The organism is Aeromonas sp. R5-4, from assembly GCF_040908215.1.
In the GTDB taxonomy this organism is placed as follows: Bacteria; Pseudomonadota; Gammaproteobacteria; order Enterobacterales; family Aeromonadaceae; genus Aeromonas; species Aeromonas veronii.
Genome location: NZ_JBFODG010000022.1, coordinates 1 through 56,270, shown reverse-complemented (window position 1 = coordinate 56,270; position 56,270 = coordinate 1). Strand labels below are relative to the sequence as shown.

54 protein-coding genes, 1 rRNA gene and 1 riboswitch are annotated in these 56,270 nt (G+C 59.1%); of the genes, 24 read left to right on the top strand and 31 right to left on the bottom strand.

The genetic code is table 11. From position 1 onward, the window contains the following. Positions 1-114: 114 nt before the first annotated feature. From AB5Y83_RS10765 to arcB, 3 genes are all read right to left on the bottom strand, one after another. Positions 115-318 (bottom strand): hypothetical protein, encoded by a 204-nt coding sequence (locus AB5Y83_RS10765; RefSeq protein WP_005349248.1) that lies wholly within the window; start codon positions 316-318, stop codon positions 115-117. A gap of 315 nt (positions 319-633) precedes the next feature. Beyond that, positions 634-1,998, bottom strand: coding sequence for a dGTPase (gene dgt, locus AB5Y83_RS10760; protein WP_368175144.1), 1,365 nt, complete (start codon positions 1,996-1,998; stop codon positions 634-636). 51 nt (positions 1,999-2,049) lie between these two features. After that, positions 2,050-4,362, bottom strand: a complete 2,313-nt coding sequence (gene arcB / locus AB5Y83_RS10755; protein WP_005339096.1) for an aerobic respiration two-component sensor histidine kinase ArcB — start codon at positions 4,360-4,362, stop codon at positions 2,050-2,052. A gap of 206 nt (positions 4,363-4,568) precedes the next feature. Between arcB and AB5Y83_RS10750 the strand changes: the two genes are divergently transcribed. Next, complete coding sequence (locus tag AB5Y83_RS10750) at positions 4,569-5,567, top strand: DUF2860 family protein (protein ID WP_279488885.1); 999 nt, start codon at positions 4,569-4,571, stop codon at positions 5,565-5,567. Between the two features lie 67 nt (positions 5,568-5,634). Here AB5Y83_RS10750 and AB5Y83_RS10745 read toward each other — a convergent pair whose 3' ends face one another. From AB5Y83_RS10745 to AB5Y83_RS10730, 4 genes are all read right to left on the bottom strand, one after another. Then, entirely contained in the window at positions 5,635-6,333 is a 699-nt protein-coding gene (locus AB5Y83_RS10745) for a DUF3334 family protein (protein ID WP_279488884.1), read from the bottom strand. Between the two features lie 89 nt (positions 6,334-6,422). Beyond that, positions 6,423-6,869, bottom strand: a complete 447-nt coding sequence (locus AB5Y83_RS10740; RefSeq protein ID WP_368175143.1) for an HIT domain-containing protein — start codon at positions 6,867-6,869, stop codon at positions 6,423-6,425. Between the two features lie 74 nt (positions 6,870-6,943). After that, positions 6,944-7,585: a DUF2057 domain-containing protein gene (locus AB5Y83_RS10735; protein WP_368175142.1), complete on the bottom strand. Its 642-nt coding sequence runs from the start codon at positions 7,583-7,585 to the stop codon at positions 6,944-6,946. A 71-nt stretch (positions 7,586-7,656) separates the two neighbouring features. Beyond that, on the bottom strand, positions 7,657-8,556 hold the full coding sequence (locus AB5Y83_RS10730; RefSeq protein WP_368175202.1) for a LysR family transcriptional regulator: 900 nt from the start codon (positions 8,554-8,556) through the stop codon (positions 7,657-7,659). Between the two features lie 97 nt (positions 8,557-8,653). On the opposite strand from AB5Y83_RS10730, the gene AB5Y83_RS10725 reads away from it, so the two are divergent. Further along, positions 8,654-9,256 (top strand): short chain dehydrogenase, encoded by a 603-nt coding sequence (locus AB5Y83_RS10725; protein WP_021231956.1) that lies wholly within the window; start codon positions 8,654-8,656, stop codon positions 9,254-9,256. Positions 9,257-9,384: 128 nt separating this feature from the next. Here AB5Y83_RS10725 and AB5Y83_RS10720 read toward each other — a convergent pair whose 3' ends face one another. From AB5Y83_RS10720 to dapA, 3 genes are all read right to left on the bottom strand, one after another. Continuing rightward, complete coding sequence (locus AB5Y83_RS10720) at positions 9,385-10,488, bottom strand: phosphoribosylaminoimidazolesuccinocarboxamide synthase (protein WP_368175141.1); 1,104 nt, start codon at positions 10,486-10,488, stop codon at positions 9,385-9,387. A 167-nt stretch (positions 10,489-10,655) separates the two neighbouring features. Then, the gene (gene bamC / locus AB5Y83_RS10715; RefSeq protein WP_368175140.1) at positions 10,656-11,783 is read right to left on the bottom strand and encodes an outer membrane protein assembly factor BamC; all 1,128 of its coding nucleotides are present in this window, start codon (positions 11,781-11,783) and stop codon (positions 10,656-10,658) included. Then, positions 11,776-12,663 (bottom strand): 4-hydroxy-tetrahydrodipicolinate synthase, encoded by an 888-nt coding sequence (dapA, locus tag AB5Y83_RS10710; RefSeq protein ID WP_113740504.1) that lies wholly within the window; start codon positions 12,661-12,663, stop codon positions 11,776-11,778. Before dapA ends, bamC begins: the two co-directional genes overlap by 8 nt. Before the next feature lie 205 nt (positions 12,664-12,868). On the opposite strand from dapA, the gene AB5Y83_RS10705 reads away from it, so the two are divergent. The 3 genes from AB5Y83_RS10705 (at position 12,869) to AB5Y83_RS10695 (ending at position 14,555) form a co-directional block, all read left to right on the top strand. Further along, the gene (locus tag AB5Y83_RS10705) at positions 12,869-13,402 is read left to right on the top strand and encodes a glycine cleavage system protein R (RefSeq protein ID WP_005349229.1); all 534 of its coding nucleotides are present in this window, start codon (positions 12,869-12,871) and stop codon (positions 13,400-13,402) included. 24 nt (positions 13,403-13,426) lie between these two features. Continuing rightward, a complete protein-coding gene (gene bcp, locus AB5Y83_RS10700) occupies positions 13,427-13,891 on the top strand; it encodes a thioredoxin-dependent thiol peroxidase (RefSeq protein ID WP_005358255.1) in 465 nt (154 codons plus the stop codon). A 163-nt stretch (positions 13,892-14,054) separates the two neighbouring features. Continuing rightward, entirely contained in the window at positions 14,055-14,555 is a 501-nt protein-coding gene (locus tag AB5Y83_RS10695) for a YfbU family protein (RefSeq protein ID WP_005341125.1), read from the top strand. A gap of 60 nt (positions 14,556-14,615) precedes the next feature. Here AB5Y83_RS10695 and yfbV read toward each other — a convergent pair whose 3' ends face one another. Next, the gene (gene yfbV / locus AB5Y83_RS10690; RefSeq protein WP_005339116.1) at positions 14,616-15,056 is read right to left on the bottom strand and encodes a terminus macrodomain insulation protein YfbV; all 441 of its coding nucleotides are present in this window, start codon (positions 15,054-15,056) and stop codon (positions 14,616-14,618) included. Between the two features lie 304 nt (positions 15,057-15,360). On the opposite strand from yfbV, the gene AB5Y83_RS10685 reads away from it, so the two are divergent. From AB5Y83_RS10685 to AB5Y83_RS10665, 5 genes are all read left to right on the top strand, one after another. Then, the gene (locus AB5Y83_RS10685) at positions 15,361-16,563 is read left to right on the top strand and encodes an acetate kinase (protein ID WP_005349210.1); all 1,203 of its coding nucleotides are present in this window, start codon (positions 15,361-15,363) and stop codon (positions 16,561-16,563) included. A 55-nt stretch (positions 16,564-16,618) separates the two neighbouring features. Further along, positions 16,619-18,799: a phosphate acetyltransferase gene (pta, locus tag AB5Y83_RS10680; protein WP_041210398.1), complete on the top strand. Its 2,181-nt coding sequence runs from the start codon at positions 16,619-16,621 to the stop codon at positions 18,797-18,799. A gap of 380 nt (positions 18,800-19,179) precedes the next feature. Continuing rightward, positions 19,180-19,500, top strand: a complete 321-nt coding sequence (locus tag AB5Y83_RS10675) for a ComEA family DNA-binding protein (protein ID WP_107682607.1) — start codon at positions 19,180-19,182, stop codon at positions 19,498-19,500. Positions 19,501-19,596: 96 nt separating this feature from the next. Next, positions 19,597-20,508, top strand: a complete 912-nt coding sequence (gene galU / locus AB5Y83_RS10670) for a UTP--glucose-1-phosphate uridylyltransferase GalU (RefSeq protein ID WP_005339121.1) — start codon at positions 19,597-19,599, stop codon at positions 20,506-20,508. 213 nt (positions 20,509-20,721) lie between these two features. Beyond that, positions 20,722-22,119 carry a peptide MFS transporter gene (locus tag AB5Y83_RS10665; RefSeq protein WP_021231963.1) on the top strand — a complete coding sequence of 466 codons (1,398 nt, stop codon included), beginning with the start codon at positions 20,722-20,724 and terminating at the stop codon, positions 22,117-22,119. A 74-nt stretch (positions 22,120-22,193) separates the two neighbouring features. Here AB5Y83_RS10665 and AB5Y83_RS10660 read toward each other — a convergent pair whose 3' ends face one another. Further along, complete coding sequence (locus AB5Y83_RS10660; RefSeq protein WP_368175139.1) at positions 22,194-23,165, bottom strand: response regulator; 972 nt, start codon at positions 23,163-23,165, stop codon at positions 22,194-22,196. A gap of 238 nt (positions 23,166-23,403) precedes the next feature. Between AB5Y83_RS10660 and AB5Y83_RS10655 the strand changes: the two genes are divergently transcribed. The 3 genes from AB5Y83_RS10655 to AB5Y83_RS10645 all read left to right on the top strand — a co-directional run bounded on the left by AB5Y83_RS10655 (position 23,404) and on the right by AB5Y83_RS10645 (position 25,797). After that, positions 23,404-24,102: a DnaT-like ssDNA-binding domain-containing protein gene (locus AB5Y83_RS10655; protein WP_005349201.1), complete on the top strand. Its 699-nt coding sequence runs from the start codon at positions 23,404-23,406 to the stop codon at positions 24,100-24,102. A 71-nt stretch (positions 24,103-24,173) separates the two neighbouring features. Then, positions 24,174-25,028 carry a DnaA/Hda family protein gene (locus AB5Y83_RS10650; protein ID WP_069555874.1) on the top strand — a complete coding sequence of 285 codons (855 nt, stop codon included), beginning with the start codon at positions 24,174-24,176 and terminating at the stop codon, positions 25,026-25,028. A gap of 133 nt (positions 25,029-25,161) precedes the next feature. Then, positions 25,162-25,797, top strand: a complete 636-nt coding sequence (locus AB5Y83_RS10645) for an SDR family oxidoreductase (RefSeq protein WP_330125514.1) — start codon at positions 25,162-25,164, stop codon at positions 25,795-25,797. Between the two features lie 110 nt (positions 25,798-25,907). On the opposite strand, the gene AB5Y83_RS10640 is transcribed toward AB5Y83_RS10645, so the two are convergent. From AB5Y83_RS10640 to AB5Y83_RS10625, 4 genes are all read right to left on the bottom strand, one after another. After that, complete coding sequence (locus tag AB5Y83_RS10640) at positions 25,908-27,104, bottom strand: ABC transporter permease (RefSeq protein WP_330125515.1); 1,197 nt, start codon at positions 27,102-27,104, stop codon at positions 25,908-25,910. After that, on the bottom strand, positions 27,104-28,258 hold the full coding sequence (locus AB5Y83_RS10635) for an ABC transporter permease (protein WP_368175138.1): 1,155 nt from the start codon (positions 28,256-28,258) through the stop codon (positions 27,104-27,106). Before AB5Y83_RS10635 ends, AB5Y83_RS10640 begins: the two co-directional genes overlap by 1 nt. Continuing rightward, complete coding sequence (locus AB5Y83_RS10630) at positions 28,258-29,262, bottom strand: HlyD family secretion protein (RefSeq protein ID WP_368175137.1); 1,005 nt, start codon at positions 29,260-29,262, stop codon at positions 28,258-28,260. The genes AB5Y83_RS10635 and AB5Y83_RS10630 overlap by 1 nt, the downstream gene beginning before the upstream one ends. A 73-nt stretch (positions 29,263-29,335) precedes the next feature. Then, positions 29,336-30,733, bottom strand: coding sequence for a TolC family protein (locus tag AB5Y83_RS10625; protein ID WP_042052508.1), 1,398 nt, complete (start codon positions 30,731-30,733; stop codon positions 29,336-29,338). Positions 30,734-31,025: 292 nt separating this feature from the next. Here AB5Y83_RS10625 and dusB point away from each other — a divergent pair, with 292 nt between their 5' ends. From dusB to AB5Y83_RS10610, 3 genes are all read left to right on the top strand, one after another. Next, positions 31,026-31,991, top strand: a complete 966-nt coding sequence (dusB, locus tag AB5Y83_RS10620; protein ID WP_019445016.1) for a tRNA dihydrouridine synthase DusB — start codon at positions 31,026-31,028, stop codon at positions 31,989-31,991. A gap of 26 nt (positions 31,992-32,017) precedes the next feature. Beyond that, complete coding sequence (gene fis / locus AB5Y83_RS10615) at positions 32,018-32,314, top strand: DNA-binding transcriptional regulator Fis (RefSeq protein WP_005309538.1); 297 nt, start codon at positions 32,018-32,020, stop codon at positions 32,312-32,314. A gap of 112 nt (positions 32,315-32,426) precedes the next feature. After that, positions 32,427-33,308, top strand: a complete 882-nt coding sequence (locus AB5Y83_RS10610; protein ID WP_021231973.1) for a DMT family transporter — start codon at positions 32,427-32,429, stop codon at positions 33,306-33,308. Positions 33,309-33,454: 146 nt separating this feature from the next. On the opposite strand, the gene AB5Y83_RS10605 is transcribed toward AB5Y83_RS10610, so the two are convergent. The 9 genes from AB5Y83_RS10605 to AB5Y83_RS10565 all read right to left on the bottom strand — a co-directional run bounded on the left by AB5Y83_RS10605 (position 33,455) and on the right by AB5Y83_RS10565 (position 40,380). Further along, entirely contained in the window at positions 33,455-34,000 is a 546-nt protein-coding gene (locus tag AB5Y83_RS10605) for a M949_RS01915 family surface polysaccharide biosynthesis protein (protein ID WP_021231974.1), read from the bottom strand. A 148-nt stretch (positions 34,001-34,148) separates the two neighbouring features. Then, on the bottom strand, positions 34,149-34,283 hold the full coding sequence (locus AB5Y83_RS10600) for a winged helix-turn-helix domain-containing protein (RefSeq protein WP_080660227.1): 135 nt from the start codon (positions 34,281-34,283) through the stop codon (positions 34,149-34,151). A gap of 118 nt (positions 34,284-34,401) precedes the next feature. After that, positions 34,402-35,034 carry a LysE family translocator gene (locus tag AB5Y83_RS10595; protein ID WP_368175136.1) on the bottom strand — a complete coding sequence of 211 codons (633 nt, stop codon included), beginning with the start codon at positions 35,032-35,034 and terminating at the stop codon, positions 34,402-34,404. 104 nt (positions 35,035-35,138) lie between these two features. Next, the gene (gene ilvN, locus AB5Y83_RS10590; RefSeq protein WP_005311605.1) at positions 35,139-35,633 is read right to left on the bottom strand and encodes an acetolactate synthase small subunit; all 495 of its coding nucleotides are present in this window, start codon (positions 35,631-35,633) and stop codon (positions 35,139-35,141) included. Between the two features lie 91 nt (positions 35,634-35,724). Beyond that, a complete protein-coding gene (locus AB5Y83_RS10585) occupies positions 35,725-37,443 on the bottom strand; it encodes an acetolactate synthase 3 large subunit (protein ID WP_151285944.1) in 1,719 nt (572 codons plus the stop codon). 390 nt (positions 37,444-37,833) lie between these two features. Beyond that, entirely contained in the window at positions 37,834-37,986 is a 153-nt protein-coding gene (locus AB5Y83_RS10580) for a hypothetical protein (protein ID WP_005339147.1), read from the bottom strand. Positions 37,987-38,023: 37 nt separating this feature from the next. Continuing rightward, entirely contained in the window at positions 38,024-39,133 is a 1,110-nt protein-coding gene (locus AB5Y83_RS10575) for an MJ1255/VC2487 family glycosyltransferase (RefSeq protein ID WP_127007827.1), read from the bottom strand. Then, positions 39,130-39,633, bottom strand: coding sequence for a phosphatase PAP2 family protein (locus tag AB5Y83_RS10570; protein WP_368175135.1), 504 nt, complete (start codon positions 39,631-39,633; stop codon positions 39,130-39,132). Before AB5Y83_RS10570 ends, AB5Y83_RS10575 begins: the two co-directional genes overlap by 4 nt. Positions 39,634-39,759: 126 nt before the next feature. Next, positions 39,760-40,380 (bottom strand): TetR/AcrR family transcriptional regulator, encoded by a 621-nt coding sequence (locus AB5Y83_RS10565; protein WP_005349170.1) that lies wholly within the window; start codon positions 40,378-40,380, stop codon positions 39,760-39,762. Between the two features lie 408 nt (positions 40,381-40,788). Here AB5Y83_RS10565 and leuA point away from each other — a divergent pair, with 408 nt between their 5' ends. The 5 genes from leuA to AB5Y83_RS10540 all read left to right on the top strand — a co-directional run bounded on the left by leuA (position 40,789) and on the right by AB5Y83_RS10540 (position 46,719). Next, the gene (gene leuA, locus AB5Y83_RS10560; protein ID WP_005341192.1) at positions 40,789-42,351 is read left to right on the top strand and encodes a 2-isopropylmalate synthase; all 1,563 of its coding nucleotides are present in this window, start codon (positions 40,789-40,791) and stop codon (positions 42,349-42,351) included. Positions 42,352-42,543: 192 nt separating this feature from the next. Continuing rightward, on the top strand, positions 42,544-43,629 hold the full coding sequence (leuB, locus tag AB5Y83_RS10555) for a 3-isopropylmalate dehydrogenase (protein WP_368175134.1): 1,086 nt from the start codon (positions 42,544-42,546) through the stop codon (positions 43,627-43,629). Between the two features lie 33 nt (positions 43,630-43,662). Further along, a complete protein-coding gene (gene leuC / locus AB5Y83_RS10550) occupies positions 43,663-45,060 on the top strand; it encodes a 3-isopropylmalate dehydratase large subunit (protein ID WP_368175133.1) in 1,398 nt (465 codons plus the stop codon). 12 nt (positions 45,061-45,072) lie between these two features. After that, positions 45,073-45,672: a 3-isopropylmalate dehydratase small subunit gene (gene leuD, locus AB5Y83_RS10545; RefSeq protein WP_368175201.1), complete on the top strand. Its 600-nt coding sequence runs from the start codon at positions 45,073-45,075 to the stop codon at positions 45,670-45,672. A gap of 117 nt (positions 45,673-45,789) precedes the next feature. Continuing rightward, positions 45,790-46,719, top strand: a complete 930-nt coding sequence (locus tag AB5Y83_RS10540) for a transglutaminase domain-containing protein (RefSeq protein ID WP_368175200.1) — start codon at positions 45,790-45,792, stop codon at positions 46,717-46,719. Between the two features lie 28 nt (positions 46,720-46,747). Here AB5Y83_RS10540 and AB5Y83_RS10535 read toward each other — a convergent pair whose 3' ends face one another. Then, positions 46,748-47,038 carry a PilZ domain-containing protein gene (locus AB5Y83_RS10535; RefSeq protein ID WP_005339160.1) on the bottom strand — a complete coding sequence of 97 codons (291 nt, stop codon included), beginning with the start codon at positions 47,036-47,038 and terminating at the stop codon, positions 46,748-46,750. A gap of 89 nt (positions 47,039-47,127) precedes the next feature. Then, positions 47,128-47,218: riboswitch (TPP riboswitch) on the top strand. Between the two features lie 60 nt (positions 47,219-47,278). Here AB5Y83_RS10535 and thiB point away from each other — a divergent pair. From thiB to thiQ, 3 genes are read left to right on the top strand one after another with little or no spacing between them, the layout of a single operon-like run. Next, positions 47,279-48,259: a thiamine ABC transporter substrate binding subunit gene (gene thiB / locus AB5Y83_RS10530; protein WP_368175132.1), complete on the top strand. Its 981-nt coding sequence runs from the start codon at positions 47,279-47,281 to the stop codon at positions 48,257-48,259. Beyond that, entirely contained in the window at positions 48,256-49,875 is a 1,620-nt protein-coding gene (gene thiP, locus AB5Y83_RS10525; protein ID WP_368175131.1) for a thiamine/thiamine pyrophosphate ABC transporter permease, read from the top strand. Before thiB ends, thiP begins: the two co-directional genes overlap by 4 nt. Then, positions 49,862-50,557 (top strand): thiamine ABC transporter ATP-binding protein, encoded by a 696-nt coding sequence (thiQ, locus tag AB5Y83_RS10520; protein WP_236321135.1) that lies wholly within the window; start codon positions 49,862-49,864, stop codon positions 50,555-50,557. Before thiP ends, thiQ begins: the two co-directional genes overlap by 14 nt. 82 nt (positions 50,558-50,639) lie before the next feature. Here thiQ and AB5Y83_RS10515 read toward each other — a convergent pair whose 3' ends face one another. From AB5Y83_RS10515 to rrf, 5 genes are all read right to left on the bottom strand, one after another. Continuing rightward, positions 50,640-52,010, bottom strand: a complete 1,371-nt coding sequence (locus tag AB5Y83_RS10515) for a PhoH family protein (RefSeq protein ID WP_005339173.1) — start codon at positions 52,008-52,010, stop codon at positions 50,640-50,642. Between the two features lie 220 nt (positions 52,011-52,230). After that, a complete protein-coding gene (locus tag AB5Y83_RS10510) occupies positions 52,231-52,914 on the bottom strand; it encodes an NrdJb (protein ID WP_019446911.1) in 684 nt (227 codons plus the stop codon). Positions 52,915-52,924: 10 nt separating this feature from the next. After that, positions 52,925-55,072: an adenosylcobalamin-dependent ribonucleoside-diphosphate reductase gene (locus tag AB5Y83_RS10505; RefSeq protein WP_368175130.1), complete on the bottom strand. Its 2,148-nt coding sequence runs from the start codon at positions 55,070-55,072 to the stop codon at positions 52,925-52,927. Between the two features lie 211 nt (positions 55,073-55,283). Next, positions 55,284-55,736: a pullulanase gene (locus AB5Y83_RS10500; protein ID WP_069555892.1), complete on the bottom strand. Its 453-nt coding sequence runs from the start codon at positions 55,734-55,736 to the stop codon at positions 55,284-55,286. A gap of 282 nt (positions 55,737-56,018) precedes the next feature. Beyond that, positions 56,019-56,133: ribosomal RNA gene (gene rrf, locus AB5Y83_RS10495) — 5S ribosomal RNA — on the bottom strand. Between the last annotated feature and the right edge of the window lie 137 nt (positions 56,134-56,270).

The window sequence follows — 56,270 nt, the reverse complement described above, 5'->3', positions numbered from 1 at the left end:
CACAGCAATCCAACCTCAACGTTTATACTTGCCTGACCCTCAGGGGACCAAACAAAAATGGCAGACCGGAGTCTGCCATCAATGCCAAGAAAGGGGCCATACAAGCCCCTTTCATCAGGTTATTCGATTCCCGAGGCGGAAGCCGGTTTGATACTCCCGCTCGCGAACGAGGGCGATTTGACCCTGATATCCTTCCAGCCCGATATCCCTGAGCAGGGCGGGCGACAGATTGACCTGCACGAGACGACGCTCGACCCGGGCAATCCTTCTCTGGACCAGGGATTCAACACTGCGCAGTAAAACCAGTTCGATAGACATGACATTCTCCAGTTGAACATGCGGTTCTCCCGGAGAAAGTGGATATCACCCTGCGGGACGAACCGCGGGTGATAAAAAGACAGGGGTTACCTGTTTACGCCACGCGGTAAAAGAGCACGAGATTTCACGCCGCACGCAGTGCCGCGAGAGAATGCAATATTGAGCATCAGATGTTGCATTTTCGTCTCCTTACCGGATAAAAGTTGAACAGGTTGCAGAAGTCTAAAAAATATCCGAATTTAAAACAAGCCTCTTGCGACTCCTTTTTAAACGTTTTTACGGCATTTTATGCTGCCCGACAGGGAGCCTGGGGCATCAGATCCCCGAGAGTAGCCGGTACTCTTCCAGTACATAGGTATCCGTCATGCCGCTGACATAATCGAGCAGCAGCCGCACCCGGTAATACCACTCCTGCTCGTTCTGGCAGGCAAAGCGCGGATCCGGGGTGGCGATCGCCAATCGATAGGCCTTGAGATGGCGGGCCGAGAGACGGTGATAGAGGCGGCGCGCAAAGAACAGCGCCTGACTCCCCTCCCCGGCCAGCAGACGGGCAAACTGTGGTGCTGGCAGCGCCAACAGGCAGGCATAACTGGTCAGCACCCCGCGCAGCGCCGCATACCCCTCCAGCTCAAGCGCTTCCACCTCGGGGCGCATAAAGACCAGCTCGCGGGCCACCTGCTTGAGGATATCGAGCACCCGCGCCGCCGGCGCCTGACCGTGCAGCAGCGCTTGCGGATAGGATCCCTGCAAAATGGCCTGATGTTCGCTGACATAGCTCTGCGCCGCCAACGCTACCAGATCCCGGGTCAGCTGCTGGCGAAAATGGGGGAAAAAGCCCCGCCCACTGGCAAGCGCGTCATCCAGCAAGGTGCCCATGTAGTCACTCTGGTCAGCAGCTCGTAGCGCAGCCAGCAGTTCACCCTGAGTCAGGATCCGCCGGTCTACCGCATCTTCCAGATCGGCGATGCAGTAGGAGATGTCATCGGCCGCCTCCATGATGTAGACCAGCGGATGACGGCAGCCGGGGGCCAATCCCAGGCTCTGACCGAGGGCGCGGTAGAGCGGCTGCTCACTGAAGAAGATGCCCCGTTTGCTGCTCCAGCCATGATGCTGGCCGTAACTCACACCGGGTTGCGGCTGCTGCGGGTATTTGCAGAGTGCCGCCAGCTGCCCAAGCGTCAGATTGAGCTCGTGCAGACTGTGCACCAGCCGCAAGCTCTGGGCGTTGCCATCAAACAGTTGCAGATCCTGACGCAGCTCAGCCCACTGGGTCGAGGGGGGCTGCGCCAGCGCCTGCTGATAGAGGGGATCCAGCATCTCGCCGAGCCACTGACTCATCACCTGCTCACCAAAGTGGCCAAACGGCGGGTTGCCCACGTCATGAAGCAGGCAGGACATCTCCACCAGATTGATAAAGGCCCCTTCGCAGACCATCCCGGCTGGCAAGGCGGCCAGAATACGGCGGCTGATCTGGCGACCGGTCTCCTGCACCTCCAGCGAGTGGGTGAGGCGACTGCGCACCGAGGCCTTCACATCGAGCGGAAAGACCTGGGTCTTCTGCTGCAACCGGCGCACCGGCGCCGCCTGCACGATACGGGCGCGATCCTGCTCGGTCGCCTCCAGCAAATCCTCGTCCCCCCAGGGGTGGATGCGCGCAGGGGTAATCAAACGGCTATACATCTTGCAGCTCCTTGCCAGCAACTTCCATCCGACTCAAGACAACCTCCAGCCTCAAGACAGCAACCAGCGCCGCAGACGGGCGATATCGCCCGGATATTCCCGGCGCAGCGTCTCAATCCAGTCTTCCACGTTTTCCCACCAGGCGGGGTGATCCGGGCTCTGGATCAGCTGGGCCGTCTGCTGCAATCGGCGCAAACCGATAGAGCCCGCGGCACCCTTGATCTTGTGAGCCTCTTCCACCACCCCCGCTTGATCCTTGGCAATCATGTTGGAGTCAAGCACTGCCATGTAGTCTGGCATCATCTTCTCGAACAGATCAACGCTGGAGAGCAGCACCGGTTTACCCACGGTATCGGCGTAATCGGTGAGGAAGGGGATATCCAGCAGGGCATCCTGATTGCCCGCATCTGCTTGCTCGTCCGCTTCATCCTCGGCCAGATCGGCAAACAGGTGACCAATCACCTCCCGCACCGCTTTGGAGCCAAGCGGCTTGTTGATCACATCCTGCATGCCGTGATCCCGGTAGTACTGGCGATCGCCGGTAGAGTTGGCGGTGAGTGCCACCATGGGTGGCAGGCTGTCGCCATAACGCTCCAGCAGGGTTTTCGCCACATCGAAGCCGGTCATGTCCGGCAGCTGGATATCGAGCAAAATGAGGTCGAAATCATCTGGGTTGGCCATCGCCAACGCCTGGGTGCCGTCCCGTGCCACCTGCACCTGATGACCCAGCTTGCCCAGCAGGGCGCAGGCCACCGTCACGTTGAGCTCCACATCCTCCACCAGCAGGATATCGAGGGAAGGCATCTCCTCCTCCTGCTCTGGCAACACGGGCTCGGCGCAAGCCACTTCCAATTCGGCGGTAAAGCAGGAGCCTTCGCCCGGATCGCTGTCCACATAGAGTTGCCCCCCCATCGCCTGCACCAGCTGACGAGAGACCGCGAGGCCAATGCCGGTGCCGGTGGCGTGCTTCTTGCCCTGCACCTGATAGTACATGGCGAAGATCTTCTCCTGCTGGGCGCGCGGGATACCGATACCGGTATCCTCCACCTCGAAGTGCAGGGCCAGCTTGCCCGGCTCGTCGGCGGGATGGGATAGGCAACGCACGGTGACGCCCCCCTCATCGGTAAACTTGACCGCGTTGCCCACCAGATTCCACAGCACCTGACGCAGGCGGGTGCCATCAGCCATCACGAATTGCGGCATGTCGCCATCGCGATCGAAATGGAGATAGAGCCCCTTCTGCTCCGCCTGAATGCGCGACAGGGTCTCCAGCTCGTCGAGGAAGGCGGGCAGATCGATACGGGTCGGCGCAATTTCGAGACGACGGCGATCCAGTTTGTCCAAGTCAATGATGTCGTTGAAGATATTGCCAAGGGTCACCGCACTCAGGTGAATGGTCTTGAGCTGCTGGTGCTGCTTGGGATCGAGGGGGGTATCCATCAGCATCCGGCTTAAGCCCACGATGCCGTTGAGTGGAGTACGCAGCTCGTGGCTGATGGTGGAGATGAAGGTGGTCTTGTCGCGGCTCGCCTTCTCCAGCTTGTCCTGATACTGCTTGCGCTCGGTGATGTCACGGCCAAAGCCGAGCAGGCCGAGTCGCTTGCCGAAGCGGTCGAAGAAGGGCACCTTGCGCAGCTCGAAGTAGGCTTTACGGCCATCGGGATACTCCAGCCACTGCTCGTAGGTGAGCGGCTCGTTGCTGGCAAAAACCTGCTTGTCGGTCTCCACCACCTTGTTGGCAATCTCCTGCTTGTAGACATCGAACGGGGTCAGACCGATCAGCTCGGCCTCCACCTTGCCGGTCAGCTCTTCCATGGCGCGGTTGCAGCCGGAGAACTGCTCATCCTCGTTGCGGTAGTAGACCAGATCGGGAGAGCAGTCGATAAAGGAGCGTAGCAGAGCGGTGCGCTCCCCCAGATGAAGCTGGGCTTTCTCCCGCTGGAAAACCTCGTTCTCGAGATCCTCGATGGCCTGCAGACGCAGGCTCTCGGCCCGGTTGGTCTCGGCAATCTGGGCGTTGAGGCGGCTGATGTTTTCCTGCAGCTGGGTATTGAGCTCCAGATCCCGCTCGCGCATATCTTGCAGCTTGCGCACCATCCGGCTCAGTCGCTGACGGGAATCCTCCAGCTGATCCACCACGATGGAGAGAAAATAGACCGCCCAGGGGGTCACCAGCAGGCCAAAGAAGACCGAGCGAACGAAGTCGATCACATCGATGTTGCCGCGCAGGAACAGGGTCACCCCCATCTGGATGGCGACCGCCAGCACGATAATGCCCGCCGCCAGGAACATGCTAAAGCGCACCAGTCCCAGCTTGGTCATCAGATCGACATAATATTGCGCCCAGGATTTAATCTGTTTCATCTTATTGTTTTCCCCCGATATTCGCGGTACAGAATACCAGCACAACCGAGTGAACTCTTCTTAATCTCGCACAATTAATTAACGATTCGCCGAATGAAATGAGTGGGTTAGGATAATTGGCAATATTGAGTCAGTTGCCATTAAGGTTTTTTCTTTATACTCACCGGCCGAAAAAATTCACCACCATTTAATTTAGGAGTTATCCGATGCGCAACACCACCTTGCTGGGCCTGGGCCTGCTGGTCGCAAATAGTGCTTATGCTGATTTGGGTGAAATTCCCAAGGAGTCTGGCTGGTCCGGTTTCCTGCTCGGCGGGGTCAGTGTCATCAATTACGAATCGAATTTTTATAGCGGTGATGATGAAAACCGCCGCCTGAGCGGACTGGGCAGTGCCGAGAGCAGCTCCGCCGTTGCCCCGCTGCTCAACGCCGATATCCGCTACACCTTTGCCGATACCCGCACCCAGGTCTTCCTCGGTAACCTGATCCAGGATGCCATCCGTTTCGACTTCACCCAGCAGCTCGGTATCCGTCAGGAGATGAGCGACAAGGGCATCGTAGCTGGCTCCGTGGTCTTTAATGCCATGCCGACCGAGCAGTGGAGCGATCCCTTCGCCGTAGGCGTTGATCGCCAGTCGACCGATATCAAGTCAAAAGGGGTTCGCTTCGCCTGGGACAGCATCTGGGGTAGTAACTTCAATGGCAGCCTGACCACCCGCAACATCGAGGTGGATGAGGAGCGCAGCGGTCAGCAATACGATAAGGATAACCAGACAAACTATGCAGCCAAGCTGGATCGCAACGGCAAGATCCACGCCCTCGACCTCTCCTACAAATGGCAGCTGGCACCCGGTCAGATGCTGGAGCCAGCCTTTATCTACCGCCAAGCTGATCTGGATGGCAGCGCCCAAAGCTACAAGAGCAACGGCCTCCAGTTAACCTACGGCATGCGCGCTTCCCAGTGGTCTTTCGTCAGCAACGCCTATCTGGGCCAGACCAAATATGATGAGGCCAACCCGATCTTTGGCCAAAACGCCGACTCCGACGAGTTTGCCCTGACCGGTACCTTCTTCTGGCACCGCCTGTTCGGTATCGCGCCGCTCTCCGCAACCTTTACCGCTGGCTACGCCAAGTCCGATTCCGACATCAACTTCTACGACTCCGAATCCATGGTGTTCAACACCGGTCTGCTCTACAACTTCTAACGACAGTTGTGCGCACCGATACAACAAGGCCACCCGAAGGTGGCCTTGTTGCTATCCGGCGTTTGCCTCAGATACCCAGAGAGTCGAGCAGATCGTCGTGATCGTTGCCGACCGGGGCCGCAGCCTGAGCCGGCTTGGCGGCATCCTGCTTGGCCTGGGCGATCAGCGCATCGGGATCCAGCTCTTCATGCTCCATCCCCTCATTGTGGATGCGGATGAACTCGGTTTTGTCCATCGCCAGCTCCAGATAGAAGATATTGTTGCGGGCGGTGAAGAAGGTGACGCGGCGGGACTCCGGGCTGTCGAGATTGGTATCGACACTCAGCATCACCTGCTTGTTTAGCGCCAGCATCTTCGGCTGGTTCTGGGTGATGTGGGTCTGCAGATCCCGGCCCACCTTGACGGTGAAGCTGCCGACGATCTGGTTCATCAGCTCGCCCATCACGTTGCTCACCTCGTCAGAGGTGTGGGAGATGGCGAGATCCTCCTTGGAGAGTCCCATGCTGAGCATGTAACTCTCGTACAGCTCCATGGCGGCAGCGGCGGAGAAGTTGATCACCACCAGACCGGAAAAACCGCCATCGAACAGCACGAAGCAGCCGATATCCGGTTTTAGGCAGGTCTTGCTGATCCGCTGCACCATGCCGGAAAACCGCACCTGACTCATGGTCGCGGCACTCAAAACGTCCGTCACCGAGTTGCACAGGCTGAGCAGCACATCCTCTGTGGTCAATACGGCATCGTCATCGGATCTTGTCACTATCATGGGACCTTCCTGAACATCGAAAATGGGCTTATCTATACCATAACTCTAACAGATGGCGCGGCCCGGAGACTGAAATAGCGACACGCCTCTCAGTTGACTCCGTTATCAGCAGCCACAGGGGTGAAACCGCTCAGCTTGGCGAGCCGGGCACGCCATATATCGGCCTGCTGTGCCAAAACTTGTGGCTCGTAAGGCACGACCGGATGAGCGCCCCAGATGGGACCGGGCCAGGCACGATCCGTTGCAAAGCGGGCGACATGGTGAAGATGGAGTTGCGGCACCAGATTGCCCAGCGCACCTATGTTGATCTTGTCCGGGCTGAGGGCCTGCTCCATCAGGGCGGCGACGGCGCAGGACTCCTGCATCAGCTGTTGCTGCTGCTCCGGCGCCAGATGGTGAATTTCCCGCAGGTTGGGTACTCGCGGTACCAGGATCAGCCAGGGATACTGGCTGTCTTTTGCCAGCAAGACACGGCAGAGGGGCAGATCCCCGAGCCACCGGGTATCTGCCTGCAGGCGTGAATGCAATTCAAACATGAAAACCTCGTTGAGTACGATGAACAGAGCGCCTGAAAAAAGGAGTGTCCACGTTACTGCAACGGGCAGAAAACTTAAAGCTGTGGGACGGCCCAACCGATAAAGCGCTTGCGCAAGGCAGGATCGGCCTGGAGGAACAACTGCTGCAACTGCCCTTCCAGCTCGCTGGCAGCCACAACGGGTTGCGCCCCGCTGGCGATCGTGGCAGTTGGCTGCGTAGCAACGGCGCCAGCCGTCAGCGCCGCCTTGCCGCCGCTGCGGTTGTATTCAGCCAGTTTCCCGTTCCAATCCACCCCAAGCAGCATGCCGCTGGTCACCAGCGCGTCCCGCTGGATGGCAAGCGCGCGGCCATTCTCCTGCAACGCCACCACAGGAGCCTTGGCATACGCCTGCATCCCCCGCTCGTCTCCCGGTACGCTGGCCGTCAGCTGCAAATGCTGATTGCTGCCCTGATAGCGCACCACCTGCGGCTCGGAGCGTACCTGCCGATCATTCTCGCTGCTGCTGCGACTGGGGATCACCCCCTCGAAGCGCACCAGCAGTTGCTGCTCGCCATCCGCCAGGGTGGCATGCTGCTCATCCTGCAAGGTACCGTTGCTCACCGCGAGGATGCGGAAATTCTCCGGCACCTTCACTTCCACCATGGCCTGTACACTGCCGGCCCCCAACACTGCACAGAGCAGTACAAAACCGGTCAACCCTCTATTACTCTTCATTCCCGCTGATCTTCCTGATGCCGATGATGGGCGCAGGGTAGCAGCCGAAGATGACAGAAAAATAACGCCGCTCAGAGCAGGTAGTGGGGTCGCTCGGCAAACCACTGGGCCAGCACCTGCTTGAACAACCGGATCTTGCGTGGCACCCGTCGCTGCTGGGCATGCAGCACATGGAGCTGATGCAGCCCGCTCTGCCACTCATCTAGCACGGTCACCAGCTCCCCCGCCGTCAGCTGCGATTCCACCAGCATCAGCGGGCACTTGGCATAGCCCATACCGGCGCGCGCCAGTTGCAACACGGTACTGTAGTGGTTGGCCCGCACCTTGCCCTGCACCAGAATGTGGGCCTCCTCCCCCTCACGGATAAAGTGCCACTGCTCCCAGGCCGGATTGTGCCCCTGCAACAGACAGTTGCGCCCGCTCAGCTCATAGGGAGTGGCGGGACGCCCCTCCCGCGCTACAAGCGCGGGGCTGGCCACCACCACATCCTTGAGCCGCCCCAGCGGCAGGGCCACCAGATTGTCCGGCACCTCGTTCATGGCGCGCAGGGCGATGTCGTTCTCCCCCTGACTCATGTCGACCATCTGGTTGGTGAAATTGAGTTCCACCTCCACTCCCGGGCAGAGCGTGGCAAAGCTGGTCAGCAGCTCGCTCACCATCCGATCGCCGGTGCTGACCGGGCAGGTAAAGCGCAGGCGACCGCCATCCTCTTCGGTCAGCGCCTGAATATCCTGCTCCGCCTGCCGAGCCAGCGCGAAGATCTCCCCCGCCTGCTGGTAGAGGGTCTTGCCCGCCTCGGTCAGACTGAGGCGGCGGGTGGTGCGCTGCAACAGTTGCGCATTGAGGGAGGACTCTAGCGCGCTGACGTGGCGACTCAGCATCCCCTTGCTGACCCCCAGCGTATCGGCCGCAGCCGAGAAACTGCCGCGCAGCACCACCTCATAAAAGCTGGCCAGATGGGCGATATCCATCATTAGCTCCAATATGGAAACAATGGGTTTATTTTACGCGCTTTTTCGCATTTTCTGTTGCGCTAGAATCGATACATCCCAACCAGGAGTGATGCAGATGAAAATTGTGATTGTGGGTGCCTCCGGCACCGTCGGCTCCGCGGTCAGTGAACTGCTTGCCAAAGATCATCAGGTGATCCGGGTCGGCCACAGCCGTGGCGATGCCACGGTCGACATGCGCGATCCCGCCTCCATCAAGGCGCTGTTTGCCCAAGTGGGCCAGTTTGATGCACTGGTTGTCGCCAGCGGCAGCGTGGCCTTCAACGGCCTGACCGAGATGACCGACGAGCAGTGGCAGGTGGGACTGGAGAGCAAGCTGATGGGCCAGATCAACCTGACCCGAGCCGCCATTCCCTATCTAACTGACAAGGGTTCCATCACTTTGATCAGCGGTATTCTAAGCGAGGAGCCGATCAACTGGGGGGTGAGCGCCAGCACCGTCAACGGCGCCATCGATCACTTTGTGAAAGCGGCCGCCTGCGAACTACCCAGAGGCCTTCGCATCAACGTGGTAAGCCCGACCGTGCTGGCGGAGTCGATGGACAAATACGCCGACTTCTTCCCGGGGTTCGTGCCGGTGCCAGCCGCCAAGGTGGCGCAGGCTTACAAGAAGTCGGTGTTGGGCATTCAGACAGGTCAGGTGTTCAGGGTCAACGGCTGATCGCCGCTCGCTTGCCGCCAGACCAGCAATAAAAACGGGCCCCGTAGCGGGGCCCGTCTGTTTCTCTGCCTATCTCCTTCGCTATCAGCAAACGTTTGTTTGTTGACGACAAAAAAAGAGAGCAACCCTTAGTCGATCAGACCGTACTGATCGCGCAGCACCTCGATGATCTCCTGCTTGGGATTGGCAGAACGCGCCAGCTTGTGGCCGATGATCTTCTCTGCGATCCCGACATAGGTGTTGGAGATATCCATCATCACTTCGGTCGGCAGCTTGTTGTCGCGGGCCAGGGCAAAACGTTCCGGCATGCGGTTCTTGTTGAGCAGGATGTCCGGATCCGGGAAGTGGTTGAGCAGCCACTGACGGAAACCCTCTTTGGACTTCTCGACAATCTGACCGTCGCGCAGGGCCGCGCCATCCCAGATACGGGAGCTGTCGGGGGTGCCCACTTCATCCATGTAGATCAGCTTCTCGTTGCCTGCCGCATCGTGGACGTAACCAAACTCGAACTTGGTATCGACGAAGATCTGATCCAGCCCGGCCAGCGCGTCGCTGATGACGTTGAAGCCCTCTTTGAGCAGCACTTCGTAGCGGTCGATGTCGGCCGGTTTGCTGAAGTTAAAGCCCTTATAATGGCGCTCGATATCGGCACGGGAGACGTTGACGTCATCGGCTTCCGGCACGCCATCCAGCCCTGTCAGCACGCCCTTGGTGGAGGGAGTGATGAGGATCTCCGGCAGTTTCTGATCCTTTTTCAGCCCTTCCGGCAGGGTGATGCCGCAGAACTCGCGCTCGCCATCCTTGTAGGCACGCCACATGGAGCCGGTGATGTACTGGCGGGCAATCGCCTCGATCATCACCGGACGGGCTTTTTGCACGATCCAGACGAAGGGGTGCGGAATATCCAGAATGTGGCTGTCGGCCAGTCCCTTCTCCTTGAACAGCTTGAACCAGTGGCTGGAGATGGCGTTGAGCGCCGCCCCTTTGCCCGGTACGCCGTTCAGGCCATCCTCACCTTGCCAGATGCAATCGAAGGCCGAGATGCGATCGCTGATCACCATGAGGGCGAGGGGCGCATCGGCCGGCACATCATAGCCTTTCTCTTTTATGAGCCGGGCACTGTCTTCGGGGGTCAACCAGTAGACGCTGCGCACTTTGCCGGAATGGACAGGTTTATCGGTACGGATCGGCAAATCGTCATTCACCGCCAATACTTGATCTGCAAGACTCATGGCTAATAACACTTCCTGTTTGTGGGGGGTAAACATCGCGAGTTACTCACCTGCGCGCTCTGTTTGCAACGGGCTGGCAAGGGGGCTCGCATCATCGAAAACCGCTCGGAATCCCCGCGTTTTCAGGGGGATTTTGATAACAAAACAGGGGCACAAGGCCCCTGTATTTATTCTGCTTTTGCTGCTGCCTGATCGGCCAGCCCCTTGGCGAACGCCTCGGACAGGCTGATATACATCTGGGAGATAATCCCGGACGATACCGGCTTCTTGTCCTTGTCGAACAGGGTGATGGAAGTCTTGCCTCCCGCCATTTCGCCAAGCTGGAAGCGGTATTTCTCCTCCTCCAGTTTGAACGGCTCGCTCCCTTTCGCCTTCCAGAACTCGGCACCCGGCTCTTCGTACTCGACGTCGATCCAGCCCAGTGACTGCTGGGTATCCTTGATGGTGAAACCATAAGCGGGCAGTACCTGATTAAGGCGACGCCACACCTGATCAAAGGAGCCTTCGGCAATCCAGGCGCTCAGCTCGTTGTTGTCCAGACCCAGTTGCAGACCCATGCCATCGTTGAACTTGTGCTGCTCGCGGGCTTTCAGCTGGCTGTCGTAATAGAGCGAGAACTGGTTCAGCACTCGCGCGGCATAGCGCTGAGCATCGGCAGGGGTCAGCTTGTTGCTGGTCTCACCGTCGATGGTCTCTTCGTGATCCAGTACACGGACCGACATGTTGACGGCGTGGCGCTGGGCGTCGTTGCGAACGGTGAACTGGTAACGCTGACGGATTTTGAAATCTTCGTCATCTTCACCCCAGCCATCGAGAGCGACCGTGTTGTCAAACCAGCCGGTCTGCAATACGCCATCCTGCTGATCCAGCTTCTCGGTGGTGACCTTGTATTTGGCCAGGAAGTTCATCAGGAACGACCAGGTATCGCGCTCCACGCTCTGGCTGGTGCTCAGGGCATAGAAGGCAACGGTCGGTTCGGTTGCACTCTGCACCACCTGACTGCCCGGTACCACGGTCAGCAGTTGGGCGGGTGGGCGCACATCGACCTGGGCGCCGAGGGCACCTTCACGGCTGCTCTCGGGAAGCGGCGGGATGTCGTACTGGCTGTTGAAGGTGGGGGCACTCAATCCTGCGGGGATCAAGAACGCGCGGCCCTCGAGGCGGGCATCTTCATAACCGAAGTCGCGGTTGGCCATTTTGCGATCCTGGGGGGTGCTGCAACCGGCCAAGACGGCCACAGTCGCAACGCTCAGCACCAGACGGGCTCTATTTCCCTTTCCATTAGATTTAAACACTCGCCATCAACTCCGCTGTGGTCAGTGCTCGCGCCATCAGCTGTTCGCCCTCGGGGGTGAGGTCAACCAGCGGCAGGCGCAAGGTGGCTGTTGCAATCAACCCCAGTTGGGCACAGGCCCATTTCACCGGGGTGGGGCTCGGTTCGCAGAACAGAGTCTTGTGCAACGGCATCAAGAGATTGTTGATGTCATGCGCCTGCCCGGCATCACCGGCCAGCGCAGCACGACACATGTCGGCCATCTGGGCCGCTGCAATATTGGTGGTGACAGAAATCACGCCATCGCCACCTTGCAGCATAAAATCACAACCAGTGGCATCGTCGCCACTGTAAAGGGCAAACTCCGGCCCGCACAGCTCGCGCAGCAGCGGGGTGCGGCTCAAATCGCCGGTTGCCTCTTTCAAACCGATAATGCCGGGAACCTTGGCCAGACGGGCCACGGTCTCCGGTTTGAGATCGCAACAGGTGCGACCGGGCACATTATAAAGAATTTGGGGCAGACCACTAGCCTCGGCGATCGCACAATAGTGGCGATAGAGACCTTCCTGAGTGGGCTTGTTGTAGTAAGGAGTCACCGAGAGGCCTGCCACCACGCCGGTTTTGGCCAGTCGTTTGGTCAATTCAATGGCATGGGCAGTATTGTTGGAGCCGCAACCGGCGATGACGGGAATGCGTCCGGCGGCATACTCAACGGTCTTTTCAACGACGGCGATATGCTCCTGCTCGCTCAGGGTCACCGATTCCCCTGTGGTACCCACCGCAACAATGGCGCTGGTCCCGGCGCTGACATGATAGTCGACCAGTTTGGCCAGACTGGCCCAATCGACTTCACCTGAAGCCAGCATGGGGGTAACGAGCGCAACAATACTACCGCGTAACATGGACTTTTCTCCCGATTTTCAGGGGCGTAATGGTAAAGCTGACCCCTTTGAAAAACAAGGGAGAGAGGGGGCAAGCCGTGATACCATCCGGAACAAAAAGTAATGGACGAAAGTCGGCAGCGTCCCTCAGGGAGTGGTCATCAGGGCCGGAGGGTTGGCTTGCCAGCGCGGCTTTCGCAACGAAATAACGGACGAGAGAAGATTTATGACTCACTACCTGGTCGTAACGGCCATCGGCACGGACAGGCCTGGCATCGTCAATGAAGTGACCCGCCACGTCAGTGGCTGTGGTTGCAACATTGTGGACAGCCGCCTTGGCATCTTCGGCAATGAATTTACCTTTATCATGCTGCTCTCGGGCGACTGGAACAGCATGATGCAACTCGAAATCAGCCTGCCCCTGCGCAGCCAGGAGTGGGATCTCATCACCATGATGAAACGCACCGAACGCCACCAGTCCCTGCAGTATGACGTCCGCGCCAGTGCCGACCTGTTGATCCGCGACGAGCCCGGCATCGTAAGCCAGTGCACCCAGTTCTTCAGCGAACATGGCTGGAACATTCAGGCGATGCAATCCATGACCTTGGAGCAGCAGCCGTTCAACCTGCTGAAGATCAGTTTTCAGCTCAATCTGGCCAGAGAGGGTGAAGTGGAAGGTTCGCAAACCGCCTTCGCCGAATTCTGTCGTCAACTGGGTGCCGAATCGTTCGAGTTTATCGTCAATCGCAAACACGCCTGAGGGCGTTTTACCCGAGGAGACCCCATGCAACCACTACAAGCTGGCAGCCCCGCCCCCGATTTCTCCCTGCCCGACCAGAATGGCAATCAGGTCAGCCTCGCTGGCCTGCGCGGCAAGAAGGTGCTGGTCTATTTCTACCCCAAGGCGATGACCCCCGGCTGCACCACCCAGGCCTGCAGCCTGCGCGATGTGAACGCCGAGTTGGCCGCCCTCAATGTGGTGGTGCTTGGCATCAGCCCTGATCCGGCCAAACGGCTGAAAAAGTTCGAAGAGCGGGACCAGCTCAACTTCACCCTGCTGGCTGATGAAGACCACGCCGTCGCCGATGCCTTTGGCGTCTGGGGCCCGAAGAAATTTATGGGCAAGGAGTATGACGGCATTCACCGCCAGAGCTTCCTGATCGACGAAGAGGGCAAGATTGCCCACCACTTCGACAAGTTCAAAACCAGCGATCACCATCAGGTGGTACTGGATTTCCTCAAGGGATAACCCTCCCCTGCGTCATTGAAAGGCCTGCCATGCAGGCCTTTTTCGTCTGCTCAGCCGCCCCTTGCCAGCGGATTTTTCTCACCAACTCCCCCGCCCAGATCAAAAAATTCATTTTATATATGGGTTAACGTGGCCCCAGAATCATCTTCCAGCGAGATATCCCATGAACATGAGCAACACTGAGCGTTTGATCCTGAGCAACCAGTACGAAATTCTGGCGAAACTCAATCCGGAGAAAGCGGACGTCTACCAGCGCGCCAGCACCATCATCGAGCGCGGCTACTGCCTGCAGATCCTCGAGTTGGAGAAGAGCTTCGGCCATCTGGATCTGGCGACCTGCCAAGAGGTGATCGACACCCTGGAGCTGCACCACGCACTGGCCATCTCATGGGGCAATCTGGATGCAGCCGATCAGGGCGAGATCAACGCCAGTAGGCTGGAGTTCAACGGCTACAGCCGCAGCCAGGAGCGTGAGCTGGCTGACTACGTCTGCTTCCTGCTGGAGGTGGACAAGCGCTTCCCCGAGCTCAAGTGCCCGTGCGACGAGCTCTCCAGCGACATCGCAATGCGCGACAAGTACCAGCGGATGCTGCAGGTGTGGCGTCAGTGCCCCCGCCAGTACAAGCTCTCCATCCAGGAGATCCGCAAGGTGCTGGCGGCCTGATCCCTCACGCCGACCGCAACAAAAAAGGCGCCACTGGCGCCTTTTTGCATCTGAAACGGGTTATTCGTAGAGAAAGGATTTATCGAGCTGCTGGAAGGCGGCCTTGAGGGTATCGGCCAGCTCTTCATAGCGCGGTTGTGACACCAGCTGACGACGGCCACCCTGCTCGTTCATCTTGCCGTTGATCTCCCGATACCAGCTCGCTAGCGACGGAGGTAAACGGGTGTCGGCACGCTGGCCGAGCCAGTAGTAGCCTTGCAGCGGCAAGCTGAGCAGAAACAGCACCGAGGTGATGACAGAGGGCCAGTAGTGCAGCTCGCCAAACTGGAACTGCAGCATCACGCTCAGCACCGCCAGCGCGGGGATCACCTTGAGGGCGAACTCGGTCGCCTTGATCACCCGATTTTCAGGAAACATCGAATTGAGCTCGGGACGGCGCGGCCAAAGCGTCATATAATGGCGGCCTTGCTGTAACTTAGTTCCAAAAATGTTCATGCTCATACTACCTCCGAGCGCTTTTTGAACGTACCAACGGCAAAACCTCGACAAAATTTGATGCAAAGTAACAAAGGTTGAGGATGACTTTGTTATTTTTCAACAATCGGGTTATCCTTTGTACGCCCATTTTTGCGTCAAAAGCTTCTTGCTATTGACCTGTCAGGGACGTCTGGATTTCGGGTCTTGTATCACTATACAAGGGGCAAGCAACAGATTGCCAACCCTCATAAGGATAAGTTGAAAGTTTTTGGCCGCACCGCGTCCAACGCATCCGCCTACACAACCCAATCTGCGATAGGATTTATTCATGAGTAAGCTGGTTCTTGTTCTTAACTGTGGCAGCTCTTCCCTGAAGTTTGCCGTCATTGACGCAACCACCGGTGATGACCTGCTGTCCGGCCTGGCCGAGTGCTTCAACCTCGACGATGCCCGCATCAAGTGGAAACTGAATGGCGAGAAAGGCAGTGCCGATCTGGGCGCGGGTGCCGCTCACCAGGAAGCGCTGGACTTCATCGTCAACAAGATCCTGCCGCTCAATCCGGAACTGTCCAAGAACCTGATCGCCATCGGTCACCGTGTTGTTCACGGTGGCGAGCGCTTCACCTCTTCCGTTGTCATCTGCGAAGACGTGATCGCCGGCATTGAAGCTGCTGTTCCGTACGCACCCCTGCACAACCCGGCTCACCTGATCGGTATCCGTGAAGCTCGCCGAGTATTCCCGGCGCTGGCTGACAAGAACGTGGCCGTATTCGATACCGCGTTCCACCAGACCATGCCGGAAGAAGCCTTCCTGTACGCCCTGCCGTACAAACTCTACAAAGAGAACGGCATCCGTCGCTACGGCGCTCACGGCACCAGCCACTACTACATCAGCCTGGAGGCTGCCAAGCAGCTGAACAAGCCGGTTGAAGAGCTGAACATCATCAACTGCCACCTGGGCAACGGCGGTTCCGTCTGCGCCATCAAGAACGGCAAATCTGTTGATACCTCCATGGGCCTGACTCCGCTGGAAGGTCTGGTGATGGGTACCCGTTCCGGTGATCTGGATCCGGCCATCATCTTCTTCCTGCACGACAAGCTGGGCATGAGCGTTGCTGATATCAACACCATGCTGACCAAAGAGTCCGGCCTGCAGGGTCTGACCGAAGTGACCTCCGACTGCCGTTTTGTTGAAGACAACTACGACAGCAAAGAAGAAGCCAAGCGTGCTATGGACGTTTACTGCTATCGCCTGGCCAAGTACATCGGCGCCTACGCTGCCGCCATGGACGGTCGTCTGGACGCCGTTGTTTTCACCGGTGGTATCGGTGAAAACTCCGCCCCGATCCGTGAAATCACCCTGAACAAGCTGGGTCTGCTGGGCTTTGACGTTGATCACGACGCCAACCTGAAGGCTCGTTTCGGCAAGGGTGGCGAGATCACCAAGGCTGGTTCTACCAAGGCCCTGGTTATCCCGACCAACGAAGAGTGGGTTATCGCCCACGACGCGCTGGAACTGGTCGGCGCTTAATTGACGCAGTAACTCGAGGCCGCCCACCAGGGCGGCCTTTTCCTGATCCCAAAAAATGAACAAGGGGTATAAAGTGGCACGCACTATTATGCTTATCCCGGTCGGCACTGGTGTCGGCGTAACTTCCGTGAGTCTGGGCGTTGTTCGCGCCATGGAGCGTCACGGTGTCAATGTCAGCTTCTTCAAACCGGTTGCCCAGCCGCGTCCGGGTGAAACCGGTGCCGAGCGCTCAACCGCCGTTATCCGCGCTGCTGCCAACATCAATCCGCCCGAGCCCTTCACCCTCTCCTACGCCGAGAACATGATCAGCTCCAGCAACACCGACATCCTGCTGGAAGAGATCGTTGCCCGCTTCGAAGAGCACGTGAAATCCAGCGGTGCCGAAGTGCTGGTTGTCGAAGGTATGGTGCCGACCGACAAGCAGCCCTTTGCCAACAAGCTGAACTACGACGTTGCCAAGGCGCTGGATGCCGACATGGTATTCGTGACCCACCCTGGCCATGACTCCAGCCAGAAGCTGAAAGAGCGCATCGAACTGGCCTGCTCCAACTTCGGTGGTGTCAACAACCCCCGTATCGTTGGCTGCGTGATCAACAAGGTTGGTGCGCCGGTTGACGAGCATGGCGTAACCCGCCCTGACCTGACCGAGATGTTCGAAGCCCATCACCACGCTTCCGACGCCGCCCACAACCTGGAAGTGCTGCAAGTGTTTGGCAAGAGCCCGCTGCGCATCCTCGGTTGCATCCCCTGGAACACCCAGCTGATCGCCCCGCGTGCCAAGGATCTCGCCAAGCATCTGGCTGCCAAGATCCTGCACAAGGGTGAGCTGGACAGCCGTCGTCTGCAGACCGTGACCTTCTGTGCCCGCTCCATCCACAACATGGTCGAGCACTTCCGTCCGGGCAGCCTGCTGGTGACCTCCGGCGACCGCTCTGACGTCATCGTCTCTGCCTGCCTCTCCGCCATGAACGGCGTCAAGCTGGGCGCCCTGCTACTGACCGGTAACTATCATCCGGAGCCGCAGGTAATGGCGCTGTGCCAACAGGCCATGGCCACCGGCCTGCCGATCATGATGACCGGTACCAACACCTGGCAGACCGCCGTCAGCCTGCAGAACTTCAACGTCGATATTCCGGAAGATGACCGCGAGCGTATCGAGCTGGTACAGGACTACGTCGCTGGCCACATCGACAAACACTGGATCGAGTCGCTGACCATCAGCTCTACCCGTTCCCGTCGTCTGAGCCCGCCGGCATTCCGTTATCAGCTGACCGAGCTGGCCCGTCAGGCCAACAAGCGTGTCGTGCTGCCGGAAGGCGACGAGCCGCGCACCATCAAGGCTGCCGCCATCTGTGCCGAGCGTGGCATTGCCCGTCCGGTGCTGCTGGGTAACCCGGAAGAGATCCGTCGTGTTGCCGAGCAGCAGGGTGTAGTTCTGACCGATCGCGTCGAGATCATCGATCCGGCCGTTGTACGCGAGCGCTATGTGCCGCGTCTGGTCGAGCTGCGCAAGAACAAGGGCATGACCGAAGTGGTTGCCCGCGAGCAGCTGGAAGACAACGTGGTACTGGGTACCATGATGCTGGAACGCAATGAAGTTGACGGCCTGGTATCCGGCGCGGTGCACACCACTGCCAACACCATCCGTCCGCCGATGCAGATCATCAAGACCGCTCCGGGCTCTTCCCTGATCTCCTCCATCTTCTTCATGCTGCTGCCTGACCAGGTGCTGGTCTACGGTGACTGCGCGATCAACCCGGATCCGACTGCCGAGCAGCTGGCCGAGATCGCCATCCAGTCCGCCGACTCCGCTGCCGCTTTCGGCATCGAGCCGCGCGTCGCCATGATCTCCTACTCCACCGGTACCTCTGGTGCCGGTGCCGATGTAGAGAAAGTGCGTGAAGCGACCGAGCTGGCCAAGGCCAAGCGCCCCGACCTCATCATCGACGGCCCGCTGCAGTACGACGCGGCCATCATGGAGAACGTGGCCAAGTCCAAGGCACCGAACTCACCGGTTGCCGGTAAAGCCACCGTGTTCGTCTTCCCTGACCTGAACACCGGTAACACCACTTACAAAGCGGTACAGCGTTCCGCTGACCTGGTCTCCATCGGCCCGATGCTGCAAGGCATGCGCAAGCCGGTCAACGACCTCTCCCGTGGCGCCCTGGTTGACGACATCGTCTACACCATCGCCCTGACCGGTATCCAGGCTGCCCAGGCTGACGAACAAGCTTAATCAGCATCAGCCTGAAAAAACCGATCACAAAGGCTGCTCATCCCAGGTGAGCAGCCTTTTTTATTGGTTCTCTCTTTGAAGACCAGTGAAACATGCCATCCGCACTTTGTTGCGCAGAATAATTCCATACGGCACCTCCACAACGGTTTGATCAGAGCATCTCGGAGAAGTTTGCTCGTCAAATCAAAGACGCATCTGAAATACATTCCAGATCATAAGGTTGGCTATACGGCGGCATTCATGGCTAAGCGCTTATAGCAAATCCGCCACCATCGGCATGAGAATTTGACCTGTTAGAAATAGCAGTAAAAAAGACCCGTTCGATACGCTATTTCTCAAACTGCCTACTCGGCAAAATCCAACATCATGGAGGAATGGAAATGCTGATGAAGAAGCTCTCTGCAATCATGCTGCTGGCCTGCTTGCCCCTGTTCAGCCAACCTGTGTTGGCCGCAGATAAGGCAGCACCCAAGCAAACAACCACAGCCGAGGTCGCCAAGGAGACCGGCAAGCTGAACATCAATACGGCCACCCTTGCCGAACTCACCAGCCTGAAAGGGATTGGCGACAAGAAGGCACAAGCCATCGTCGACTATCGGGAAAAACAGGGAAAGTTCACCTCGGTCGATCAGCTGGCAGATGTCAATGGCATTGGCCCGGCCACGCTGGAAGCCAACCGTGACATGATCATCGTCAAATAACGTCCGAGCTCTGCATATACGAATGGGGTAGCCTGTGGCTGCCCCATTTTTCTTGGAGTATCATGGCCGCACTTTAATCCCGCTGGATAGTTTTCCATGAAAAAGACTCCTCTGACAGTTCGCAAGGCCGTGCTCCCGGTAGCCGGTCTGGGTACCCGTATGCTGCCAGCCACCAAGGCCATCCCGAAAGAGATGTTGCCGGTGGTCGACAAACCGCTGATCCAGTACGTAGTGCGCGAAGCCATCGCCGCCGGGATCAAGGAGATCGTGCTGGTCACCCACTCGAGTAAGAACTCCATCGAAAACCACTTCGACAAGAGTTTCGAACTGGAAGCGACCCTCGAGAAGCGAGTCAAGCGTCAGCTGCTGGAAGAGGTGCAACAGATCTGCCCGAAAGACGTCACCATCATGCACGTCCGTCAGGGTGAGGCCAAAGGTCTGGGCCACGCTGTGCTCTGCGCCCGCCCGCTGATCGGTGACAACCCCTTCGCCGTGCTGCTGCCGGATGTACTGATTGATGAAGTGGCCAGCGACCCGAAAAAAGACAACCTGGCCGAGATGGTGCACATGTTCGAAGAGAACCAGATCAGCCAGATCATGGTGGAAGCGGTTCCCGAGAGCGAAGTGGACAAGTATGGCATCGCCGACATCAAGGGCGAGGCCCTGAGCGAGGGGATGTCCCTGCCGATGCAGGCCATTGTCGAGAAGCCGCCCCGTGACGAAGCCCCCTCCAATCTGGCGGTGGTGGGTCGTTACGTCCTCTCCTCCAATATCTGGCCGCTGCTGGAGAAGACCCCGGCCGGTGCCGGTGACGAGATCCAGCTGACTGACGCCATCGCCATGCTGATGGAACAGGAGCAAGTCAACGCCTACTTCATGAAGGGCAAGAGCCACGATTGCGGCAGCAAGCTCGGTTACATGAAAGCCAATGTGGAATATGGTGTGCGCCATCACGAGCTGAATGGTGAATTCATCGGCTGGCTGAAGCAGTTCGTCAAGCAGTTGTAATCGCTGATAAATCTGTTTTTTATAGACGTATTTAAGGGGCATCAAATGATGCTCCTTTTTCATTTTTGCAACAAAAAATCAATCAAGAGTAAATAAACTCTCAGCAAATCATAATGTTGTAATTTATTCACACATGCTCTATAAGGATTGAGGCGTGTTTCTCGCCCTTGCATAAAAAACTCAAAAAAATATAAGACACAGGTGGAAGTTCCAATGAATAACCCGTCAAAAGGGACCTTTTTAGGTCACCCTAAAGGGCTTTTTTTGCTCTTTAGTACCGAACTGTGGGAGAGATTCTCCTATTACGGCATGCGTGCCGTGCTGGTGCTCTATCTGACCGACCTGACTGCCAACGGCGGTCTGGGCTGGAGTCAGGCAGATGCCCTCAAACTCTACGGTATCTATACCGGTCTGGTTTATATCACTCCGCTGATCGGCGGCTGGCTGGCTGACACCTTCCTGGGTCAACGTCGCGCCATCCTGATCGGTGCCGTGCTGATGGCCGCAGGTCAGTTCACTCTGGCACTACCCCACGCCATGTTCCCGGATATGGTCAACACCATGTTCTACGCGGGCCTCGCGTTGCTGATCGTGGGTAACGGCCTGTTCAAACCGAACATCTCCACCATGGTGGGTGACCTCTATGAAGAGGGCGATCATCGCCGTGATGGTGCTTTCACCATCTTCTACATGGGTATCAACCTGGGTTCCCTGCTGGCAGGCGTGATCTGTGGTGCTGCCGCTACGGCCTACGGCTGGCAAGCCGCCTTCGTCGGCGCCGGTATCGGTATGCTGCTCTCTCTGGTGATCCAGGCCACCATGGCCCAGCGTTTCCTGGGTGACATCGGTCGCGTCACTGCCGCCCAGCGCGCAGCCGCCCTGCGTACTACCGAACAGAAAGCACCGCTGACCAAGCAGGAAGTGGATCGCATCAAGGTTATTCTGGTACTGGGTCTGTTCACCATCATCTTCTGGGCCGGTTTCGAGCAGGCCGGTGGTCTGATGAACCTCTACACCCAGGAGTATACCGACCGCATGATCGGCAGCTTCGAAGTGCCGACCGCCTGGTTCCAGTCCCTGAACCCCTTCTTCATCATCACTCTGGCACCGGTCGTTGCGGCCATCTGGATCAAGCTCGGCAAGAAAGAGCCGAACTCTCCGGTGAAATTCGCCATGGGTCTGCTGTTCCTGGCTATCGGCTTCCTGTTCATGGTCGGTGCCGTGCTGCAGCAGGGTGGTGACAACACCGTCAAGACCTCCATGTTCTGGCTGGTAGGTGCTTACCTGTTCCACACCCTGGGCGAGCTCTGCCTCTCCCCGATTGGCCTCTCCATGGTGACCAAGCTGGCTCCGCTGCGTCTGGCTTCCCTGATGATGGGTGCCTGGTTTGGCTTCGTTGCCCTGGCCAACTACGCTGCGGGCTTTATCGGCTCCTTCGTGGGTGAAGCCGGCCCGATCGCCATCTTCGGTGGCATCGCCCTGGCGGCGGTACTGAGCGCACTGATCCTGCTGACCATGGCCAACCGCCTGGTTTACTGGATGCACGGTGCCGAAGGCCCGGCCAAAGAGCCGCAAGCTCAAGAGAAGAAACTACAATCCGCCACCGTCTAAACGGTCAGGATTGTAAACAACAAACAGGGCGCCAATAGGCGCCCTGTTTGTTTTGGCCTGTTTATCAGGCGGCATCAGTGATGACGAACCTGCACATCCAGCGAGCCGCCGCTGTCGCTGCGAAACTGCAGGGCGAACGGTTCATGCCAGCTGCGTTTGTGCAGGGCGTAGTGGCTACTGCGCATCAGGCCAAGGGGCAAGCCGCCGGAGCGCATCAGCCAGTGGGGAGAGGTAAGCCCGGCGTTGGCAAACACCAACCCATCATGCTGATCAAACAGCAGCGCCGCCATGGCAAAAGAGTGGCGAAGCCCGGACGCCATCAACTGATGGTTGAGGTAGTCGAGCAACCGGTGCGGCTGGCTCAGCAACCGGCTCTCGTTCTGCTGAAACTGGCGATAGGGGACGTTCATCAAGGAGCGCACCAGTGCCCCACAAAATGCCGCATCCGTCCCCATGATCGGCAGCTCCATCACCAGCACCAGCAGCTTGTCTTCCACCTTGAAGGTATCGGGAATAAACAGCTGCCCCAGCCCCTTGAACGTGACCTGCCAGGGGCCCCACTCCTGCAAGCCCGGCGGCTTGAGCCCCGCCAGCAGACGGCTGGCCGCCTTGTCGTGGGCACTGAAATAGTCGATGTGATCCATCAGCTCCAGTTGCTGCGTCCGGTTGGCGCTGCCGTTGAGACACTGTTCGATACTGCGCTCGACCAGCGCGTAATCCTCAAGGGGTTTGAGCAGATAGTCCCGCGCACCGGCACGCAAGGCGCTGGCGACCGCCTCCATGGTGCTCTGGGCCGAAATAACGATCACCGGGATATGGGGATAGCGCGCAGAGAGGCAGGCGATCACCTCGTGGCCATCCATATTGGGCATATTGAGATCGCAGAGCACCACATCGGGATGGTAGAGGGCCGCCGCCGATAGCCCCTCAATACCATCTTCGGCCTGAAAGACCGTTGCCCCGTCCCGTGCGAGGTAACTCACTAACGAGTGGCGAAAAACAGCTTCGTCCTCCACCATCAGGATCCGTAGCCCGGCTCTTAACATCTTGACAAAGCTCTTATTAGTCAATTGGTTATTTAGGTATTAAGACTAGTTCAAAAGTCCGGTATCCGCGGAAACGATGTGTCAAAAATAGACCTTGGTCAGATTCTGAAATACAGATAGCTCTATTAACAACCACATAGCAGTGCCGTATCTCCTCGTTATGTCGCAACCCCATCCGAATTGTGCAAGTTGGCGCCATAAGGGATAATGCCCCCCACTCCAGCTCGTGAAGAAGACCATGACCCCAGCCGAATACAGCGCCCTTGCCCACCCCAGATTGTCCCATCCGGCTCGTAGTCTCTATACCCTGCAGCTGCGCCGACTGGTGCTGGAAAATCAGGCGGCAAGGCTCAACTATCCCGAGCTGGGTCGGGCGCTGGCAGTGGTCGATCCGGGTGATCCCTGCGGCTTTTCGTTTCAGGTCAATGCCCGCCAACTCACCGAGCTGTTCGATGAACTGATGGAGGCGGGCCTGCTGCAGGTCGAGGCTCAGCCCGAGAGTGAGCACTACCATCAGTGCCCGTTCCAATTGCCATTGCTGACCCAGAAGTTGCGCAGCCCGCTGCCGGAACGCCCCTTCCAGATGCATCTGCAATGGCGACCGGACGAGGAGCTGCCCGCCCTCGCCCGCCTGTGCGGGGTGATCGATGCCAGCTATAGCGAAGAGGATCTGGGGGAGTTTATCGCCTACTGGCTGGGGCGCCCCGAGGTGTTCGACTCCCAGCATCAATGGATGCTCAAGTTCATTCGCGCCCTCAAGACCCGCCGCTATACCCGTCGCAAACCGATGGAGGTGCAGGGCTACCAGCAGGTGACTCCGGCCCCAGCAGAGTCGGGCCCCAGCAAACGGGCCCAACAGATGATTGAAGAGGCCAAGCGACTGGCCCAACAGCAGACGCAAGAACCCGCAGCGCAGCAGGAGCCGGATAATGATTGATAGCGGCCCCCGCCTGCAGGCAGAATCAACCCCTTGTCTACCCATCCCTGATCGAGCAGAAGGAGCATTCCATGACTGACCCGCAAGATCCCCTGCGCCAGGAGCTGGAAGAGATCGAAGCCAAGCGCCAGAAGATCGCCAAGGCCAAGCAGGATCACCGCATTCACGACCCGGAATTGAGCCGCCATGTGGGTGGCCTGCTGGAGCGCATTCGTCGCCTGCAACAAGAGACCGGTGGCGGCCAGTATGACTACGAGACCCTGCGCAAGGAGTACGACGCCAAGGCCAACGCCGAGGTGCGCGAGCTGCAGAAGGCGGCCCGTCAGGAGCGGATCCAGAAGCTGATCGCCCAGGCCGACCTCAACCCCGACTGGGTATTTGACAAGATGGATGCCGGTGACCCGGCGCTGCAATATCCCATCGAGACCGCCCGTTACTTTATCAGCGGCTTCGAGCACTGGGAGAAGAGCGGTGGCGGCTGCATGCTGATCTACGGCGACTACGGCACCGGCAAGTCGACCCTCGCGGGGGCGGTAGCGCATGAGCTGATCGCCCGTCACCAGAAATCGGTGATCTTCCAGCAGTGGGCCTCCATCGTCGATCGGCTGTTCTTCAACGTGATCCCCGATCAGGACGAGCGCAACCAGTACCGCCGCGCGCTGGAAGAGGTGGATCTGCTGATCATCGATGAGGTATCGGCCAACCGCGCCAAGATGGCGGAGAGTCAGTCCAGCTTCCTCGGCCACCTGCTGCGCCGCCGTCGCAACCTGTCAAAGAGCGTCATCATCATCACCAACCACACGCCCCAGAGCCTGCATCAGGCGATCGGTGATTTCAGCTATGAGGCGATCAAGGCGTTCAATCCGGTGGATATCCACCTGAGCGGCCCCAGCCGTCGCCCCAGCATCGGCAACTACAGCGGCTGATGCCTCTCAAAGAGTGCGAGTCGCTGGCGGCTCGCACTCTCTCCTCCCTGCCAGCTCACAAATAGAAACAACTCTCATTTACAGCAAGCGAACAAGCCACTAGGCTAGCCCCTTTTGCCAAGGGAGCTCATCTATGCCAACCACACTGATTTTCGGAGCCAGCCGCGGGCTGGGCCGCGCCTTTACTCATCACGCCCTGAACCAAGGGCACCGGGTCGTTGCGCTGGTGCGCAGCCTCGAGATGGCTACGGAACTGGAGACGCTGGGAGTTGAGGTGATCGAGGGGGATGCGCTGGATCCGGCTGCGGTGCAGCAGGCCTGCATTGCGGCAGGGCAAGATGCCCAAGTCGTCTCAACCCTCGGCAGCTTCCGTCAGACAGCGCCAGTGGACTATCAGGGCAACCGCCATGTGATCGATGCCATGGAGCAGGCAGGCCTGAAACGGCTGCTGCTGGTCACCTCCCTCGGCTGTGGCGACAGCTGGCAGTATCTGCCGGAGCGGGCCCGCGCCGCCTTCGGTCACGAGGTACGTCTCAAGAGTCTGGCGGAGAGCTGGCTGCAGACCAGCTCCCTCGCGTGGACCATTCTGCGCCCGGCGGGCCTGCAGGATGGCGATGCCACCGGCCGCGCCGAACTGAGTCAGGACAAGGAGGTGCACGGACTGGTGCGCCGCGCAGATGTGGCCGCCCAAGGGCTGCGCCTGCTGGCGGATGAGACGGCGGTAGGACAGATCTACGCCATCGGCGATCCCGAACTCCAGCGCGGCTAAAGCAGCAGTAAAACTGCTTAACCCCACCACATAACAAAACGGTCAGCCCAAGAGCTGACCGTTTTCGCTTTACCGCACACGCTATCTCACGCGCGCTTGCACCATCCAGCTTAACCGGCGGTCATTTCACTCTGCACGACTGACGGGCGAGCAACCGGCAACGACAGCTGCCGCCAACGCAGCAGCAGGCAGGCCAGCACACCGTAGAGCAGCGCCAGACCCCACAGCTGCCACCAGTAGCGGGCAACCTGCGCGAAGTCGGCCCCCATCTGGTTAAGGCGCAGAAAACCCTCGATGGCGGGGATAGTGGGCACCCACTGAGCCAGCCAGTTGAGAGGCGCCGGGATCAGCTCGAGCGGCCAGATAAAGCCCGCCAGAAAAACCAGCGGCAGGGAGGAGATCAGCACCACCTGAGTCGGCAGATCCCGCCGGGTAAATATCGCGCCGAGCACCACGCCAAACCAGCAGGTCGCCAGCAGGAATGGCAGGGCGAACAGCCAAAGCTGCACAGGGTCAGCATGGCGAGCGATGTTGTAGTGATCGAAGCAGAAGCCGAGGAAGTAGCTCACCGGTAACAGGAACAACCCCGCCAGCACCAGGGTTCTGGCCAGCAGCAGCGGCAACACCGGCGCGCTTTGCCAGTAACCATGCTCGCCGCGGCAACTGCGCTGGTTCTGGGTCGCCCCCAGGATCCCCGCCCCCATCAGCAACACCTGATGGAGGATCAGCACGAACACCGCCGGCACCACGTAATTCACATAGCCCATGGTGGGGTTGAACACCGGTACCACGTTGAGGGCCACCGCATTCCAGCCCATGGCCGCTTGTGGTAGCGCCTCGCCGTGGCTCAACAGCCGCGCCACCTTCACCTGCGCGGCGAGAGTGCCACCGGCCTGCGCCAGTCCTTCGGCAATGGTGCCGTAGACCAGAAAGTAGGAGGCATCACCGGCATAGCTCAGGGTGACGCTCTTGCCCAGCATCAGATCCCGATAGAAGTGGTTGGGGATATGCAGGATGCCGCTCGCCTCCCCGGCCATCATCAACTGACGCGCCTCGGCCAGCGAATTGGCTCGCGCCACCAGCTTTACCTGCGGCGTGGCATCGGCCATAAACTCCAGCTGACGCGACAGCTGACTGCCATCGTCGTTGACCACCACCACCGCCTCTTCCCGCGGCAGCTGATGCAGATAGGGCTGGGGATAGAGAAACGAGTAGAAGATCACCCCGCCAAACAGGGTCAGCATGATGGCGCGATCCGCCAGCAGGGTGCGCAGCTCTAGGCGCAACAGATCGACAAATCCCAGCATCACTCAGGCTCCTTTTCGGCGATCGCCACTGCGGCTGATTGACGGGCCAGCTCGGCCTGCTGCTTGTAACGTCGTACCACCAGCAGCAGGGGGAGCAGGAACAGCAGCAGCGCCCCCAGTTGCGGCAGCGCCGATGAGAGGGGCAGACCGTAGTTGCTCTGACCAATCTGCAGCTCCACATAGTGAGAGACCGGCAACAGGCTGCGCCAGAAGCGGGCGAAATCCCCCATGGCACTCACCGGAAAGGTGACTCCCATAAAGGCGAAACCGGGCGCCGTGTAAGCCCCCGCCAGCGACAGGGCGCGCGCCGGATCCCGAATGATGCCGTAGAAAAAGGCCCCCATGGTGACGCAGGCCGCCGAGGCGAGCCCCAGACCCACCACCAGCACCAGCCAGCTGCCGTGCATGGGGTAGGAGAAGCCCTTGAACAGCAGCAGTGTCCAGACAATCCCCCAGCCCCAGCCAATCAGCGCATGGGGCAGCAGGGTGCGCCAGAGACCAAACCAGACACCGCGAGTAGTCCAGTCCAGCCCCAGCCGATCGGTACGGGCCAGCGCATTGAGGCCGAACAGCACCACCAGGATCTGCCACACCGCGGGCAGAATGGCACTCAACAGAAATTGGGCGTAGCTGGAGTTGAGGTTATAGAGCGCCGTCACCTGACTGCTGATGGGCACCGACTGCCCGAGTGCACCGGGCAGCGCCTTGCCATCGGCCATCGCCTCCAGCACGCCTACCTGACCATTGAGAGTGCCTACCACCTGCGCCAGCGCCGAGTTGACCAGCTTGGCGATCAGGATGAACTGGCCGTTGTTGAACACAGTCACCTGCGGCTGGGTGCCCTGACGGGCATCCCGCTCCAGATGGTTGGGGATCACCACCAGCGCATAGATGTCGCCACCGCGCAGGGCTCGGGCGCCGGCATCGATGGAGTCAAACTGTTGCGCCACCTTGAGCCCGGCCGAGCCATCCAGCGAGAAGGCGAGCTGGCGCGAGAGCATGCTGTGGTCGAGATCCACCAGCCCCACCTTGAGGTCGCGGGCCAGCCCTGCCGAGAAGATCCAGCAGAGGATCCCCATCAGCAGCAGCGGCACCCAGCTCATCAGGGCACGGCTGAACGGATCCTGCCACAGCAGCCGAAATTCACGTCCCATCAGAGTTCAACCAGCACACTCATGCCAACCCGCAGCCCCTCAACCGGTTGCAGCGGGCGAGCCTCCACCTGGAAGCTCTTCATATCGAAACCCTGACGGGTATCGGTAGCGCGCCAGGTGGCAAAATCACCCATCACGGCCACATGGGTCACCTTGAAGCGCACCATCTGATCGCCAAGGCCCGGGATGCGGGCATCAAACTCGGTACCGACCGGGAAGCGGGGCAGCAGATCCTCGCGAACGTGGAACTGAGCCCAGGCATCGTTCATGTCGAGCAGAGTCACCACAGGGAAGCCTTGCGGCGCCAGCTCGCCGCTGCGCAGCAACACCTGACTCACTTCACCATTGTGGGGGCTGGTGATTCGGGTATCGGCCAGATAGGCTTCAACCTCGGCCACGGAACCCGCCGCCATCTTGGCCTTCTCGCGAGCGGCGATCTTGGTCTCTTCCCGCGCCCCTTCCAACGCCATCTGGTACTGCTGCCACGCCATCCCTTCGCTGTAGCGGGCGGCTTGCCAGGCAGTCCACGCCTCGTCGCGTTTTTGCAGCGGCATTACGCCGTCTCGGTGCAGGCTAGCCACCCGCTCATAGGTCTTGCCACGCAGCTGGGCGGCGGCCTTGGCTTTTTGCCACTGATCCTTGGCGGCAGCGATCTGTTGGGCACGGGCCCCCTTCTCCGCCTCTTGCGCCAGCGCACCCGCAGCGGCCTCACCGGCCTTGGCCTGGCTCAACTTGGCTTCAATCTCGGGGCTCGCCAGGGTAAAGACCAGTTGATCCTTGGCCAGCTGATCGCCCTTTTTAACCAGCACCTCGTCGATGCGCCCCGGCACCTTGGAGGAGACCGAATATTGCTGCGCTTCAATCTGCCCTTGCAGATGCACCGGCTCCGGCTGATAAGCGAGCCAGAAGCGCCAGCCGAGCCACACCACCAGGATCACCAGCACCAGCGGCAACAACAGCGGTTTACCCTGGCTCATCTTCTTTTTGATGGGGGGATGGCTCATCACTTCACCTCGACAAACGGGCGACCCTTGGCGGTCGAAACAGACATGAAAAAAGGAACAGACAGGGCCGGGATCATGAGTTCACCTCGATCACCTGACCATGCTGATATTGATTGAAACTGTTCATCTGGCCGGAGAGGGCCAGCAGGCGGGCCAGAGACACCACATATTGATAGGCCGCCGCCGCACGCTGGGTCTTGACCCCCGCCAGCTGGTTCTGGGCATCCACCACATCGAGGGAGGTAGAGAGCCCCTGCCCGAAGGCTTTGTCCCGCAGCAGCACGTTCTCCTCTGCCAGCGCCTGGGTGGAAGAGAGGGATTGATACTCCTCCAGCCCCTGCGCCGCTTCACGCCAGGTCTTCTCAACGAGCAACTCCAGATCCTGACGGGTCTTGGCCTGCAGCAGATTGACCTGCAACTCAGCACTCTTGGCGGCCTGCACCGTCTCGGAGCGGCCATCGCGGCTCACCAGCGGCATGCTGACCCCCACCCCCACCAGCCAGTCCGGCGCTGTCTTGGAGGCGAGTGAATCATCTTCATAGAGGTTGTAGTTGCCGAACAGGAACACCTCGGGGGCATATTTGCCCTGCTCGACCCGGATCAGCCCCTTGGCCTGCTCCTTCTTGGCAGTGAGCAGCTTGAGACCGGGGTGCACCTCCAGGGTCTGGCTCACCAACCCCTCAAGGCGCGGCAGCTCCTTGTTGACGAACAGGCCGCTGCCCGGCTGGGCATTTGGCAACTTCAGCATGCGGCCAAGGGCCAGCTCGGCGATCTCGAGGCTGCGGCGCGCCTTCTGGGTATCGATGCGGGCCCGATCATAGGCCGACTGGGCGGAGAGGCGCTCCACCCTGGCTATCTGCCCCTGCGCTTCGAGCTTCTTGGCGTGATCCAGATGGTGGGCCAGCCCCTCTTCGATCTCCTGTTTGGTCTGCACCACCTGAGCAGCCAGCACCACGCCGAAATAGGTCTGGGAGAGGCTCTCGAAGGTGGATTGCTGCTTGAGCACCAGCAGTTGCTGCGCCTCGCTCACCTGCGCCTGGCGGATATCCTGCGCCGCATCGATGCGACCACCGGCAAACAGCGGCCAGAGCATCTTGACCGAGCTGGTCACCACATTCTGTTTGGTCAGGGGGGTGACAAATGCGTTGGCCCCGACCCCGAACAGGCTGCCGAGCGCCAGGATCAGATCTTTCTGCTTGGCCAGCGGATTGAGATCGAGGGCATCAAGTTCAATCGGCTGATCAAGATGGGTATAGCTGGCCCCCAGATCCACCTTGGGCAGATACATGTCCTTGGCCGCCTCGCGCAGTTGCTTGGCCCGATCGACCCCAGCCTGCTCGGCAGCCAGCCCTTCATCCTGCTGGATGACCCGGGTCCAGGCTTCACCGAAACTGATGGTTTGCGCCTGCGCCGACCCCAGCACGGCCCCCATCAGACACGGCCAGAGTGATTTAATGAACCTTGACGTCATAGATCCCCAATCCGCTTTTGTTGCATAAATGTTTGGAGCATTTGCTCGACTTAGGCCCGCTATCATAACGCAAAGCGGGCCTGCAAGTGGACTGACAATTATGCAGGCGTCCGACCCGAATGGTACAGCGATCAGTCTCCGGCAATCTGGCCGTTTTTCAATAACTCCAGAATTTGCAAGCCTTGGCGCGACGTTTTTTTCAGAAAAAAATGGCTGACGCTCAAATACTAACCTTTTCTCCTGCCTAAAAAATGCGTAATATACGCCGCCCTAAGCCGATGGTAACCGTGGAATGCAGATAGGTCCCCACACGCTTGAAACTCCCTTGATTGTGGCTCCCATGGCCGGTGTAACTGACCGACCATTCCGTGAACTTTGTTTGCGATTGGGGGCTGGCATGGCCGTTTCCGAGATGCTGCTGGCCAACCCGGATGTCTGGGATACCCAGAAAACCCGGATGAGGATGGATCACTCTGCAGAAGGCGGATTGCGATCGGTCCAGATTGCCGGAGCCGACCCCGAGATGATGGCGTTTGCTGCCCGCTACAACGTGGAGCAGGGCGCACAGATCGTCGACATCAACATGGGATGTCCGGCAAAAAAAGTGAATAAGAAGTTGGCAGGTTCTGCCCTGCTGCGTGCCCCCGATCAGGTCAAAGCAATTTGCCGGGCCGTGGTGGATGCAGTGGAGGTGCCTGTCACCTTGAAGATCCGCACAGGATGGGATCCGGATAACCGCAATGGCGTGGAGATCGCCCGAATCGCCGAAGATTGCGGTATCGCGGCCCTTGCCGTGCATGGTCGTACCCGTGCCTGCCTCTACAAGGGCGAAGCGGAGTACGACACGATCAGGGCGATTAAGCAGGCCGTATCGATTCCTGTTGTCGCCAATGGTGACATCAACAGCCCGGAGAAAGCCCGGTATGTCCTCGACTATACCGGCGTTGACGCCGTGATGATCGGCCGAGCTGCGCAAGGACGACCCTGGATTTTCCGGGAAATCCGTCATTTTCTTGAGACGGGCACCAAGCTGCCGCCTCCCGAGAGGGAAGAGGTTCGCACCCTGATGAACGAGCATGTAACCAACCTGCACCGGTTTTATGGTGCATATCTGGGAGCGCGCATAGCCCGTAAACACGTGGGCTGGTATCTGGATGAAGAAGAGACGGGCCGAGAATTCCGTAAGCACTTCAATGCCCTGGATTGCGCAGACGCGCAACTTGAGGCACTCGAAGCGTATTTCGATGGATTAGGTTAACAAGATAACTAAAGAGCCGACCGAATATGTTCGAACAAACCCTGACTTCTGATGCATTGGTAACAACTACTCACAATCACGCTGCCGAGCCGACCCAGCGCCCCCTGCGTGACTCTGTGCAACAGGCCCTGCGTAACTACCTGGCCCAGTTGAACGGTCAGGAAGTGATTGATCTGTACGATATGGTTCTCTCCGAAGTCGAAGCGCCGATGCTGGACGTGATCATGCAGTACACCCGTGGTAACCAGACTCGCGCTGCCGTGATGATGGGTATCAACCGTGGCACCCTGCGCAAGAAGCTCAAGCGTTACGGCATGAACTGATTGCTGGCCGCGAGCCGCGACGGCGGTTCAAGGCAGATGCGAAAGGCGCCAGGTAGCAATACCTGGCGCCTTTCCTTTATGCTCTCCCCTCCATTTCACCATGACGACCCCGATGAACCGCACTCCCCTGCTGCTGATGGTACTGGTCACCCTGCTGGCCGCTGCCGGCTGGCTCTTCTCGAAAGAGGCGATCCGCGAACTGCCCCCTGCCGCCTTTATCGGCAGCCGCTTCCTGCTGGCGGCGCTGCTGTTGCTCCCACTCGCCTGGCTGCGTGAACCGCCGCCGACTCGCGCCCAACTGGTGCGCGCTGCCGGTTGCGGCACATTGCTCGGTGCCAGCCTGTTACTGTGGGTCACCGCCATCAGCCAGAGCGATGCGCTCGGCAGCGGCGCCTTTATCATGAGCGTCGCGACCCTGATGGCCCCACTGGCCGCCTGGGGAGCCTTTCGGGCCAAGCCTGGCCGCCACTACTGGCTCACCCTGCCCATCGCCATCGCCGGTTTGCTGCTGCTCTCCAGCAGTACCCATTGGGGCGTGTCGCTCTCGCTGTTCTGGTTTCTGGCGGCGGCCACCACCCTCGGTATCCAGCTTGCCGTCCATCGCCACTTCGCCCAATCCATTGCCCCCACCTGGCTCACCTGCATCCAGCTGGCGATGACCGGCCTGCTCGGCACCCTGCTCTCCCTGCTGACCAAACAGTGGCCCGAGGCTGGAGTCAGCAACGGCATCTGGGGCTGGTTTGCGGCGAGCGTCTTGATCGCCACCACATTGCGCTACTGGCTGCTCACCCATGCGTTGAGCAAGATGACCACCGCCCACGCCGCCCTGATGATGCTGCTGGAGCCGATCTGGACTCTGCTGCTGAGCACCCTCTTCTATAGCGAACCCCTCGGCGGCGCCAAACTGGCCGGTGCCGGACTGGTACTCGGCGCCCTGGTGCTCTACCAGCTTCCCCTGCTGTTGCGCAGTCGCATGCTGAAACCGGCACGCTAGATACCCACGGCAAACACCTCAGCGCGGATGAAACAACCAACGAAAAGGGGCCTGCAGTTGCAAGCCCCTTTTGTTGCATTGCCACGACACGGCTGATCACTCCAGCAAGACAATAAGCCAATGACCCTAGTGCATCACGTTCATCGTCAATCAATCATCACGGTGGCGATATCAGGCCATTTTTTCATCATGTAACGATAGAGCTGGGGATGATTTTTAAGATGCGTCCCTGCAACTGGCGTTGCTTTTTCCTCCGGGTAGAGGGGTTTGCCATCAGCGACAAAATGTTCAACACCACGCAAGGCAAACTTTTTGCCATTTCTGTAAGCAAAATATTTCACATCACCGGGATCGAGCCCACCGCGACAGGCCATTGAATAAGAGAGCAGCAAATAATAATCCCCCTTGCCGGTGAGCTCGACGACCTCAAATCCGGCGGGGTTGATATTGATGAACATATCAAGGTTGCAGTTGGTGACGCTGTCATACAGGACCCATTCCTGCTCACCATTCAGGGTGCCCAATCCGGTAATAGCCAGAGAGCGACTATCTTCCTCCGTTGCCGGGATCTCATCTACCGACAGAATAACCTCATGCTTGCCCTTGTTATCAAGCCACAGCGCCTTGTATAGCTGTTGACTGCTATAAGCCGGTGCGGCACCAAGCAACCCGACAAGCACTATCCATTTCATAGCCACTTACCTTCTGTATTTATTATTGTTTCCTGTCTTGGAAAGCCCAAAAGGCACATCATCGACAAACAAGAAGGAATCGACAAGCATCCAAATCTCCATTTCGGAGCTTATTGATGATGACGATCAACATTGGCGCACTTCATAGTCAGTCCGGATTTAGTTGACCACTACATTCCCGCTTTGGTTGCTCGATTAGTCCGAATTTGAGCAGATAGGCCCTGGCCCAGCCAACTCGGTTACGCAGCGTGGTTTGGCTGCCACTGGGCAGGGTTTCTTTCATCAGGCAACCAGATCGAGATAAAACAGGGGCTTATCTTGCCACAGCGACCTGCTTGGGGCCATGTTCTCGGCTCGACCCTGTGCGTCAGATCCCTTCTTGAACGTCTCCTGGCCGCCAGTTAGCGGCTTGAAAAAGCCAGCTTGATCCCGAGTCCGACAAACAGGGTGCCAATGCCCCGGTTGAGCCAGCGACCGAGGCGCTGCGACAACCGTACCTTGTGGCTGGCATAGACGGTGGTAAAGACCAGCAGGTGACACCAGATGATGCCGCCCAGATTGAAGATGCAGCCGAGCAGGATAAAAGCGAGCGCCTTGTCGGGGGCATCCGGCGCGATGAACTGGGGCACGAAGGCGAGAAAAAAGAGCGCCACCTTGGGGTTGAGCACATTGGTCAGCACTCCCTGCCGGTAAATCTGGCCATAGGATAGGGCAGGCAAGGTGATCCCTCTCTCCATTGCACCCGTTGCCTGCTGGCGCAGCAAGGAAAACCCCAGATAGATGAGGTAGATGGCGCCAGCCAGCTTGATAAGGGCAAACAACTCGGCCGAGGCACTGAGCAGGGCCGACAGACCGAGGGCCGCCGCCAGCACATGCACCATGACACCTGTGCCGATACCCAACGTCGTGACTGAACCGGCACGCCACCCTTGCGAGCCGCTGCGCAGCATAACCAGCAGGGAATCCGGCCCCGGCATGATGTTGAGCAGCAGCCCCGAGACCATAAACAGTGCAAGATCATGAATACCGAACATCACCCCTCCCCTCGTAAAGAAAAACCAAACAAAAAGGGCTCCGCAGAGCCCTCTTTTCTTTCACTCTGCGGCAGCTGACGTGTCATCAGCTGTTCCGCCAGCCATCAGGGCCGCAGCGCCTTATCCGCCCGGGAGATACCGCAGACACCGGAGCGCACCACTTCGATGATCTCGTTGGTCTGGGCTGCGGTCTTGATGAAAGCATCCAGCTTCTCGCTGGTGCCCACCAGCTGTACCGTGTACTGCTCGGGGGTAACGTCGACGATCTGGCCGCGGAAGATATCTGCCAGCCGTTTCAGCTCGTCACGGGCCCCACCGGCGGCGCGCGCCTTGACCAGCGCGATCTCCCGCTCGATATGCTCCCCTTCGCTCAGGTCGCACACCTTGAGCACATCCACCAGCTTGTGCAGTTGCTTCTGGATCTGTTCCAGTACCCGCTCGTCACCCATGGTGACTATGGTCATGCGTGACAGGGTGGGATCCTCAGTGGGCGCCACCGTCAGGGTCTCGATGTTGTAGCCGCGCTGGGAGAAGAGACCCACCACGCGGCTCAGGGCGCCGGATTCGTTCTCCAGCAGTACTGAAATGATGTGTCTCATGATATTTCCCCCGCCTTGCTCAGCCACATCTCGTCCTTGATGGAACCAAACTTGAGCTCCTTGAGCACGACCGAAATAATATGTTCCATCGTCAGGTTCTCTCCGTTTTGCTCAGCCACATCTCATCCATGGCGCCAAACTTGATCTGCATCGGATAGACGTGCTCATCCGGGTCGACCGAGATATCCATGAACACCAGCCGATCCTTCATGGCGAAGGCCTTCTCCATGGCGCTCTCCAGCTCCGCCGGATCACTCACCGCGATGCCGACATGGCCATAGGCTTCCGCCAGTTTGACGAAGTCCGGCAGGGACTCCATGTAAGAGTGGCTGTGACGACCACCGTAGAACATCTTCTGCCACTGCTTGACCATGCCCAGCGCACGGTTGTTGATGGAGATGATCTTGATGGGCACCCCGTACTGCATGCAGGTAGAGAGCTCCTGAATGTTCATCTGCACCGAGCCATCCCCGGTGACGCAGCAGACCACCGCATCCGGATTGGCAAACTGGGCCCCCATGGCGGCCGGAATGCCGAAGCCCATGGTGCCGAGGCCCCCTGAGTTGATCCACTGGCGCGGTTTGGCAAACGGGTAGTAGAGGGCAGCAAACATCTGGTGCTGGCCCACGTCGGAGGCAACGAACGCCTGACCCTGAGTCACCTTGTAGAGGGTCTCGATCACCTGTTGCGGCTTGATCTGGGTAGCCGACTTTTCGTAGGCCAGACAGTGACGGGAGCGCCACTGGTTGATCTGGCTCCACCAGTCCGCCAGCACCTCCTTGTCGTTATCGAAGCCACACTCGCGGATCACTTCCAGCATCTGCTCCAACACGGTTTCCACCGAGCCGACGATAGGCACATGGGCCTGCACCGTCTTGGAGATGGAGGTGGGGTCGATGTCGATATGGACCACGGTCGCATTGGGGCAGAACTTGGCCACGTTGTTGGTGACGCGGTCATCGAAGCGGGCACCGACGGCGAAGATGAGATCCGCGTTGTGCATGGTTTTGTTGGCTTCGAAGGTGCCGTGCATCCCCAGCATGCCGATAAATTGCGGATGGACACCGGAGAAAGCCCCCAGTCCCATCAGGGTGGTGGTCACCGGCAGGTTCAGCAGCTCCGCCAGTTTGGTCACCAGATGGTCCGCATTGGCGTTGATGGCGCCACCGCCCACGTACATCACCGGGCGCTGGGCTTCTACCAGCAGCTTGGCTGCCCGCTTGATCTGCCCTTTATGGCCAGACTTGGTCGGGTTGTAGGAGCGCAGGGAGACCGTCTCGGGATACTGGTAGGGGAATTTTTCTTTCGGGTTCTGCACATCTTTGGGCAGATCCACCACCACCGGCCCCGGGCGGCCGCTGGCGGCAATGTAGTAGGCCTTCTTGATGGCCTCGGGAATATCGCTCGCCTTCTTGCACAGGAAGCTGTGCTTCACCACCGGGCGGGAGATACCGATCATGTCGGTCTCCTGGAATGCATCCTCACCGATCATGCTGGTCGGCACCTGGCCGGAGAGGATCACCAGCGGAATGGAATCCATATAGGCGGTGGCAATACCGGTAATGCAGTTGGTCGCTCCCGGGCCTGACGTTACCAGCACAGTCCCCACCTTGCCGGTGGAACGGGCGTAACCGTCAGCCATGTGAACCGCGGCTTGCTCGTGCCGCACCAAGACATGCTCCATCTTGCCGTTTTCGAAGAGAGCGTCATAGATGTCGAGCACTGAGCCACCAGGGTAGCCGAAGACGTGCTCAACTCCCTGATCTTCCAGCGCTCTAACCACCATCTGGGCGCCTGATAACATCTCCATGATAAAGCCCTCCAGGCTTTGCTCCGTTTAGCGAATCCCGCCGACGATGCCGCGCTTCCCGGCACGGCCCGATCCGTTTCTTGTTGTTATCTGAATGCAGATCGGCCCAATTCAGCCCCGTCGACAGTAGAAAAAAAGGATTTTTCCGTCATTCACCCGAAAATAGGGTGAAAAACCAACTTAACCCGCTTCATAACGCTTGTCCACGGCTTTATCTGACCAGAACAGTCATACATTTCAACCGGCTATTAACATTCAATGAGTTGCCGCAGCGACCATGAGACAAAAGGGAAGGGAGTCGGGGAATAGCCAGCGGATCATTCCGCAGAGGGGAAAAACAGCCACAAAAAAGCCCACCGCTCAGCGGTGGGCTTGATGCCGAATGATGACTCAGTTCTCCTGATCCGGCTCAGCCAGCCAGATCTGCTGATCCGGATCGGTCTCTTCACTGACCGAGATGCTGACACCCATATCGAGCAACTCGTGCAGGGTAAGATTGTCAGCCAGGTTCATGACTTCGCCGTTTTCATTGGTAAAGCGCATTTGCTCCATCCTCTCCTTGGTGGGATCGCCTTTCAGTCTAGTCAACAACGCTCACTTGCGATAACCAGCAACTGGATAAACAGTCGCCCCCATCCAGCTCGCTCAGGCGATCACTCACCTCCTCCGGAAACAGGGTGCGCGCCCAGAGCCGCCGCGACAGAGAGGCCACGCTCTCGTCAGCGCCCGCCGCCAGCCAGCGGGCCAGCTCCCCTGCTACATCGGGGTAACAGACTGCCCCCGGCGAGGCGCTGTCGAGCCAGGTACGCACCAGATTGGCATCGAGCACATCCATCAGGGTCGCCAGCCCCATCATCTCGAGGGTCTTGCCATTGGTCAGCTGCTCGAACTGGCCGCCGAGGGGCTTGACCAGCAGCTTCTTGCCGAGGGTGAGCGCCTCGGACGCCAGCTCGAAACCCGCGTTGGAGATGACGCCGCGACAACCGGCCAACACGGCGATAAACCCGTGCCGCGACGGTGGTTCGAAGCGCAGGTTGCGCCATTGGCTGGGGGTGCGAATGGCGGGGTGAAAGCAGACGAAGCGTTGCTGACCAAAGCGCGACAACAGGGCGGCGATCGCCTCGGTCTGCTCGAACGGCAGATAGACCAGGATCTCGCCGTTATCCGGTGCGGTGGCAATGGGGTCGATCACCGGTGGCAGCAAGGGGTGACCGAAGTGAAACCAGTGCAGCCCGAGCGGCTGATCCACCGGGGCAAAGTGGCGCATCAGCTGGCGGCTGATCCCATCCTCCCCCCAGCGCGGGATGGGCCAGTTGAAGCTGGCCTGATGACTGACGGTGAGGCTCGGCTTGCCATAGCGGCGGGCGGCGTGGGCGGTCAGCGGCTCAAAATCGCTCACCACCAGATCGTATTCGCTGCAATCGAGAGACCGCAGATCCCGCCAGAAAGTGAGCGGCGAGGCGGCCTGCAGGGTGCGCCACGGAGAAACTCGCCCCTCGTGGCTGACAAAAGTGAGGCCGGGAAAGGCGCGGTAGGCGCCGAACTCCTCCATGTCGAAGTAGCGGTCGGCAGGGCGGCCGCTAAAGAGATAATCCACCTCGACCCCTGCCGTGCGCAGCGCCCGCGCCAGGGTGCGACTGCGACTGATATGGCCGTTGCCGGTGCCTTGCACCCCGAACAGTATCCTCATGAGTGGCTCCAGCTGAGCGCCAGCACGGCGCAACCGCCACCCAGCAGGGCACCGGCTACCAGATCGCTCAGGTAGTGTACCCCGAGCAGCAACCGGGATGCCCCCACCAACGCAGCCCAGCCAAACAGCAGGGGCGCCCAGAGCGGAAAGCTGGTGGCCAGTATGGTGGCCATCAGAAAAGCGGCGGCGGTGTGGCCGGAGGGGAGACTGTAACGATCGGAAGGAGTGATAAAGACCGGCAAGCCGACCGGCCGTTGCCGTTTCAGGCTGTTTTTCAGCAGCAGATAGAGGGGCAGTTCGATGGCGAAGGCTAGCAGCGCCAGTCGCACCAGCTCCCGCTCTGCCTCCCCCTGCCACCAGAGCAGGGCGGCCAGCACAGCGTAAAGCGGGCCATCGCCGGTGCGGGAAATGAGACGACTCACCCTCGCCTGCTGCCGGTTGTAGCCGTGAAGCAGGCAGACCCGGCACACCTGCAGGTCCCATTGCTGGATCTTGTTCATATCCCCTCCTTCCCTGAATTCTGCTTGCAGAGTAAGAAAGCGGGATGACGTTACGTTGAACAAGGGATAACAGATTTATGAAAAAAGGGCCGAATGGCCCTTTTTAATCTCGATGTTTCGGCAAAATCAGTGGCTGCCGCGCAGACCGGTCTCCATCAGACGGCAGTTGTGGTCAGCCAGACGGGCCATGAAGTGCTCATCCACTTTCAGGCCAAACACCTGCTCGTAGAGATCTTTCATCACGAATGGCTGCCACATCATGCTGAGGAAGGAGATCTTCAGCATGTCGGGATCCAGGTTGTCACCCAGCTCGCCGTTGGACTTCATGGTTTCCAGCAGGGCATCGAACTGCGGCAGCTGACGTTCCAGCAGGCGGTTCAGCACAAAATCCCGGCCCGGGCTCTTCTCGGTTGACAATGCGCTGGAGATGGCCGAGGTCAGCTCGCTGTTGGGCGCCATCACCTGATAGTAGGTGTTGAGCAGCTCGTTGAGGCTGTGATTGCTGTGTTCATCTTGCCAGGCATGGTCGAGGGGCTCGGCGACATCGCCCAGCACCGCTTTGTAAAGACCCTCTTTACTGCCGAAGTAGTAGTGGATCATTGCCAGATTGGAGCCAGCAAGCTCCGCGATTTCGCGTGTAGTCACCTTGCTATAGGGAGTATTGAGAAAACGCTCACGGGCGGCAGCAAGCAACTTGTCACGAATGTCAGAACGTCCGACCGGACGACCAGGTCTACGTTTTTCCATTTAACACCTCAGATAATTCAGCCAATGCTGATAAGTCGATCTGGTTGTGCAGAGAATAGAGCACAGCAGGAATGACCAGATAATCGGTCATGGGCCGAATATGGGACAAGGAAATTTGCAATCCTTTACAATCCGATTAAATACGTCAGCAGATTGCCCCTGACCTTCCGTGTTGACACAGCATAAAAATCTCGATATTGGTAAAAGCGTTATCGACTGGAAGGAATAACAACGTCATGCGTATCGCCACCCCGCTACTACTAATCTCCCTAATCGCGTTAACTCGCGCGGGATCCTTGTAGCCGGGCTAAGGCATAGCCGGAATTTACAAAAACCCGTGCACCCTGCACGGGTTTTTTTATGCCGCCGCAGGATGCACGTTACCGAACTTAGGAAGAGGGAAGTCACATGTCAGATCGGGTCATCATATTCGACACCACCTTGCGTGATGGTGAGCAGGCCCTGGCGGCCAGTTTGACAGTCAAGGAGAAGCTGCAGATCGCCCAGGCATTGGAGCGGCTCGGTGTCGACGTCATGGAGGTGGGCTTCCCGGTCTCTTCTCCCGGCGATTTTCAATCGGTGCAAACCATCGCCCGCCACATCAAAAACAGCCGGGTCTGCGCCCTCGCCCGCGCCCTGCCAAAAGATATCGATGCCGCCGGTGAAGCCTTGCGGGTCGCCGAGGCGTTTCGCATCCACACCTTTATCTCCACCTCCTCCATCCATGTGGAGAGCAAGCTGAAAAAGAGCTTCGAGGATGTGCTGGAGATGGGGGTCGGCGCCATCAAGCACGCCCTGCGCTACACCGATGATGTGGAGTTCTCCTGCGAGGATGCGGGCCGCACGCCGATCGATAATCTCTGCCGCATGGTGGAGGCCGCCATCAAGGCTGGCGCCCGCACCATCAATATCCCGGATACCGTGGGCTACACGGTGCCGACCGAGTTCTCCGGCATCATCCACACCCTGTTCAACCGGGTCCCCAATATCGACAAGGCCATCATCTCGGTCCACTGCCACGACGATCTGGGGCTCTCGGTGGCCAACTCCATCGGCGCGGTGCAGATGGGGGCCCGCCAGATCGAGTGCACCATCAACGGCATCGGCGAACGGGCGGGCAACTGCTCGCTGGAAGAGGTGGCGATGATCCTCAAAACCCGCGCCGACCTGCTCGGGGTGCAAACCAATATCCGCCACAACGAAATTCATCGCACCAGCACGCTGGTCAGCCAGCTGTGCAACATGCCGGTGCAGCCCAACAAGGCGATCGTCGGGGCCAACGCTTTCTCCCATAGCTCCGGCATCCATCAGGATGGGGTGCTCAAGGCGAAAAATACCTACGAAATCATCACTCCCGAGAGCATCGGCCTGACCCAGAACAACCTCAACATGACCTCCCGCTCCGGCCGCCACGTCATCAAGCACCGGATGGAGTCCATGGGCTACGCCGAGAGCAGCTACGACCTCGACCACCTCTACGGCAAGTTCCTGACCCTGGCCGACAAGAAGGGGCAGGTATTCGACTACGACCTCGAAGCGCTGGCCTTCTTCAGCCAGATCCACGAGGAGCCGGAGCACTTCAAACTGGAGTACCTCGGGGTGCAGAGCGGCAGCTCGGTACTGGCCACCGCCTCGGTCAAATTGAAGGTGGGTCAGGATCTGATCTGCGAAGCAGCCACCGGCAATGGCCCGGTGGATGCGGTCTACCAGTGCATCAACCGCATCACCGGCTATGAGATCCGCATCGATAAATATGCTCTCAAGAGCAAGGGTGAAGGGGAAGATGCCCTCGGTCAGGTCGATATCGTCGCCGAGTACAAGGGGCGCAAATTCCACGGCATGGGGCTGGCCACCGACATCATCGAATCCTCGGCCCACGCCCTGCTCCATGTGATCAACAGCATCTGGCGCGCCGATCAGGTGGCCGAACAGATGGAACGCAATAACAGCATCAAATCAGAAACCGTCTGAACAGGGCTCGGAACCAAACAGACGGAATGGAATGACAGCATCACATCGGAAACCGTCTGAGCAGGACTCACAGCCACACAGACGGCATGGAATGACAACATCAGGACGGGGAACGTCTGAACCGGCAACCGCGCGCAGCGTCGGAGAAACCGGACAGAGGGATCTCAAAGACAATATCAGGATGGAGAGTGTATGAGCAGTTATCGGATCGCAGTATTGCCGGGTGACGGCATTGGCCCTGAAGTGATGGCCGAGGCCATCAAGGTGCTGGAGAAGGTGCAGGCCAGGTTCGGCCTCGCCTTCGAGTATGATCGCCATGACGTGGGCGGTATCGCCATCGATAACCACGGTACCCCGCTGCCGCAAAGCACCATCGCGGGTTGTGAAGCGGCCGATGCCGTGCTGTTTGGCTCGGTAGGCGGCCCGAAATGGGAACATCTGCCCCCCAACGATCAGCCGGAGCGTGGTGCCCTGCTGCCCCTGCGCGCTCACTTCAAACTGTTCTGCAACCTGCGCCCGGCCCGCATCTACACCGGTCTGGAACAGTTCTCCCCGCTGCGTGCCGACATCTCCGATCGCGGCTTCGACATCGCCTGCGTGCGCGAGCTGACCGGCGGCATCTACTTCGGCCAGCCCAAGGGGCGTGAGGGAGAGGGGGTGAACGAGAAGGCATTCGACACCGAGGTGTACCATCGCTTCGAGATTGAGCGCATCGCCAAGATTGCCTTTGAGTCGGCTCGCGTGCGCCGTGGCAAGGTCACCTCCATCGACAAGGCCAACGTACTCGCCTCCTCCATCCTGTGGCGCGAGGTGGTGACGCAGGTCGCCAAGTCCTATCCGGACGTAACCCTCAACCATATGTACATCGATAACGCCACCATGCAGCTCATCAAGGATCCGTCCCAGTTCGACGTGCTGCTCTGCTCCAACCTGTTCGGTGACATCCTCTCCGACGAGTGCGCCATGATCACCGGTTCCATGGGGCTGCTCCCCTCCGCCAGCCTCAACGAATCGGGTTTCGGCCTGTTCGAACCGGCCGGTGGTTCGGCCCCCGATATCGCCGGCAAAGGGATTGCCAACCCCATCGCCCAGATCCTCTCCGCCGCCCTGATGCTGCGTTACAGCCTAGGTCAGGAGGCTGCCGCCCAGGCCATTGAGCAGGCCGTGGCCCAGACCCTGGCCGAGGGTTACTTCACCGCCGACCTGCATCAGGCCAGCGCCCGCCATCCGGTGCAGAGCACGTCCGAGATGGGTAGCCAGATCGCCGCCCAGATCTGAGCCACATAACAGAGAACAAGGAAGAGAGAAGCAATGGCCAAGACCCTCTATCAGAAAGTATTCGACGCCCACGTGGTACGGGAAGTGGAGGGGGAGACCCCCCTCATCTACATCGACCGCCATCTGGTGCATGAAGTGACCAGCCCGCAGGCATTCGATGGCCTGCGCGCCATGAATCGCCAGCTGCGCCGCCCGGACCTGACCTGGGCCACCATGGATCACAACGTCTCCACCACCACCAAGGACATCGCCGCCTCCGGCGAGATGGCCCGCATCCAGATGGAGACGCTGGTGGACAACTGTAAAGAGTTCGGGGTTCGCCTCTACGATCTCAACCACAAATATCAGGGGATCGTCCATGTGATGGGCCCCGAGCTCGGCATAACCCTACCCGGCACCACTATTGTCTGCGGCGACTCCCACACCGCCACCCATGGCGCCTTCGGCTCGCTGGCGTTCGGCATCGGCACTTCCGAAGTGGAACATGTGATGGCGACCCAGACCCTGAAACAGGGCCGCGCCAGGACCATGCGCATTTCGGTCAACGGCAAACTGGCCGAGGGCATCAGTGCCAAGGATGTGGTGCTGGCCATTATCGGCAAGGTCGGCCACGCCGGTGGTACTGGCTACGTGGTGGAGTTCGCTGGCGAAGCCATCGAAGGGCTCACCATGGAAGGGCGGATGACGGTGTGCAACATGGCCATCGAGCTCGGCGCCAAGGCTGGCATGATCGCCCCCGACCAGACCACCATCAACTACATTCGCGGCAAGGAGTTCGCCCCCAAGGGTGAGGCGCTTGAGCAGGCCATCGCCTACTGGCTGAGCCTCAAGAGCGATGAAGGTGCCCGTTTCGATGCCGAAGTGGTGCTGGACGCCGCCGATATCGCCCCGCAGGTCACCTGGGGGACCAATCCGGGTCAGGTGATTGCCGTCAATGAACCGATTCCGGCGCCGGAATCCTTCAGCGATCTGATGGAGCAGCAGTCCGCCCGCAAGGCTCTCGCCTACATGGACTTGCAACCGGGCCAGAAGCTCTCCGACGTTGCCATCGACAAAGTATTTATCGGGTCGTGCACCAACAGCCGCATCGAGGATCTGCGCGCCGCCGCCGCCATCGCTCGCGGTCGCAAGGTTGCCGCTGGCGTGCAGGCGCTGGTGGTGCCGGGTTCCGAGCAGGTGAAGGCGCAGGCCGAAGCCGAGGGTCTGGACAAGATCTTCATCGAGGCCGGTTTTGAGTGGCGCCTGCCGGGGTGCTCCATGTGTCTGGCGATGAACAACGACCGGCTGCAACCGGGAGAGCGCTGCGCCTCCACCAGCAACCGCAACTTCGAAGGGCGTCAGGGCCGCGCCGGCCGCACCCATCTGGTGAGCCCGGCCATGGCAGCCGCTGCCGCCGTCACCGGCCGCTTTGCCGACATTCGCGCACTGTAAGAGGAACCAATGATGACAGGATTCAAACAGCATAAAGGGATCGTCGTCCCCCTCGACAGCGCCAACGTCGACACCGACGCCATCATTCCCAAGCAGTTTTTGCAAAAAGTAAACCGCATCGGTTTTGGCAAGCACCTGTTCCACGACTGGCGCTTCCTTGACGATGCCGGCCAGCAGCCAAACCCCGAGTTTGTACTGAACCAACCACAATTCGCCGGTGCCAGCATCCTGTTGGCCCGCGAGAACTTCGGCTGCGGGTCGAGCCGCGAGCACGCCCCCTGGGCGATGGCCGACTACGGCTTCAAGACCATCATAGCCCCGAGCTTTGCCGACATCTTCTACGGCAACGCCATCAACAATGGCATGGTGCCGGTGCGCCTGAAGGAGGAGGAGGTCGATGCCCTGTTCCAGCTGGTGGCCGCCCAGCCGGGCATCGAGATCGAGGTGGATCTGGAGGCCAATCAGGTACGTGCAGGTAGCCTCTGCTTCGGTTTCGAGATCGATGAATTCCGCCGTTACTGCCTGCTCAACGGGCTGGATGCCATCGGTCTGACCCTGCAGCACGAGGCCGCCATCAGCGCTTTTGAGGCGAAGCAGCCCAGCTGGATTTAACGCGCCAGTTGCAGAAAAACGAGTAGAATCAACAGGGAGCTTCGGCTCCCTGTTTTACTGTCCGCTACGCTTCCCACTTTGGGCCACCGGAACTGGCCCGTGCCACAGGAAAGGATGATGAAGAGACCGACGGCAATTCCTCTGCTCTGTGCCCTGCTGCTTGCCCTGCCTGCGGGGGCCAATCAAACCAGCTTCAACAACAGCCTCGGCCAGATCAGCGTCGGCTGGCAGGATAGCGAAGGTAAACCCCAACAGCTCACCTACCGGCTCGAACAGGGCAAGTTGCCGCCCCTTATCGCCTATCGCCCGGCGAGAATGCAGGAGGAGGTGTTGCAGGTGTTGCTGCGGGAGGTGCGCCAGAACTACCCCGAGGTGCAGTTCACCCTCGCCCGTCCCTCGCTGGAGCTGCATCTGAAAAGCCGCAATCAGGACAAGGCGCGCGAGGCGATGGCCTTTCTGCAGTCCAAGCGGAGCAAAGAGGAGCAGGCGTGGCTGACCAAACACTACTTCCAGTACTTCAACACCCCGGACGGGCAGCTGGCGGTGAAGCAGGACCATGTGCGCATCGCGCTGGAGAGTCGCAGCGGGCTGGCTCCACTGGCGGATCAACTCAAGCAGCAGGGCAGTACCGAAACGGAAGCTCGCCAGAAGACCGTGGCCCATATGCTCACCTTTATCCAGAGCATCCCCTATCAGCAGCTCGATAGCCTGAATGGAAGACAGGGCAAGGGCTTTCTCCCGCCCCATCAGGTGCTGGAGCAGAACCGGGGGGACTGCGACAGCAAGGTAACCCTGATGGCCGCCATGCTGGCCCAGCTCTTTCCCGAGCTGAAACAGGCCATGGTGTTCGTCCCCGGCCATGCCCTGCTGGCCGTTGACCTGCCCGCCAAGCCGGGGGATGTGACCCTCAACTGGCAGGGGCAGAGCTACCTGCTGCTCGAACCTACCGGTCCCGCCACCTTGCCTGCGGGCCAAATAGCATCGACCAGCAAAACGCTGGTCGATAGCAAGCAGTTGAGTGTGCAGCCGGTTCAGGAGAAAGGCTAACTCCCTCTGCCGATAGGGAGAACAAGGATTAACCCTGAGGCAAAAACTCCACCGCCAGCAGCAACCCGCTCTCCTCCTCCAGCACCCGGATAATACGGGCATGGGCTTCAAAGGGAGGCAACAAGTTGTTGTTGGTGGCAAGACTGATCCGGATGGGCTGATTGATGTCAAGCTGGTGTTCAGAGACCGCAATCCCCATGCCGTTGGCACTGAGATCCCGGCAGATCCCCTCCAGCACCAGCTGCTGCTGATAGACGGTGACCGGAGCATTGATGACCATGCGCGCAAAGGCACGCCTTTCCTTGGTATTGGTAAGCACGCGAACATCCTCTGTTGGGTGGGCGTCATCTCATGGGTATTGCACAATTGTGCTGGTCTACCCAAAAGAACGTTAATACAATGCGGTTCGTTTCTCAAACGGGGTGCGGTTTACCGCTGAGATTATACCCGTGAACCTGATCCAGATAATGCTGGCGGAGGAATTTGAGGCATGGCGCTCATTTTTTGCGCCCTCACCCGCTGGCACCTCGTTATTAACAAGTAATTGGGAGTGCCACCCATGAAGACCCTGCTGCTGGTCACCACCGGCCTGCTGTCGGCCAATGTGTTCGCCGCCGACACCCTCACCGTCTACACCTACAGCTCCTTCACTGCCGACTGGGGACCCGGTCCCAAGATCAAACAGGCCTTCGAGAAAGCGTGCGACTGCACCCTCAATCTGGTTCCCCTCGAAGATGGGGTCGCCATCCTCAACCGGCTGCGGCTGGAGGGCAGCCACAGCAAGGCCGATCTGGTGCTGGGGCTCGACGATGCCCTCATCAGCGAAGCCAAGCAGAGCGGTCTGTTCGCCCCCCATCCTGCCAAGCTGGATGGCATCAAGGTGCCGGGAGGCTGGCAGGATGACACCTTCGTCCCCTACGACTACGGCTACTTCGCCTTTGTCTATGACAAGGACAAACTCAAGCAGCCACCCAAAAGCCTGAAAGAGCTGGTGGAGCGCCCCGACCTCAAAGTGATCTATCAGGATCCCCGCACCTCCACCCCTGGGCAGGGGCTGATGCTGTGGATGAAGTCTGTTTATGGCGACAAGGCGCCTGCCGCCTGGGCCGAGCTTGCCAAAAAGACGGTCACCGTCACCAAGGGGTGGTCAGAGGCCTATGGCATGTTCCTCGATGGCGAAGCGGACATGGTGCTCTCCTACACCACCTCTCCGGCCTATCACCTGATTGCCGAGAACAAGCCCCAGTATCAGGCTGCCGCCTTCGAAGAGGGTCACTACCGTCAGGTAGAAGTGGCCGCCAAGCTGAAGAGCGCCAAACAGGAGAAGCTGGCTGACCAGTTCCTGCAATTTATGGTGAGCCCCGCCTTCCAGCAGGAAATCCCGACCGGCAACTGGATGTATCCGGTTATCGACACGCCGCTGCCCAAGGGCTTCGAGCAGATGATCACCGTAGCCAAACCGCTGGCCTTCAGCAGCGATGAGGTGGCCGCCAATCGCAAAGGGTGGATCCGCGAGTGGCTGCAAGCCGTCACCCAGTGAGCAGTTATCTGAAACTACAGGCTCGTCCCCTCTGGTGGTTGCCGGGCAGTGCAGCCACCCTGTTGATCCTGCTGTTATCCCTCGGGCCGCTCGCGGCCCTGCTGTGGCAGGCCGGTTCGCTAGCACCCCGCACCCTGATCGCAGATCCTTATCTACGCCATGTGCTGGGCTTCAGTCTGGGACAGGCGTTGCTCTCCACCCTGCTCAGTCTCGGGCTGGCCATTCCGGTGGCCCGCGCGCTGGCGCGGCGCCGTTTCATTGGCCGAACCCTGCTGATCAAGATGTTCGGTCTCTCGCTGGTGCTGCCGGTCATCATCGCCATCTTCGGCATAGTAGCGGTACACGGCAAACAGGGGTGGCTGCCGCAACTGTTGCGCTCATTGGGGCTGGATCCCGGCAATTATCTCTACGGCCTGTTCGGTATCCTGCTGGCCCACGTCTTCTTCAACATGCCGCTGGCGGCCCGCCTGATGCTGCAGAGCATAGAGAGCATCCCCGAATCGAGCTGGCGCCTCGCCAGCCAGCTCGGCATGCGCTCATCCCACATCTTTCGGCTGCTGGAGTGGCCGCTTATTCGCGGCATATTGCCGGGGCTGGCTAGTCTCATCTTTATGCTCTGCTTCACCAGCTTCACCACAGTGCTGGCGCTGGGAGGCGGGCCGAAATCCACCACGCTGGAGGTGGCCGTCTATCAGGCGCTGCGCTTTGACTTCGATCTCGCCACCGCGGGCGGATTGGCGCTGATGCAGCTCATCCTGACCGCCGCCCTGCTCGCCCTGCAGCACAAGCTGCAGAGTACCCCGGCCAGCAGGGTGACACCCCGTCGCCCCTGCCTGCGACCGGATCGCCATCAGCCGGGCACGGCTGTGGTGGATCTGCTCTCGCTCAGCATCGGGCTCGCCATCTTTCTGCCACCGCTGCTGGCCATCGTGGTGGCAGGCCTCCACCCCGGCCTGCTGACAGCGCTCACCTCAAGCAAGCTGTGGCAGGCGAGCGGCCAGTCGCTGCTGATTGCGCTGGCGGCAGGCACCCTGGCGACCCTGCTCGGCAGCGGCCTGCTGCTCACCAGCCGTCACCTCAAGGTGCGCACCCGCCAGCGGCGGGCTGCCGCCCTGTGGGAGGCCAGCGGCTCGGTGATCCTGATGATCCCGGCAGTGGTGCTCTCCACCGGTCTCTTCATCCTGTTTATGCCGTTCGCCGATGTGTTCGCCCTCGGCCCCTGGCTGGTGGTGCTGGTCAACGCCCTGATGGCGCTGCCCTATGTGCTGCGCACCCTCTCAGCCCCCATGCAGTTGGTGGTACGCCAATACGATCGGCTGGCGGATAGCCTGGGGGTACGTGGCCTGCATCGCCTGCGACTGGTGGAGTGGCCACTGCTGCGCCGTCCGCTGGCACTAGCGATGGCACTGTCGATGATCCTCTCGCTGGGGGATCTCGGCGCCATCGCCATGTTTGGCAGTCAGGAGCTCACCACCCTGCCCTGGCTGCTCTACCAACAGCTCGGCAGCTACCGCCTGACCGAGGCGGCCGCCACCGCTCTGCTGCTGCTTACGCTCTGTTTCTCCCTGTTCTGGCTGGTGGAACGGGGGCTTGGAGGAAAACATGCTGAACATTGATACGCTGGTGACCAGCTACCCCGACTGGCGAGTCAGCTTCAGCGCGACCCTGCCCAAGGGGGAGATCACCGCGCTGATAGGCCCGAGCGGTGCTGGCAAGTCGACCCTGCTCGGGATGATCGCCGGCTTCGTGCCGGTGGAATCAGGCCGCCTCAGTTTCGATGGTGAAGACCTGCTGCCACTGGGCCCCGCCGAGCGACCGGTCACCACCCTGTTTCAGGATCACAACCTGTTCCTCCACCTGTCGGTGTTCGACAATATCGCCATCGGCTTGCACCCGGGCCTGCGCCTGAGTGCAGCCCAGCGTGCACAGGTGATCGATGCAGCCGGGCGGGTTGGCCTTGGTGAGATGTTAGACCGCCAGCCTGAACAGCTCTCCGGCGGCCAGCAGCAGCGGGTCGGGCTGGCCCGTGCGCTGGTGCGCGGCAAACCGCTGCTGCTGCTGGATGAACCCTTCTCGGCCCTCGATCCCGCCCTGCGCCGAGAGATGCTGGCGGAAGTGGCGAGGCTAGCCTGCGAGCAGGGCATTACCGTACTGATGGTCTCCCACAATCCGGAGGATGCCCAGCTCATCGCCGATCAGGTGCTGTTTGTCGACGAGGGACGCATCGCCCTGCAAGGCAAGCCGGATATTCTGCAAAACAGCGACCACCCGGGACTGCTGCGCTACCTTGGACAGTGACCCAAGGACACTGAACTGGTGACGGGCTCAAAAAAGGGAAGCCAAGTGGCTTCCCTTTTTCATATGAAGATAGTCAGCTAAATCAGAGATTTTCCTCGGCGAACGAAGCCAGTCGGCTGCGCACCACTCCATTGAGGAAAATGTTGGCACTGCCGTCAAAATCCTTGAAACGCTCGACGATGTAGGTGAGCCCCGAGGTCACCGGGCTCAGGTAGTTGGAGTCGATCTGGGCCAGGTTACCGGAGCAGACGATCTTGGTGCCCTCGCCGCAGCGGGTGATGATGGTCTTGATCTGGGATGCGGTCAGGTTCTGGCACTCATCCAGCAGCACGAAGGTGTTCTGGATGCTGCGCCCGCGCATAAAGTTGACCGATTTGAACTGGATGTTGGCCTTCTCCATGATGTAGCTGAGCGAGCCGCTCATGTTCTCGTCCTGCTTGTGCAGCACCTCCAGGGTGTCAGTCACCGCCGCCAGCCAGGGCATCATCTTCTCCTCCTCGGTGCCGGGCAGGAAGCCGATGCTTTCGGCAATTTCCGGGGTATTCCGGGTGACGATCACCTTCTCGTAAATGCCCTTCTCAATCACCAGCTCCAAGGCCGCCGCCATTGCCAGCAAGGTTTTACCGCAACCGGCCGGGCCGGTCAGGATCACCAGATCGATGTGCGGATCGAGCAGTGCATCCAGCGCCATCCCCTGATAGACATTCTTGGGATGTACACCCCACGCCTTGCGGGACATCAGTCGCTCGCGGCCCAGATCCTTGATGCGGATCTTGCTGCCATCGTGGCTGAGCACCCGGGCTGCGAAGAAATTCTCCTCATCCACCAGATACTGGTTTACGTGAACTCCCTCCAGCAGGTTGGCATCAATCACATGGATGGTGTCGCGGCCGTGGGTCTCGCTCTCGCACTCGCCAACCCGCTCCCAGAAGCTGCCGGGCACCACCTGAAAGCCCTTGGCCAGCAGGCGGATATCGTCGATCAGCTGGTCGCTGCGGTAATCTTCAACGTGAGCAAGCCCAGCCCCTTTAGCTTTGAGGCGCATGTTGATGTCTTTGGTGACCAGCACCACCTGACGCTTCAACTCGTGCTTTTGCAGATAGAGGGCCGCGTTGATGATGCGGTTGTCGGCCTCCTTGTCGGTAAAGACCTCGGCATCCTGCGGCAGATGGTGATCGCTGAAGATGCAGATATTGCCGCTCGCTTCGCCAGCCAGCGGAACGCCCTGGGTGATCTGATCCGGGGTTGCATCGCGGAACACATCTTCCAGCGCACGAATGGCAACCCGCGCGTCGCGGCTGACATCCTTGTTGCGATCCTTGATGTTATCGAGCTCTTCCAGCACCGTCATGGGGATGAGCACGTCGTGCTCTTTGAAGGAGTAGATAGCGAGGGGTTCGTGAAGCAGAACGTTGGTATCCAGGATAAACAGCTTTCGGTCCGTATTGTCCATAAGCATCCTCCTTGGCACTGAAGGGCCACGTGTGTGAATCTCAGATGTCATTGAAACCACACGGCCGTGACAGTTTTATTACCCTCAACGCTACGCCCGATTTTACTATCGCGCAACAAATCACTGGGCCGTCTGATTTGATTGAGCATAAAAACAGCAATAAAAAGACCGGCACTGTGGCCGGTCTTTTTTCTATCATTCAACTACTTGGGCCTGTCTGTCAGCCGCACTTGGAGTCGCCACAGTTGAGGCAGGTCATGCAGCCATCCTTCAGCACCAGCGCCTTGGTGTGGCACTTGTAGCAGAGCGCGGCATTGGCCGGGAAACCACTGCCAGCCTGCTGCTCTTCGGCCTCCTGAGCGGCTTTCAACTCGGCCTGTTTCTCGGCCAGAAACGCCTGCTGATGCTCATCCAGTCCCGGCGCCTTGAGCATGCCGATCTCGGTGAGATGGCTCTCGATCACGTTGCCAATTTCGGCGATCAGCGACGGCACATACTTGCCCTTGTTCCAGTAGCCGCCCTTGGGATCGAATACGGAACGCAGCTCCTCCACCAGGAAGGTGACATCCCCACCCTTGCGGAATACCGCCGAGATGATGCGGGTCAGCGCCACGATCCACTGGTAGTGCTCCAGACTCTTGGAGTTGATGAAGATCTCGAACGGACGGCGGGTTTCGTGCACCGTGCCCTCGTTGAGAATGATGTCGTTGATGGTGATAAACAGCGAGTGCTCGGAGACATGCTCCGGCGTCTTCAGCTTGTAGGTGGTACCCATCAGCCGCTCCGGGCGCAGCACGGTTTCGTGCATGTGCACCACGTCATCCTGCGCAGAGAGATCTTCTTGCGGCTCATCCTTGGTACGCACCTTGTAGGCGACGATTTTCTTGTCGATCTTCTTGACCATAATGTCGTTCTCAGAATTTACCGTAATAGCCTTCTTTCAAGGCATCGTAGAGGTTGGCGGCCGTATGCAGCTCGCCATCGTATTCGATCTCTTCGTTCCCCTTGACGGAGATGACGGAGCCATCCTCCAGGGTGAAATCGTACAGGGTGTTCTCCAGATCCTTCTCCTTCACCAGCACGCCCTGGAAGGCCTCCGGATTGAAGCGGAAGGTGGTGCAGCCCTTGAGGCCGGAGTCCGAGGCATACATGTAGATGTCCTTGAACTGCTCGAACGGGAAATCGGTCGGCACGTTGGCAGTCTTGGAGATGGAGGAGTCAATCCAGCGCTGGGCCGCAGCCTGAATGTCCACATGCTGGGCCGGGCTGATGTCGTCAGCCGTGATGAAGTACTCCGGCAGGCGACTGGCGTCATCATCCGTGTAAGGCATGGCCGCCGGATTCACCAGCTCGCGGTAGGCCAGCAGCTCGAAGGAGTAGACATCGACGCTCTCCTTGCTCTTCTTGCCCGGCTTGATAACGTTGCGGCTGTAGTGGTGGGCAAAGCTCGGCTCGATGCCGTTGCTGGCGTTGTTGGCCAGAGACAGCGAGATGGTGCCGGTCGGCGCGATACTACTGTGATGGGTGAAACGCCCACCCACTTCGGCCAGCTCGGCGACCAGCGCAGGATCCACTTCGGCAACCTGCTGCATGTAGCGGCTGTAGCGCGCATGCAGCACCTTGCCCTTCACCTTGTCGCCCACCTTGATGCCATCAGCCGCCATTTCCGGGCGCAGACGCAGCATCTTGCCGGTCACTTCAAACTCCTGCTCCATGATGGGGGCTGGGCCCTTCTCCTTGGCTAGACGCAGGGACTCCTGCCAGCCGGTCATCGCCAGCTCCTGAGATACCTGCTCGGTAAAGGCGACGGACGCGGCAGAACCGTACTTGATCTGCAGCATAGTCAGGGTCGAACCAAGCCCGAGGAAGCCCATGCCGTGACGGCGCTTGGCTGTGATCTCCTCGCGCTGTTTGGCCAGCGGCAGCTGGTTGATCTCCACCACGTTGTCGAGCATGCGGGTAAAGATGGCTACCACCTTGCGAAACGCCTGCCAATCGAATGCCGCGTTTTCAGTAAAAGGGTCGCGCACAAACTTGGTCAGATTGACCGAGCCCAGCAGACAGGCACCGTAGGGCGGCAACGGCTGCTCGCCACAGGGGTTGGTCGCGCGGATCTCTTCACAGAACCAGTTATTGTTCATCTGGTTGACCTTGTCGATCAGGATGAAGCCGGGCTCTGCATAGTCATAGGTGGAGGTCATGATGACATTCCACAGCTTGCGGGCGGGCATGGTCTTGTAGACCTTGCAGGCTACCTGCCCCAACTCGTTGAATACAACCCCTTCCTTGTTGGGCCAGTCGGCCCATAGCACCTGAGCGGGATCGTCCAGCCCAATGCCATCCTGCTCCACCTCTTTGGCGGTGTAGGGGAAGATCAGCGACCAGGGCGCATCCTCTTTCACCGCCTTGACGAAATCTTCGGTGATGAGCAGAGAGAGGTTGAACTGACGCAGGCGGCCATCTTCGCGCTTGGCCTGAATAAACTCGATCACATCGGGATGGCGGATATCCATGGTGCCCATCTGGGCGCCGCGACGGCCACCTGCTGACGAGACGGTGAAACACATCTTGTCATAGATATCCATAAAGGAGAGCGGGCCGGAAGTGTAGGCACCGGCACCGGAGACAAAGGCACCGCGCGGGCGCAGGGTCGAGAAGTCATATCCGATGCCGCACCCGGCTTTCAGGGTCAGACCGGCCTCGTGCACCTTGCCAAGGATATCATCCATCGAATCTTCGATGGTGCCGGAAACAGTACAGTTGATGGTTGAAGTGGCAGGCTTGTGCTCAAACGCCCCCGCATTGGAGGTGATGCGGCCCGCCGGAATGGCCCCATTGCGCAGCGCCCACAGGAACGGCTCATACCAGACCTCAGGTTCCAGCTCCTGCTCTGCCAACGCACGGGCTACCCGCTGGTAAGTCTCATCGATAGAGCTGTCGATGGGAGTACCATCCTTGCTCTTGAGGCGATACTTGCTATCCCAAATCTCGAGGGACGTTTCCTGCATGGGGATAAGGCGGGAGCCAAGCTCACTCTCCAGCACCGGGTTCGATTTAGCCATTTTCAATCAACCTTATGTGAATGCATCAACATCATGACAACAGCAGAAAACACAACCAATGGTGCCACCAAAAATAAATGGCACAACATATAGTACACCTAATGCCATGAGGGCGCCGATTCTAACCTAAAAAAATGCCCCGGCCAGCAGATTTCTGGGCCAGGGCACTTAACTGATTAATTTGCTAAGAGATTTAACACTCAGAGATAGATCAGGGCTTCTTGACGTAAACGGTCGGTGTTTCACCCGCCATATTCAGATAGAACTCGTAGACGCCATCAGCATCCGGTGAGAACTTCATGTCCTCATACTTGGAGCAGGGGTTGACCGGCACCGCCTCACCACCCAACACGGCAACACCATCACTCGGGCTCTTGTAGCCAAAGTTGGTACCGCAGCTCCAGCCTGAATCAGCAAACTTGAACTTGTAGGGAGCCCACTCTTTCTTGAGGGTGCCTTTGGCCATATAGAGCTTGTCGGCCACCTTGACTACCTTGCTTTCATCAGTCGCCATCCAGTCGTTCATCTCCCCGCGCAGGTAGATGGACTTGCCACCGAAGTCGCTGTTGTCTGCCGCTGTCTGCTCTGCACCACCATTGGATGCGCAACCGCCTAATACCAGGGTTCCCGCCGCCAGCATCATCGTTACTGTTCTTTTGAACATGGGTCTATTCCTTAAATTATTGTGATTCCTTGGTCCATCCATGTGGACTGAAGAATTAAACCAGAGCGGGCATCACAAGAAAGGTAGAGGCATCACATTCTGTGCTTTTTATATCCAACACATTGAACTAGTGAGGAAATATCGAACAGAAAAGAGGCCTTTTGGGGCTTTAGAAGGGTAATCAATGAATGACAAGAAGGGGAAAGTCTAATAATCCGGCGACGTGCTGAATTGCAGGCAATAAAAAACCCCGCTCGATGAGCGGGGTTTCTTGTATTGGGTGCCTGGCAGTGTCCTACTCTCGCATGGCGAATGCCACACTACCATCGGCGCTACCGCGTTTCACTTCTGAGTTCGGCATGGGATCAGGTGGTTCCACGGCGCTATGGCCGCCAGGCAAATTCTTCAATCTTGGAAAGCTGATGTGAATAACGACTTGGTCATTATCACTGAATTAGTAGTTCGCTTAGGTTTGTTACAAGCCTTAGAACACTTCTTGGGTGTTGTATGGTTAAGCCTCACGGGTAATTAGTA

Coding starts and splice junctions, on each gene's coding strand:
- AB5Y83_RS10765 (WP_005349248.1), bottom strand. CDS start 318: ATGTCTATCGAACTGGTTTTACTGCGCAGTGTTGAATCCCTGGTCCAG.
- dgt (WP_368175144.1), bottom strand. CDS start 1,998: ATGTATAGCCGTTTGATTACCCCTGCGCGCATCCACCCCTGGGGGGAC.
- arcB (WP_005339096.1), bottom strand. CDS start 4,362: ATGAAACAGATTAAATCCTGGGCGCAATATTATGTCGATCTGATGACC.
- AB5Y83_RS10750 (WP_279488885.1), top strand. CDS start 4,569: ATGCGCAACACCACCTTGCTGGGCCTGGGCCTGCTGGTCGCAAATAGT.
- AB5Y83_RS10745 (WP_279488884.1), bottom strand. CDS start 6,333: ATGATAGTGACAAGATCCGATGACGATGCCGTATTGACCACAGAGGAT.
- AB5Y83_RS10740 (WP_368175143.1), bottom strand. CDS start 6,869: ATGTTTGAATTGCATTCACGCCTGCAGGCAGATACCCGGTGGCTCGGG.
- AB5Y83_RS10735 (WP_368175142.1), bottom strand. CDS start 7,585: ATGAAGAGTAATAGAGGGTTGACCGGTTTTGTACTGCTCTGTGCAGTG.
- AB5Y83_RS10730 (WP_368175202.1), bottom strand. CDS start 8,556: ATGGATATCGCCCATCTGGCCAGCTTTTATGAGGTGGTGCTGCGCGGC.
- AB5Y83_RS10725 (WP_021231956.1), top strand. CDS start 8,654: ATGAAAATTGTGATTGTGGGTGCCTCCGGCACCGTCGGCTCCGCGGTC.
- AB5Y83_RS10720 (WP_368175141.1), bottom strand. CDS start 10,488: ATGAGTCTTGCAGATCAAGTATTGGCGGTGAATGACGATTTGCCGATC.
- dapA (WP_113740504.1), bottom strand. CDS start 12,663: ATGTTACGCGGTAGTATTGTTGCGCTCGTTACCCCCATGCTGGCTTCA.
- AB5Y83_RS10705 (WP_005349229.1), top strand. CDS start 12,869: ATGACTCACTACCTGGTCGTAACGGCCATCGGCACGGACAGGCCTGGC.
- bcp (WP_005358255.1), top strand. CDS start 13,427: ATGCAACCACTACAAGCTGGCAGCCCCGCCCCCGATTTCTCCCTGCCC.
- AB5Y83_RS10695 (WP_005341125.1), top strand. CDS start 14,055: ATGAACATGAGCAACACTGAGCGTTTGATCCTGAGCAACCAGTACGAA.
- yfbV (WP_005339116.1), bottom strand. CDS start 15,056: ATGAGCATGAACATTTTTGGAACTAAGTTACAGCAAGGCCGCCATTAT.
- AB5Y83_RS10685 (WP_005349210.1), top strand. CDS start 15,361: ATGAGTAAGCTGGTTCTTGTTCTTAACTGTGGCAGCTCTTCCCTGAAG.
- pta (WP_041210398.1), top strand. CDS start 16,619: ATGAACAAGGGGTATAAAGTGGCACGCACTATTATGCTTATCCCGGTC.
- AB5Y83_RS10675 (WP_107682607.1), top strand. CDS start 19,180: ATGCTGATGAAGAAGCTCTCTGCAATCATGCTGCTGGCCTGCTTGCCC.
- galU (WP_005339121.1), top strand. CDS start 19,597: ATGAAAAAGACTCCTCTGACAGTTCGCAAGGCCGTGCTCCCGGTAGCC.
- AB5Y83_RS10665 (WP_021231963.1), top strand. CDS start 20,722: ATGAATAACCCGTCAAAAGGGACCTTTTTAGGTCACCCTAAAGGGCTT.
- AB5Y83_RS10660 (WP_368175139.1), bottom strand. CDS start 23,165: ATGTTAAGAGCCGGGCTACGGATCCTGATGGTGGAGGACGAAGCTGTT.
- AB5Y83_RS10655 (WP_005349201.1), top strand. CDS start 23,404: ATGACCCCAGCCGAATACAGCGCCCTTGCCCACCCCAGATTGTCCCAT.
- AB5Y83_RS10650 (WP_069555874.1), top strand. CDS start 24,174: ATGACTGACCCGCAAGATCCCCTGCGCCAGGAGCTGGAAGAGATCGAA.
- AB5Y83_RS10645 (WP_330125514.1), top strand. CDS start 25,162: ATGCCAACCACACTGATTTTCGGAGCCAGCCGCGGGCTGGGCCGCGCC.
- AB5Y83_RS10640 (WP_330125515.1), bottom strand. CDS start 27,104: ATGCTGGGATTTGTCGATCTGTTGCGCCTAGAGCTGCGCACCCTGCTG.
- AB5Y83_RS10635 (WP_368175138.1), bottom strand. CDS start 28,258: ATGGGACGTGAATTTCGGCTGCTGTGGCAGGATCCGTTCAGCCGTGCC.
- AB5Y83_RS10630 (WP_368175137.1), bottom strand. CDS start 29,262: ATGAGCCATCCCCCCATCAAAAAGAAGATGAGCCAGGGTAAACCGCTG.
- AB5Y83_RS10625 (WP_042052508.1), bottom strand. CDS start 30,733: ATGACGTCAAGGTTCATTAAATCACTCTGGCCGTGTCTGATGGGGGCC.
- dusB (WP_019445016.1), top strand. CDS start 31,026: ATGCAGATAGGTCCCCACACGCTTGAAACTCCCTTGATTGTGGCTCCC.
- fis (WP_005309538.1), top strand. CDS start 32,018: ATGTTCGAACAAACCCTGACTTCTGATGCATTGGTAACAACTACTCAC.
- AB5Y83_RS10610 (WP_021231973.1), top strand. CDS start 32,427: ATGAACCGCACTCCCCTGCTGCTGATGGTACTGGTCACCCTGCTGGCC.
- AB5Y83_RS10605 (WP_021231974.1), bottom strand. CDS start 34,000: ATGAAATGGATAGTGCTTGTCGGGTTGCTTGGTGCCGCACCGGCTTAT.
- AB5Y83_RS10600 (WP_080660227.1), bottom strand. CDS start 34,283: ATGAAAGAAACCCTGCCCAGTGGCAGCCAAACCACGCTGCGTAACCGA.
- AB5Y83_RS10595 (WP_368175136.1), bottom strand. CDS start 35,034: ATGTTCGGTATTCATGATCTTGCACTGTTTATGGTCTCGGGGCTGCTG.
- ilvN (WP_005311605.1), bottom strand. CDS start 35,633: ATGAGACACATCATTTCAGTACTGCTGGAGAACGAATCCGGCGCCCTG.
- AB5Y83_RS10585 (WP_151285944.1), bottom strand. CDS start 37,443: ATGGAGATGTTATCAGGCGCCCAGATGGTGGTTAGAGCGCTGGAAGAT.
- AB5Y83_RS10580 (WP_005339147.1), bottom strand. CDS start 37,986: ATGCGCTTTACCAATGAAAACGGCGAAGTCATGAACCTGGCTGACAAT.
- AB5Y83_RS10575 (WP_127007827.1), bottom strand. CDS start 39,133: ATGAGGATACTGTTCGGGGTGCAAGGCACCGGCAACGGCCATATCAGT.
- AB5Y83_RS10570 (WP_368175135.1), bottom strand. CDS start 39,633: ATGAACAAGATCCAGCAATGGGACCTGCAGGTGTGCCGGGTCTGCCTG.
- AB5Y83_RS10565 (WP_005349170.1), bottom strand. CDS start 40,380: ATGGAAAAACGTAGACCTGGTCGTCCGGTCGGACGTTCTGACATTCGT.
- leuA (WP_005341192.1), top strand. CDS start 40,789: ATGTCAGATCGGGTCATCATATTCGACACCACCTTGCGTGATGGTGAG.
- leuB (WP_368175134.1), top strand. CDS start 42,544: ATGAGCAGTTATCGGATCGCAGTATTGCCGGGTGACGGCATTGGCCCT.
- leuC (WP_368175133.1), top strand. CDS start 43,663: ATGGCCAAGACCCTCTATCAGAAAGTATTCGACGCCCACGTGGTACGG.
- leuD (WP_368175201.1), top strand. CDS start 45,073: ATGACAGGATTCAAACAGCATAAAGGGATCGTCGTCCCCCTCGACAGC.
- AB5Y83_RS10540 (WP_368175200.1), top strand. CDS start 45,790: ATGAAGAGACCGACGGCAATTCCTCTGCTCTGTGCCCTGCTGCTTGCC.
- thiB (WP_368175132.1), top strand. CDS start 47,279: ATGAAGACCCTGCTGCTGGTCACCACCGGCCTGCTGTCGGCCAATGTG.
- thiQ (WP_236321135.1), top strand. CDS start 49,862: ATGCTGAACATTGATACGCTGGTGACCAGCTACCCCGACTGGCGAGTC.
- AB5Y83_RS10515 (WP_005339173.1), bottom strand. CDS start 52,010: ATGGACAATACGGACCGAAAGCTGTTTATCCTGGATACCAACGTTCTG.
- AB5Y83_RS10510 (WP_019446911.1), bottom strand. CDS start 52,914: ATGGTCAAGAAGATCGACAAGAAAATCGTCGCCTACAAGGTGCGTACC.
- AB5Y83_RS10505 (WP_368175130.1), bottom strand. CDS start 55,072: ATGGCTAAATCGAACCCGGTGCTGGAGAGTGAGCTTGGCTCCCGCCTT.
- AB5Y83_RS10500 (WP_069555892.1), bottom strand. CDS start 55,736: ATGTTCAAAAGAACAGTAACGATGATGCTGGCGGCGGGAACCCTGGTA.